The 56,864-nt window shown below is 68.2% G+C and carries 48 protein-coding genes and 12 pseudogenes (1 of these 60 running past the window's edge); 30 read left to right on the top strand and 30 right to left on the bottom strand.

Features of this window, described 5'->3' with window-relative positions; all coding sequences use genetic code 11:
* The 8 genes from FNV62_RS00285 to FNV62_RS55030 form a co-directional block, all read right to left on the bottom strand.
* Positions 1-527 carry the 5' portion of an IS110 family transposase gene (locus FNV62_RS00285; RefSeq protein ID WP_225900057.1) on the bottom strand. The gene continues 274 nt to the left of window position 1, outside the view, so only the first 527 of its 801 coding nucleotides appear in the window; the start codon lies at positions 525-527; the stop codon falls past the left edge of the window.
* 18 nt (positions 528-545) lie between these two features.
* Positions 546-743: a hypothetical protein gene (locus FNV62_RS55035; protein ID WP_225900056.1), complete on the bottom strand. Its 198-nt coding sequence runs from the start codon at positions 741-743 to the stop codon at positions 546-548.
* Between the two features lie 187 nt (positions 744-930).
* Entirely contained in the window at positions 931-1,371 is a 441-nt protein-coding gene (locus FNV62_RS54410; RefSeq protein ID WP_179858609.1) for a hypothetical protein, read from the bottom strand.
* 70 nt (positions 1,372-1,441) lie between these two features.
* Positions 1,442-1,714, bottom strand: a complete 273-nt coding sequence (locus FNV62_RS00275) for a VOC family protein (protein ID WP_143599487.1) — start codon at positions 1,712-1,714, stop codon at positions 1,442-1,444.
* A gap of 85 nt (positions 1,715-1,799) precedes the next feature.
* Entirely contained in the window at positions 1,800-2,270 is a 471-nt protein-coding gene (locus FNV62_RS00270; protein WP_143611810.1) for a hypothetical protein, read from the bottom strand.
* 601 nt (positions 2,271-2,871) lie between these two features.
* The gene (locus FNV62_RS57815; protein ID WP_164657579.1) at positions 2,872-3,051 is read right to left on the bottom strand and encodes a DUF2399 domain-containing protein; all 180 of its coding nucleotides are present in this window, start codon (positions 3,049-3,051) and stop codon (positions 2,872-2,874) included.
* 402 nt (positions 3,052-3,453) lie between these two features.
* Positions 3,454-4,140 (bottom strand): alpha/beta hydrolase, encoded by a 687-nt coding sequence (locus FNV62_RS00260; protein ID WP_054237343.1) that lies wholly within the window; start codon positions 4,138-4,140, stop codon positions 3,454-3,456.
* A 262-nt stretch (positions 4,141-4,402) separates the two neighbouring features.
* Positions 4,403-4,540, bottom strand: coding sequence for a helix-turn-helix domain-containing protein (locus tag FNV62_RS55030; protein WP_240361091.1), 138 nt, complete (start codon positions 4,538-4,540; stop codon positions 4,403-4,405).
* 289 nt (positions 4,541-4,829) lie between these two features.
* On the opposite strand from FNV62_RS55030, the gene FNV62_RS00250 reads away from it, so the two are divergent.
* The 4 genes from FNV62_RS00250 to FNV62_RS00235 all read left to right on the top strand — a co-directional run bounded on the left by FNV62_RS00250 (position 4,830) and on the right by FNV62_RS00235 (position 7,928).
* Positions 4,830-5,219 carry a luciferase family protein gene (locus FNV62_RS00250; protein WP_097289611.1) on the top strand — a complete coding sequence of 130 codons (390 nt, stop codon included), beginning with the start codon at positions 4,830-4,832 and terminating at the stop codon, positions 5,217-5,219.
* Between the two features lie 402 nt (positions 5,220-5,621).
* Positions 5,622-6,152 carry a carbonic anhydrase gene (locus tag FNV62_RS00245; RefSeq protein ID WP_143611808.1) on the top strand — a complete coding sequence of 177 codons (531 nt, stop codon included), beginning with the start codon at positions 5,622-5,624 and terminating at the stop codon, positions 6,150-6,152.
* 111 nt (positions 6,153-6,263) lie between these two features.
* On the top strand, positions 6,264-7,334 hold the full coding sequence (locus FNV62_RS00240) for an MBL fold metallo-hydrolase (protein WP_143611807.1): 1,071 nt from the start codon (positions 6,264-6,266) through the stop codon (positions 7,332-7,334).
* A gap of 57 nt (positions 7,335-7,391) precedes the next feature.
* Positions 7,392-7,928 (top strand): DUF4240 domain-containing protein, encoded by a 537-nt coding sequence (locus tag FNV62_RS00235; protein ID WP_143611806.1) that lies wholly within the window; start codon positions 7,392-7,394, stop codon positions 7,926-7,928.
* A gap of 78 nt (positions 7,929-8,006) precedes the next feature.
* On the opposite strand, the gene FNV62_RS00230 is transcribed toward FNV62_RS00235, so the two are convergent.
* Both FNV62_RS00230 and FNV62_RS00225 read right to left on the bottom strand, forming a co-directional pair.
* Positions 8,007-8,540, bottom strand: a complete 534-nt coding sequence (locus FNV62_RS00230; protein ID WP_143611805.1) for a CbrC family protein — start codon at positions 8,538-8,540, stop codon at positions 8,007-8,009.
* A gap of 112 nt (positions 8,541-8,652) precedes the next feature.
* Positions 8,653-9,224: pseudogene (locus FNV62_RS00225) on the bottom strand (ISKra4 family transposase); the annotation flags it as partial.
* 53 nt (positions 9,225-9,277) lie between these two features.
* Here FNV62_RS00225 and FNV62_RS00220 point away from each other — a divergent pair.
* Positions 9,278-10,015: pseudogene (locus FNV62_RS00220) on the top strand (IS5 family transposase); the annotation flags it as partial.
* Positions 10,016-10,019: 4 nt separating this feature from the next.
* Here FNV62_RS00220 and FNV62_RS00215 read toward each other — a convergent pair.
* Positions 10,020-10,732, bottom strand: a pseudogene (locus FNV62_RS00215) (SDR family oxidoreductase).
* Between the two features lie 71 nt (positions 10,733-10,803).
* Between FNV62_RS00215 and FNV62_RS00210 the strand changes: the two are divergent.
* The 3 genes and pseudogenes from FNV62_RS00210 (at position 10,804) to FNV62_RS00200 (ending at position 15,033) form a co-directional block, all read left to right on the top strand.
* A pseudogene (locus tag FNV62_RS00210) lies at positions 10,804-11,618 on the top strand (helix-turn-helix transcriptional regulator).
* A 571-nt stretch (positions 11,619-12,189) separates the two neighbouring features.
* Positions 12,190-13,515 carry an epoxide hydrolase family protein gene (locus tag FNV62_RS00205; RefSeq protein ID WP_143611804.1) on the top strand — a complete coding sequence of 442 codons (1,326 nt, stop codon included), beginning with the start codon at positions 12,190-12,192 and terminating at the stop codon, positions 13,513-13,515.
* Positions 13,516-13,751: 236 nt separating this feature from the next.
* Positions 13,752-15,033: pseudogene (locus FNV62_RS00200) on the top strand (ATP-binding protein).
* A gap of 54 nt (positions 15,034-15,087) precedes the next feature.
* Here the strand turns inward: FNV62_RS00200 and FNV62_RS57430 are convergent.
* Positions 15,088-15,474 (bottom strand): hypothetical protein, encoded by a 387-nt coding sequence (locus tag FNV62_RS57430; protein ID WP_275902501.1) that lies wholly within the window; start codon positions 15,472-15,474, stop codon positions 15,088-15,090.
* 37 nt (positions 15,475-15,511) lie between these two features.
* Between FNV62_RS57430 and FNV62_RS00190 the strand changes: the two genes are divergently transcribed.
* Complete coding sequence (locus FNV62_RS00190; RefSeq protein WP_143611803.1) at positions 15,512-15,988, top strand: hypothetical protein; 477 nt, start codon at positions 15,512-15,514, stop codon at positions 15,986-15,988.
* Positions 15,989-16,000: 12 nt separating this feature from the next.
* On the opposite strand, the pseudogene FNV62_RS00185 reads toward FNV62_RS00190, so the two are convergent.
* Positions 16,001-17,482: pseudogene (locus FNV62_RS00185) on the bottom strand (IS21/IS408/IS1162 family transposase).
* Between the two features lie 227 nt (positions 17,483-17,709).
* Here FNV62_RS00185 and FNV62_RS00180 point away from each other — a divergent pair.
* Positions 17,710-17,913 carry a hypothetical protein gene (locus tag FNV62_RS00180; RefSeq protein ID WP_143611802.1) on the top strand — a complete coding sequence of 68 codons (204 nt, stop codon included), beginning with the start codon at positions 17,710-17,712 and terminating at the stop codon, positions 17,911-17,913.
* Between the two features lie 255 nt (positions 17,914-18,168).
* On the opposite strand, the gene FNV62_RS00175 is transcribed toward FNV62_RS00180, so the two are convergent.
* From FNV62_RS00175 to FNV62_RS00155, 5 genes are all read right to left on the bottom strand, one after another.
* Positions 18,169-18,354, bottom strand: a complete 186-nt coding sequence (locus FNV62_RS00175) for a hypothetical protein (protein ID WP_143611801.1) — start codon at positions 18,352-18,354, stop codon at positions 18,169-18,171.
* A 395-nt stretch (positions 18,355-18,749) separates the two neighbouring features.
* Positions 18,750-19,442, bottom strand: a complete 693-nt coding sequence (locus tag FNV62_RS00170; protein WP_054229554.1) for a response regulator — start codon at positions 19,440-19,442, stop codon at positions 18,750-18,752.
* Between the two features lie 4 nt (positions 19,443-19,446).
* A complete protein-coding gene (locus FNV62_RS00165; RefSeq protein ID WP_143651892.1) occupies positions 19,447-20,715 on the bottom strand; it encodes a sensor histidine kinase in 1,269 nt (422 codons plus the stop codon).
* 48 nt (positions 20,716-20,763) lie between these two features.
* Positions 20,764-21,642 carry a CPBP family intramembrane glutamic endopeptidase gene (locus FNV62_RS00160; RefSeq protein ID WP_143611800.1) on the bottom strand — a complete coding sequence of 293 codons (879 nt, stop codon included), beginning with the start codon at positions 21,640-21,642 and terminating at the stop codon, positions 20,764-20,766.
* Positions 21,643-21,996: 354 nt separating this feature from the next.
* Positions 21,997-22,659, bottom strand: a complete 663-nt coding sequence (locus tag FNV62_RS00155) for a class I SAM-dependent methyltransferase (RefSeq protein WP_225900780.1) — start codon at positions 22,657-22,659, stop codon at positions 21,997-21,999.
* Positions 22,660-23,264: 605 nt separating this feature from the next.
* Here FNV62_RS00155 and FNV62_RS00150 point away from each other — a divergent pair.
* The 3 genes and pseudogenes from FNV62_RS00150 to FNV62_RS00140 form a co-directional block, all read left to right on the top strand.
* Positions 23,265-23,994 (top strand): annotated as a pseudogene (locus FNV62_RS00150) (Ku protein); the annotation flags it as partial.
* Between the two features lie 1,048 nt (positions 23,995-25,042).
* A complete protein-coding gene (locus FNV62_RS00145; protein WP_097289598.1) occupies positions 25,043-25,399 on the top strand; it encodes a hypothetical protein in 357 nt (118 codons plus the stop codon).
* Positions 25,400-26,186: 787 nt separating this feature from the next.
* Complete coding sequence (locus tag FNV62_RS00140) at positions 26,187-27,014, top strand: SAM-dependent methyltransferase (protein ID WP_143611797.1); 828 nt, start codon at positions 26,187-26,189, stop codon at positions 27,012-27,014.
* Between the two features lie 350 nt (positions 27,015-27,364).
* On the opposite strand, the gene FNV62_RS57810 is transcribed toward FNV62_RS00140, so the two are convergent.
* The 3 genes and pseudogenes from FNV62_RS57810 to FNV62_RS00130 all read right to left on the bottom strand — a co-directional run bounded on the left by FNV62_RS57810 (position 27,365) and on the right by FNV62_RS00130 (position 29,398).
* Positions 27,365-27,493, bottom strand: a complete 129-nt coding sequence (locus FNV62_RS57810) for a hypothetical protein (protein ID WP_381999142.1) — start codon at positions 27,491-27,493, stop codon at positions 27,365-27,367.
* A 71-nt stretch (positions 27,494-27,564) separates the two neighbouring features.
* Positions 27,565-27,795, bottom strand: a pseudogene (locus tag FNV62_RS57805) (helix-turn-helix domain-containing protein); the annotation flags it as partial.
* A gap of 103 nt (positions 27,796-27,898) precedes the next feature.
* Positions 27,899-29,398, bottom strand: a complete 1,500-nt coding sequence (locus FNV62_RS00130; RefSeq protein ID WP_225900054.1) for a helix-turn-helix domain-containing protein — start codon at positions 29,396-29,398, stop codon at positions 27,899-27,901.
* A 174-nt stretch (positions 29,399-29,572) separates the two neighbouring features.
* On the opposite strand from FNV62_RS00130, the gene FNV62_RS00125 reads away from it, so the two are divergent.
* Entirely contained in the window at positions 29,573-29,725 is a 153-nt protein-coding gene (locus FNV62_RS00125; protein ID WP_164657578.1) for a hypothetical protein, read from the top strand.
* A gap of 424 nt (positions 29,726-30,149) precedes the next feature.
* Positions 30,150-30,608, top strand: coding sequence for a hypothetical protein (locus FNV62_RS00120; RefSeq protein WP_054237351.1), 459 nt, complete (start codon positions 30,150-30,152; stop codon positions 30,606-30,608).
* Positions 30,609-30,691: 83 nt separating this feature from the next.
* Here FNV62_RS00120 and FNV62_RS56855 read toward each other — a convergent pair.
* The 4 genes and pseudogenes from FNV62_RS56855 to FNV62_RS00100 form a co-directional block, all read right to left on the bottom strand.
* Positions 30,692-30,781 (bottom strand): annotated as a pseudogene (locus FNV62_RS56855) (hypothetical protein); the annotation flags it as partial.
* Between the two features lie 259 nt (positions 30,782-31,040).
* Complete coding sequence (locus tag FNV62_RS00110) at positions 31,041-31,379, bottom strand: hypothetical protein (protein WP_054237353.1); 339 nt, start codon at positions 31,377-31,379, stop codon at positions 31,041-31,043.
* A gap of 424 nt (positions 31,380-31,803) precedes the next feature.
* Positions 31,804-32,130 (bottom strand): GNAT family N-acetyltransferase, encoded by a 327-nt coding sequence (locus tag FNV62_RS00105; protein WP_164331428.1) that lies wholly within the window; start codon positions 32,128-32,130, stop codon positions 31,804-31,806.
* Positions 32,127-32,762 (bottom strand): HAD family hydrolase, encoded by a 636-nt coding sequence (locus FNV62_RS00100; protein WP_143611794.1) that lies wholly within the window; start codon positions 32,760-32,762, stop codon positions 32,127-32,129. The genes FNV62_RS00105 and FNV62_RS00100 overlap by 4 nt, the downstream gene beginning before the upstream one ends.
* A 515-nt stretch (positions 32,763-33,277) precedes the next feature.
* Here FNV62_RS00100 and FNV62_RS00095 point away from each other — a divergent pair.
* From FNV62_RS00095 to FNV62_RS00080, 4 genes are all read left to right on the top strand, one after another.
* Complete coding sequence (locus tag FNV62_RS00095; RefSeq protein ID WP_143599456.1) at positions 33,278-33,637, top strand: hypothetical protein; 360 nt, start codon at positions 33,278-33,280, stop codon at positions 33,635-33,637.
* 1,704 nt (positions 33,638-35,341) lie between these two features.
* Positions 35,342-35,545, top strand: a complete 204-nt coding sequence (locus FNV62_RS00090) for a cold-shock protein (RefSeq protein WP_143599455.1) — start codon at positions 35,342-35,344, stop codon at positions 35,543-35,545.
* A 609-nt stretch (positions 35,546-36,154) separates the two neighbouring features.
* Complete coding sequence (locus FNV62_RS55015) at positions 36,155-37,309, top strand: tyrosine-type recombinase/integrase (protein WP_143611793.1); 1,155 nt, start codon at positions 36,155-36,157, stop codon at positions 37,307-37,309.
* A gap of 13 nt (positions 37,310-37,322) precedes the next feature.
* The gene (locus FNV62_RS00080) at positions 37,323-37,634 is read left to right on the top strand and encodes a hypothetical protein (protein WP_225900053.1); all 312 of its coding nucleotides are present in this window, start codon (positions 37,323-37,325) and stop codon (positions 37,632-37,634) included.
* Between the two features lie 774 nt (positions 37,635-38,408).
* On the opposite strand, the pseudogene FNV62_RS00075 reads toward FNV62_RS00080, so the two are convergent.
* Both FNV62_RS00075 and FNV62_RS00070 read right to left on the bottom strand, forming a co-directional pair.
* Positions 38,409-38,618 (bottom strand): annotated as a pseudogene (locus FNV62_RS00075) (transposase); the annotation flags it as partial.
* 174 nt (positions 38,619-38,792) lie between these two features.
* Positions 38,793-39,845, bottom strand: coding sequence for a sigma-70 family RNA polymerase sigma factor (locus tag FNV62_RS00070; RefSeq protein WP_143611792.1), 1,053 nt, complete (start codon positions 39,843-39,845; stop codon positions 38,793-38,795).
* A 185-nt stretch (positions 39,846-40,030) separates the two neighbouring features.
* Here FNV62_RS00070 and FNV62_RS00065 point away from each other — a divergent pair, with 185 nt between their 5' ends.
* The 3 genes from FNV62_RS00065 to FNV62_RS00055 all read left to right on the top strand — a co-directional run bounded on the left by FNV62_RS00065 (position 40,031) and on the right by FNV62_RS00055 (position 44,950).
* On the top strand, positions 40,031-40,330 hold the full coding sequence (locus tag FNV62_RS00065; RefSeq protein ID WP_143611791.1) for a hypothetical protein: 300 nt from the start codon (positions 40,031-40,033) through the stop codon (positions 40,328-40,330).
* Complete coding sequence (locus FNV62_RS00060; RefSeq protein WP_143611790.1) at positions 40,327-41,820, top strand: MFS transporter; 1,494 nt, start codon at positions 40,327-40,329, stop codon at positions 41,818-41,820. Before FNV62_RS00065 ends, FNV62_RS00060 begins: the two co-directional genes overlap by 4 nt.
* A 1,327-nt stretch (positions 41,821-43,147) precedes the next feature.
* Positions 43,148-44,950 (top strand): DUF11 domain-containing protein, encoded by a 1,803-nt coding sequence (locus FNV62_RS00055; protein WP_144079287.1) that lies wholly within the window; start codon positions 43,148-43,150, stop codon positions 44,948-44,950.
* 974 nt (positions 44,951-45,924) lie between these two features.
* Here FNV62_RS00055 and FNV62_RS00050 read toward each other — a convergent pair.
* Positions 45,925-46,827, bottom strand: a complete 903-nt coding sequence (locus FNV62_RS00050) for a pentapeptide repeat-containing protein (RefSeq protein WP_225900051.1) — start codon at positions 46,825-46,827, stop codon at positions 45,925-45,927.
* 538 nt (positions 46,828-47,365) lie between these two features.
* On the opposite strand from FNV62_RS00050, the gene FNV62_RS00045 reads away from it, so the two are divergent.
* Positions 47,366-47,833, top strand: a complete 468-nt coding sequence (locus FNV62_RS00045; protein WP_164657577.1) for a transposase — start codon at positions 47,366-47,368, stop codon at positions 47,831-47,833.
* Between the two features lie 296 nt (positions 47,834-48,129).
* On the opposite strand, the gene FNV62_RS55010 is transcribed toward FNV62_RS00045, so the two are convergent.
* A complete protein-coding gene (locus tag FNV62_RS55010) occupies positions 48,130-48,312 on the bottom strand; it encodes a hypothetical protein (protein WP_225900953.1) in 183 nt (60 codons plus the stop codon).
* Positions 48,313-48,371: 59 nt separating this feature from the next.
* On the opposite strand from FNV62_RS55010, the gene FNV62_RS57800 reads away from it, so the two are divergent.
* Together FNV62_RS57800 and FNV62_RS55000 are read left to right on the top strand one after the other, a co-directional pair.
* Complete coding sequence (locus tag FNV62_RS57800) at positions 48,372-48,926, top strand: transposase (RefSeq protein WP_225900779.1); 555 nt, start codon at positions 48,372-48,374, stop codon at positions 48,924-48,926.
* A gap of 160 nt (positions 48,927-49,086) precedes the next feature.
* A complete protein-coding gene (locus tag FNV62_RS55000; RefSeq protein ID WP_225900050.1) occupies positions 49,087-49,635 on the top strand; it encodes a hypothetical protein in 549 nt (182 codons plus the stop codon).
* 28 nt (positions 49,636-49,663) lie between these two features.
* Here FNV62_RS55000 and FNV62_RS00030 read toward each other — a convergent pair.
* A pseudogene (locus tag FNV62_RS00030) lies at positions 49,664-49,867 on the bottom strand (IS5/IS1182 family transposase); the annotation flags it as partial.
* Positions 49,868-50,004: 137 nt separating this feature from the next.
* Here FNV62_RS00030 and FNV62_RS00025 point away from each other — a divergent pair.
* From FNV62_RS00025 to FNV62_RS00005, 5 genes and pseudogenes are all read left to right on the top strand, one after another.
* Positions 50,005-50,727 carry a hypothetical protein gene (locus FNV62_RS00025; RefSeq protein ID WP_143604879.1) on the top strand — a complete coding sequence of 241 codons (723 nt, stop codon included), beginning with the start codon at positions 50,005-50,007 and terminating at the stop codon, positions 50,725-50,727.
* Between the two features lie 1,035 nt (positions 50,728-51,762).
* Complete coding sequence (locus FNV62_RS54390) at positions 51,763-51,939, top strand: hypothetical protein (protein WP_205523098.1); 177 nt, start codon at positions 51,763-51,765, stop codon at positions 51,937-51,939.
* A 460-nt stretch (positions 51,940-52,399) separates the two neighbouring features.
* Positions 52,400-53,664, top strand: a pseudogene (locus tag FNV62_RS57795) (IS701 family transposase).
* Positions 53,665-54,303: 639 nt separating this feature from the next.
* Positions 54,304-54,939: a ScbR family autoregulator-binding transcription factor gene (locus FNV62_RS00010; RefSeq protein WP_097281962.1), complete on the top strand. Its 636-nt coding sequence runs from the start codon at positions 54,304-54,306 to the stop codon at positions 54,937-54,939.
* A 593-nt stretch (positions 54,940-55,532) separates the two neighbouring features.
* Positions 55,533-56,405: an AfsR/SARP family transcriptional regulator gene (locus FNV62_RS00005; RefSeq protein ID WP_054231724.1), complete on the top strand. Its 873-nt coding sequence runs from the start codon at positions 55,533-55,535 to the stop codon at positions 56,403-56,405.
* The last annotated feature ends 459 nt before the right edge of the window (positions 56,406-56,864 follow it).

The following is a 56,864-nucleotide window of genomic DNA, read 5'->3' as shown; positions in this document are numbered from 1 at the left end:
AGCAGGCTGGGTGCGCTTGCCTGGACCGCTGCGGTCATTCGCCGCCCAAGCTCGGTGACCTCCTGCCGAAGCCGCGAGACGCGCTGTGCGAGCAGCCGGAGCGTGAAGACTGCCGTGTCGGCTGCTGGGTTGCCGTCGCAGGGATCGGGCAGCTCCGCGCAACGGCGGACCAGTACCGCATTCGAGAGCGGCTCCAGCTCCTCGCGCAGGGCGGATGGAGCGTTGACCAGCACGGCCTTGAGCTGGTTGAGCGCCTGGGTGCGGGCCTTGACCGCGGAGTTCTTCGTCAACCGGAGCATACGCAGCACCTCTACCTGCCCGTCGCCGCTCTTCGGCAGCGCCCGTGCGGTGCCCGACAGTGCGGCTCGGGCGGCGGACTCGGCGTCGACGGCGTCGGTCTTGCCGCGGCGACGCCGGGCGGATCGGTCGGGCTGGTTAACCTCTACCACCGGCACCCGCTGGGTCGCGAGGTAGCGGGCGAGTCCAGCACCGTAGGACCCGGTGCACTCCACACCGGCCCGCAGCACGGTTCCGAACTGGCGCGTTCAGTCAAGAAGTTGGCCGTAGCCCGCTGCGGTGGCCGGGAACTCCCCGGTGTCCAGCAGCCCGCCCAGATGGTCAAGGACGGCGCCGACGTGCACATCCTTGTGGGTGTCGACTCCGAGCACCACCGAACCCGGCGCGGCAGCGGCCGTGGCGGCTTGGAGGGTGTGGAAGGCAGCGGGCATGCTGAGGGTGGTCATGGTGCTCCTGTTCGACGACGCAGTGCCGATGGCCAGCGCCGGTCGGTGGAGCGGTCAGGACTGTGACGGTGCCTTCTAGGCCAAGGCCCCTATCGGGACACGCTCCGCCGGCCCGGTGCCGGTATGCGCCGCTCCGACCGGGTCGACAGATCAAACACAAGGCACAAGCAGCCAGCCAGAGTACGGGTCAGGCCACGGCCGGAACGACACGATCATCATGCTCACAGCCGGAGTAGTTCCGCCGGTTGGCCTTGCCGGTGCGACGTTGGGTGGGGATGAGGGTGCCGTCGATCAGGACCACCTCCCCGCCTGTCTTAGCGACCCTCTTCAAGGCGCGGTCCAGGCACGGTGCCTGGGCTGCGAGCAGGGCGATCAGCTCGTCGCGCCGGCGGCGGACGGTGGACTCGGACACGTTGTTGCCGCCGGCCATGTCGGCCAGGCGCTGATCGTGCCGCAGCGCCAGGACGATCACCGCGATCCGGCCGGGCGGCGGGATCCGCCACCTGGACCGTATCGCCTTCAGATGGCGGCGCAGCAGACCGGCGAGGTGGTTGACGGTGTGCGTGGACAGCGGCAGACAGCAGGTTCCGTCGGCCTCGACGTCGGAGCGACGGTGAAGGCGCCCCACACCGGATCGTCCACCCGGCGCCCTTGAAGGGCGAGTGCCGTACGCCGGGCCGCATCCACGCTGGACAACGTCATGCTTCGTGATCGGGGTCGAGCACCACCATAAACCTGTTGCCTTCCGGATCCGTCATCAGGGCGTGCATACAATCGTGAGGTTCCACCAGAGAGGCGCCTCTGGCGATCAGCGTCTGAACCTGTTCGGCGATCGTTCCGACAAGGACGGTGACGACCGGTAGCACAGCCGGAGATTCCGCTTCGCCGACGCTGTACCCACCCCAACCCGGGATGCCGCCCCAGAACCTGATCATTTTCTCTGGGTCTACTGCTTCAAAATGAACGTGCATGCTGCTGTCTCACTTTCATCTGTGCGACCGAAGCCGAAAACGGCCTACCGAATCAATCCGGCAGGCCGTCACGGGTGAACGGACTTCAGCAGTCGATCACGGTGTTGCCCGTGTCTGAGATTCCAGGTTCGCTGAAGCGTCCGTGGTACTCGACCTGAAGGGTCACCTGAGTGTTGTACGTCTCCTTCTCTCCATCATGCACGCACGTGAGCGGCGGAGTGGTGTAGCGCCCGCTGCAGTTCGTCCACCCGCTGTCCTTGTGCTTCACCGCGCGCCAGTACCCGCCGTACTCGTATTGCTGAAGATCGACCTGGACCCGGCATTTGTCGGGTGCCGGAGTTGAGCAACCCGTGTAATGGCCCTGGGCGTACAGCGGGCCGTTATGGGTGACCTGGAACGGTTTCTTACCCTGGAACGTGCACCACACGGCTTCGGTAGGGCTCTTCGCGACGGCCCTTCCCGTGCCGCCGCTAGGAGCTGCCGCAGCCGACGCCGTGGCAGCCGGCACCAGCAGGGCCCCCGCCGCGAGAAGAGGGACAACAAAACGTGCTTTCACTTTTCCCCCTGAGAAAAATCGAACGCGTGTTGCGCCACCGACCACCCTCATGGGTTCACAGGCGCCACACAAGATTCATGGCGCGAACTTTCCGTTGTCTGTCCGGTTCTCAGTCGTGGAATTGGCCGTTCCCTCCCGTCCACTGGCAGCGGGCCGGTAGAAAACGACGAAGCCCCCGCCGGCAGAGAAGCTGACAGGGGCTGCCTGTGCGGTTTCGTGATCACAGATGCACGTGCGGACCACCTCGTTCAGCTCCTACGCCTGCTCGGGCGTCGACTTATTCGGGCCGTTGGTGAACGCCTCGACCGTCCGTTCCACGGCGTCCGGACGGTTCAGTACCGGGCACTGCCTGCGCCCCCACTCGACCAATGATCAGCGGGGCGAAGCAGACCCTGAATTGGCAACGGCGTCTGAGGAAAGCAGCTGGGGCCCAGTTGCCGCCCGACGATACATGCTCGGCTGCGCGCCAGTGGCGCGCCTCTGGCGGAGAACGGCGGACCTCGAAGTCAACTGCTGACAGACGACCTACTCCAGAGACTCCCGCCCACGACCAGCGTGAGCACCCTGAGTACCGGTCACACCAGCCCTTTGACCTGCGACTTCAAGTTGGCGGAGGCTCGATGAGTGCCTCCTCGTAGGCGGGTCGGCCGGATGCGCGCATGGCGGCGGCGAGCGCCGGGACCCACGGGGTCTCGCCGAGACAGGCGGCGTTCAGGACGCCTGGTTCGAAGGGTGCTGGGTGCAGGCTGGCGGCGTAGTCGGCGGCTGTCCTGCGCCACACCACGGCTTGGGGGGACGATGGCGAGGACGGCGCTTACGAGAGCGAGGCCCGCGCAGTCGAAGTCGGCCCGCACGGGCAGCAGGTGCGCGCCAACTGGCTTGCCCGTATCGACATGCACTCGCCCGACCGGCGCCGCTGCTGCTCCTGCAGGGCGCTCGCGGTCGTTACCCCTGTCGTCGACCTCGCCGAACTCGACCTGCGCTACGTTCGGGAGCCGGGAAGGAGCCCGCGTCATCCTGGACGACGAAGCGGCGGGCACCCGGTTGGCGAGCTGGCCAGAGGAGCCGTAGCTGTGACGTCCAGGGTTACTGAGCTTGAAAGCGTGATGTCGTTGCAAGGAGGCGGCCCGGTCGGTAGGGGCTGCCTCCTTGCGTGCGGTGCTGCGGTCGTTGTCGGCGTGGCCTAGGCGTCGAGGGACTTCGCGGCCTCACGGATCACATTGAGGACGAAGTCAGGATGCGAGAGCATGGGAACGTGGCTGCTGTCCACGGGATGGATGTTGGCGCCCATGCGCTCGGCGGCGGACCGCTCCAGGTCGGGGTGCACGGTGTGGTCGTTGTTGGCGACGATGTACCAGCTTGGCTTCGTCCGCCAGGCGGTGCCGGGAACCTGCTGGTTGAACAGGTCCGCCACTGGCACAGCGCCCGTCGCCAGGACGAGCTTCTGCTCCGCTTCGGGGAGGTCGCCGCAGAAGTGCGGGACGCCCGAGGGCTTGAGCCACACGCGGCCGTCAGCGACGTCCACGTGCTCGAAGATGGGTGTGCGGGGGAATTTGTCCTGCTGTTCCTGCGACGTCTCGTCCTCGTCCGGGGCGAGCGCGGCGATGTACACCAGAGCGCCGACACGGTCGTGGGTGCCCGCTTTGGTGATCAGGGTCCCACCGTAGGAGTGACCGACTAGCACGATCGGGCCGGGGACGTGGTTGAGCGTGAAGTTGACGCACGCGACGTCGCTTTCGAGCGAGTCGAGGCCGTGCTGTGAGGCGAACACCTCATGCCCTTCAGCCTGGAGCGTGGGGATGAGCTTGTTGAAGCACGACCCATCCGCCCAGAGCCCGTGGGCGAAGACAATGCTGGGCTTGCCCGCCATGATGTTTCCTCCTGCAGGGAGATCAAATATGCGACATTGCACCACATTGCACGTTCAGTACCTATTCGTGCGTGATGGCCAGGCGTGGCGCCCCATCCCACTCGTTGGGCCTACGAGGTTGAACGTATTGTTGTGGTGGTCGCCCTGAATCGTGCAGGCCAGGTGGAAACGCCGCCCGATCACCGTCTTCGCGCGACTTAGGGTCCAGCGTTGGTCCCCCCAGCCGTGCGCGGCCGGTCCCTTGGACAGCTCCGCCTCCAGTTCAGCGAACCTGCTTGTCGCTCAGCCTCGGCAGGGACGCCGGCCCCTGTGACCGCAGAGGCGACGGACCACCCTCCTCCCACGCCTGCCGCCACCGCTGCAGAGACCTGACGCTGACGCGTAGGTCCTTGGCGATCACTGCACTCGCCTCACCCCGGGCGAACCGTTTGGCCGTCTGAAGCCGCAACTCCTCACGAAACTGCTGCCGTTCGGCGGCAAGCCCGCCTCCCTGGTGATACCGCGCGGACGGCAAGCCGTCAGCACCTACGACTCCACGAGTTCAACCTCAGTAGTTGGCCATCGGCAATCACATTTGGCCGGCGGCGCGCTCAGGACAGGCATCTGCATCTGGACGTTCACTCGATGCGAATCGGTTACGGACCCCTCACATTCTGGTGGCTGAGGGGTGAGCGGGTCATGATGGGCGCATGACGTTGGCCGCGCACGCCCTCACGCAGCTGGCGACCTGGCCCGACCTGGCCGAGGCGGAACCGAGCTGCGGCGTTGGCCGGGCCCTCCGTTCGGCCGACGGCGAGATCGCCCACTTCCACTCCGACAACGACGTTGACCTGTACCTCACAGCCCGGACCGTCAGGCGGTTCGAAGAACACCTCACGGCGACGTCTGCCGTCCAGTTGGTGCCCGGCTCACAGTGGGTGACGCTGCGCCTCGACGTCGCCACGGACGTCCATCTGCTCATGACCCTGGTCAGTCTCGCCCTCCAGGCTCATCAGGCAAGGCCGGTTCCGGGTGATGTGCTGGGAGCCGAATGTAATGATCACCGCAGCGCGGTACTCCCGCGCGGGAATCCCAGGTGACAAGGCACGAGAGGACGAGGCCGTCCGCGGGTCGCGGAACGCCTGACGAATGCTTTCAGTTCAGAACCTGCCGCTGGGCATGACACGGCACCTCGGCGACTGAGTCGTTGGGGGGCGACGTCGCCGCTGGCGGGTGCTTTGGCTAGGTGCTTACTCACCGTTCGGCCCAGCGCCCATGCTCGGCTCTTCCTGGTCTGGCAGTCTGAGGCGAATCGAGCCCGAAGGACTCAACCGACGTGACTGACACTCGTTGTGTCGTGGTGCGCATGTTCGACGCCGTGCTCCCGATGTAGGCGTTGAGTGGCATGGGAGGCAGCGACGGGCCACGATGGGCGGCAACTGGAGGTCGCCGTCGGCGTCGCCGGGAGTCCAGGCCCAGAGTAAGAAGGGGTTACCGTCACAGTGATCGACACGGACGAGCTGGCCAAACGGAACGCCGGATTCGCCGACGGCGGATCATTCGCCAACCTCAAGCTCATGCCCAGCGGCAGTCTGACGGTCATCGGATGCGTCGACCCTCGTGTCGACCCGTCCGACGTGCTCGGGCTCAGGCTCGGCGAGGCAGCGGTGATTCGCAACGTCGGAGGGCGGGTCACGCCCGCGACACTCCGGACGCTGGAGATGCTCTCGAAGGTCGTCCAGGCCCGCGCGGGCGGACCGCGCCCGGGCGACTTCCACTATGCGGTCCTGCACCACACCGACTGCGGGATCACGGACCTGGCCGCGTTCCCCGAGCTGCTTGCCGATTACTTCGAAGTTCCGGCCGGAGACCTGGATGCCAAGGCGGTCACCGACCCGGTCACCGCCGTCCGCGTCGACGTCGAAATCCTCAAGCAGAAGCTTCCGGCCGGAGTCTTCGTCTCAGGGCTCGTGTACGACGTGGCCACCGGGCTCATCGACGTCGTCGTACCGCCCGCGCGAGTGGAAGCATGACACCGCGCGGCGCCCGCGGCCGGTCCGGCCGGCGTGACCGCCGTGGGCCTGCGGCCTGTACCGGGATCTGCTTCCCTGGCCGGTCGTATCGGCGGAGAGGCGCTTTCTAGCATGTGCGACGATCACGGGCACTCGGCGGCCGAGGCGGCGTGGTCAGCGCCTCGGATCGCGGAGGGACCGGCTGTTGACCCGGTGGCGCTGCCCGAGGTCGACGAGGTCAGGGTCACGACGATGGTCGACAACACCTTCGACGCCCTGCTGGTCTCAGCCGAAGGCATCACCCGGGCCTCGATCGGTGCCGGGCGGACCGCCGCGCGGCAGTTCGCCGGCGGCGAGGCCCTCGCGGGGCTGCGTGCCGAACACGGCTTCTCCGCCCTGGTCACCGTCCAAAGCGGGAACGCGAGCAGCATGCTGCTGTTCGATACCGGCGCGTCGCCGGACGGGCTGGCGGTGAACGCCGAGCGTCTCGGCGTCGATGTCGGCGACCTGCAGGGCGTCGTACTCAGCCACGGACACTTCGACCACGCGGGCGGCTTCGACGGCCTGGCCCGGCTGCGCAGACGTTCCGGCCTGCCGTTGACCGTCCACCCCGCGGTCTGGACCCGCCGCCGCCTGGCACTACCCGCCGGCCAGGGTCTGGAGATGCCCACGCTGTCGCGGGCTGCCCTGGCACGCGAAGGGTTCGAGGTACTCGAACGGCGGCAGCCGTCGCTGCTGGCCGGCGGCATCCTGATCACCGGCGAGGTGGACCGCGTCACCGAGTTCGAGCACGGCATGCCGCCGGCACACCAAGCCTGGGACGGGAACGGCTGGCGACACGACCCTGCCGTCATCGACGACCAGGCACTCGTCATCAACGTGCGCGGCCGGGGACTTGTCATCATCACCGGGTGCGGCCACGCCGGAGTGGTCAACATTATCCGCCACGCCATGAGACTGACCGGCGTCAGCAAACTGCTGGCCCTCATCGGCGGCTTCCACCTGAGCGGCCCCGCCTTCGAGCCGGTCATCGGCCCGACGGTGGCCGCGCTCACTGAACTCGCACCCCACCTGATCGTCCCCGGTCACTGCACCGGCTGGCGCGCCCAGCACACCCTCTCCGCAGCTCTCCCGGACGCATGGGTGCAGACCAGCGTCGGAACCACCTACACACTCAGCGCCCCGCAGGGGGGTGATGCCTGATCCCGGCTCAGCAGTAGACAGACGCAGTGTCAGTACCAGGTGCCATGCTCTGCCGCCATGAACAAACAACAGTTCTGGGAGCTCATCGAGGCAGCCCGCAACCAGGCGTCCAACCCGAACGACGGAGAAACGGTCGTCCGCCGGGCAACCTCGCTACTGGCCACACACTCTGCCGAGGAGATCATTGCCGCTCAGCAGGCGTTGTGGGACCTGATGGCCGACTCCTACACGAATCCTCTGTGGGCCGCTGCCTACGTGATCAACGGAGGCCGCTCCGACGACGGCTTCGACTACTTTCGCGGCTGGTTGATCGCGCAGGGGCGCGAGGTCTTCGAGCGCATAGTGGCCGATCCCGATGCCCTCGCAGAAGTGCCCATCGTGCGAGCCTCAGCTGCCGACGGAATCGATCTCGATTGTGAGGAGGCACTCAGCATCGTTTGGAACGCACATGTCATGGCGACCGGCAAGCAACTCCCTGACGACGCGTTCAGCATCCTATATCCGGAGCTGGACCCCACTTGGAAATTCGACTTCGACGATCGAGGTGAAATGACTCGCCGACTGCCGCGCTTGGCAGCTCTCTACCTGGAGTAAGCGGAAACTTGGGTCACGATGCAAAGTCAGATGGGTGCAGTTCCTTTGAAGGGAAAGGCGCGTCTGGGCTGGGTGTGGCTATGAAGCGTCTGCGTAGGCGAGGTGGGTGCCGCAGACGGTGCAGCGGAAGAGCATGGCGCTTGCGCCCTTCCCGAGTTGGGTCAGGAAGTACTCGAGCTGGGATGGGTCGTGCCAACCGCCGAACCGTAGGTCGGTTCGAAGCTGGTCGAGTGCGTCGGGGTGGGCGGCGAGTTCGGTGTATCCGACCTCGCCAATGAAGGCGGCCGCGTCGTTGCAGTGGACGAGCCAATGCGGATCCTGCCAGGCGTGGAAGCCGGGGGTGCGGCGGGTGACGTGCTCCAGGGTCTCCCCGCTGACGCCGTCAAGCCCGTATGAGTCGGTGAATTCACCTTCGAATCGTTCAGCGGCGCTGCCGTCGGCGATGCACCAGGGGCAGAACTGCCCGTTGACGTCCTGGGCTGTGTAGAACGTCGCGGTGTAGATCCACCCGGTGCTGCGCTCGCAGCAGGCGCAGGTCTCGGCGCTCTCGCGGATGGATCCGCTTGCGACGGGTTCGGGGTGGTAGCGGAAGGAGGGCAGGTTGGCGCTCACTGGTGAGCCTGCCTGTGCAAGGAGGGCGCAGCGTCGACGCGGGCGGTCTGCGCGTCGGTGGGCACGCCTGTGAACCTCATAGGTCGCAGTCTGTCCGCAAGTAGTCCCGTGATCAAGCGGCGACGTCCAACCGCTGCTGGTCCGGGGCGGGGTAGAGGCGTTCGTGCTCGCGTGCGGCGTGGAAGCGCCAGTAGGGATCGAGATCGCCGTTGGAAACAATGGCGAGCAATCGCAGGACGGCTTCGGCTCCGGGCAGGCCCCAGCGGGCGCCGGTGATATCGAGGCGGTCGGCGATCAGGTGGCGACGGGCGCCCTCGACCGCGCCGGTGGCGATCGGCCACCCGTTGTTGAGCGCGGTGTCGTAGTGGAACTCATCGAGGTGGCCGGTCAGGTAGCGGTGGCAGGCGTCGACGGCCTCGCGCCGGGCGGCTGACAGGTGTTCCCGCTTGCCCCTGGGCGGTCATCTCGGCGGCGGCGCGCACGGCGTGGCCCGAGAGGATCGCGGTCAGACGGTCGGCCGCCCAGGCCTCGGCCTCGGTGATGCCAGGTTTGTGGAAGGCGGGCGGCGGCCCAGACGTACTCGGCGACGTGCACGAAGTCCAGCAGGACGTGGACCGTGGCGCCGCGTCGGCTGGTCTCGGCGCTGATCAGGTCGAGCTGGTGGCGGGCGCCCTCGACCAGGACATCCACGGCCTTAGAGGTCGCGCGGATAGGCGCGGTTGGAGACCCCGGCAACACGACGGCGCATCAGAGACCGGATCATCTTCGACAAGTTGCTGCAACTGCTGCGTTTCCGCTGCTCCTACGAGGCGATCGCCGACACGACCTGCTCGGCCACCACGATCCGCCGCCGACGCGATGAGTGGATACAACTCGGCGTGTTCGCCCAGCTCAAGCAGATCGCGCTGGACTCCTACGACCGGATCGTCGGCCTCGTCCTCGACCAGATCGCCGTGGACGGCGCGATCACCAATGCGCCCGGAGGCGGCGAGGTCGCCGGTTGCTCACCGGTCGACCGCGGCAAACAGGGTCTCAAACGCTCAGGCATGACGGACGGATACGGCATACCCCTGGGCCGTGTCCTGGCCGGCGCCAACTGCTACGACTCCCCGTTGCTCGCCCCGACCCTGGACCGCCTGGACGACCTGGGGCCGTTACCCGTCGACGTCACCGTGCACCTGGACGCCGGCTACGACTCGGACAAGACCCACGCGCTGCTGAGCGAACGTGGCCTGCACGGGCGCATCGCGCACAAGGGGGAGAAGGCGCCCATCCAGGCCAGTCAGCGTTGGCATGTCGAACGCACTCACGCCTGGCAGAACGCCTTCTACCGGCTCGCCCGCTGCTACGAGCGGCGCACCACCGTCATCGACGCCTTCTTCGACCTCGCCGACACGGTCATCACCGTGCGCAGTCTGATCCGGGAGGCATGGACCGCACACCGCTGGGACACCCGTCATCGACGCCGTCCATGACTGATCACCAGGGCACGGGTGTTCCGTCCCAGGAGAAGAAGCCACCGGTGGGGCCGTCGTCCGGCAGCAGGGCCAGGCGGAGGGCACCCTGCGCGGCCTCGGCCGGGTCGCCGGCGGCAGCGGCGGCCCGGGGGTTGAGATCGGTGGCCCGCAGGCCGGGGGCGAGCGCGTTGACCTTGAAGCCGTCCTCAGCCAGCGTCTGGGCGTAGAGGACGGTGAGGGCATTGAGGGCGGCCTTGGACGACCGGTAGGCGCCGCCGCCGCTTCCCGGAGTGAACTGGGGGTTGGGGGTGGTGTTCCAGGTCAGCGACGCAGTGCCACTGGAGATGTTGCCTATGCGCGGGCGCGGGGAGCGGGGCAGGGAGGGCAGGAAGGCATTGGTCACCGCCACTACCCCGAACACATTGGTCTCGTATGTGCGCCGGTACTCCTCGACGCCGGTGTCGGTCGGCGGGGCGAGTGATGGCGAGATGCCGGCGTTGTTGACCAGCACGTCCAAGCGGTCCATCTGAGCCGCGGCCTGTGCGACGCCGTCGGGATCTGTCACGTCGAGGACCAGTAGACGGGCCCCGGCTCCGATCTCCTCGACGGCCCGCTGCCCGCGCCCGGGTCACGGGAGCCCACGTACACGGTGAGGCCCTCGGCGGTGAGCAGCCGGGCGATATGCTTGCCGATGCCCTTGTTGGCACCGGTGACCAGAGCTGTGCGTTCGTTCATGGCAACCACACTTCCCTGGTCGTGGGTGCCCTGCCAGGGTCAGCCTGTACCAGGCGGTGGGAGGAGGCGACATGGCGCGGCAGGAGCTGGCCCACTACCTGCGGGACCGCCGGGCGGCCCTGCGTCCGCACGAGATCGGCCTTGCGGCGACGGGCACCGACCGCCGCACACCGGGTCTGCGTCGCGAAGAGGTGGCGGAGCTCGCCCACATGTCGGTCGACTACTACACGCGGCTGGAGCAGGCCCCGGGGGCCGCGGCCATCGGCCCGGATCCTGGACGCGCTGGCCCGCGCGCTGCGGCTCACGCCGGCCGAGCGCAGCCATCTGTTCCGCCTGGCGGGTTCAAGCGCGCCGCCTGGCATCAGCGCCGTGCGGCGGGTGCGCCCGCACGGCGCTGATGCTGGAGCGGCTGCCGGAGACCGGTGCCATCGTCACTGACGCGGCGTACGACGTTGTCGCCTGGAACCCCCTGGCCCGGGCACTGCTCGGCGCCGACCTTGGAGGCGGGACAACGAACCTGGCCCGACGCCGCTTCCTGGGCCAGGGGCGGACGTACGAGAGCTCCAGCGCCGAGGAATTCGGGCACATCGTGGTGGCGCGGCTGCGCCGGGCCGCGGACCGCTACCCGCGTGACCCGCAGCTGGCCGCGCTGCTGGCCGAACTGCACGCCGGCAGTGAGGAGTTCCGGCAGATCTGGGAGGCGCGTCCGGTCCACACTCCCGGGCATCGCACCAAGACCCTGGACCATCCGGAGGCCGGTGCGCTGCGGTTGAACTGCGACGTCCTGCTCGTGCCCGAGGATGACCAGGAGGTTGTGCTGGTGACGGCCGACCCCGGATCACCTGCCGTGCGGTCCCTGCGCAGGCTGGCCACGCAGGCGACCTGAAACGAAGGATGCGCACAGGACTCGCCAACGGTCACAGAGCGTCGCAACTCAATTTTCACTCGGGCCTGTGCCCACCTTGATGCCGAGGCTTTCCACGCCGCCTATCTGCGCGGGCTCTTAGACGATCTGATGACCGGCAAGGATGTGAGTGTCTACGTCACATCCGCTGCAGAAGTCAGGGCACCTTGGGCCGTCGCCCCGAACAACGGCCGGTGATGGAGCGCGAGCTGCTCGGCCTCCCCGGCGCCGAACCTGCTGTGACCGACAGAGCCATGCCCCTGTACGGCATCCAGGATCCCAGGTACGCGGGTGCATCGTTGGCGTCCGACATCGTCACTCGTTCGAGTTGCATGCTCACAGAGCGAAAGATAGCGTTACGGACAGTAATAGGCCTGTCGCGTGGCATGGGCACCTAGGTGCCATGCCACTCCACGCTCGATTCGGTTCACCGGCGGTGCAGCCTCGGTGCGCGCACGATTCATGTCCGCGCCGGCGAGTGGAAGTCCCATCGAGGCAGCGCTCCGCCTGGACTCTCCGCGACTCCGGACCCAGGAATTCAGGGAGATCCGCCATGCCCGATTTTCTCCGTTCGTATTCCCGCCGGAAGTTCATCTCTACTTCGGCGACCGTCGCGACCGTGGCGGCGACAGGGGCTTTCGGTCTGCGATCCTGGGGGGAATACGGAAAGCCAGTGTCGGCAAGTGAGAGGCAAAGCATCCGCCCGTTCCGCGTGCATATTCCGGAGCATGATCTGACTGATCTGCGTCGACGCATCAAGGCGACACGATGGCCCGACCGGGAAACCGTCCGCGATCAGTCCCAGGGTGTCCAGCTGGCCACGATGAAGGAACTCACCCACTACTGGGGAACGACGTACAACTGGCGGAACATCGAGAAGACACTCAACTCTCTGCCGATGTACATAACAGAGATCGACGGACTCGACATACAGTTCATCCATGTCCGCTCACGCCACGCGGATGCCTTGCCGATCATCTTGACCCATGGCTGGCCCGGCTCCATTCTGGAATTCTTGAAGGTCATCGGGCCGCTCAGCAACCCCACGGCCCACAGGGGCCGCGCCGAGGACGCCTTTCACCTCGTCATACCGTCGATGCCGGGCTATGGCTTCTCGGAACGGCCGACGACCACCGGGTGGAACCCCGACCGTATCGCGCGCGCCTGGGCCGTGCTGATGGAGCGTCTGGGATACGAGCACTACGTTTCCCAGGGCGGGGACTGGGGTGCTGTGATTTCGGACAAGATGGCCGTACAGAAACCCCGCGGGCTGCTCGGAATCCACGTCAACTTCCCGGCCACCGTGCCGCCGGACATCGCGAAGAAGCTCGCCTGCGGTGACCCCGTACCCGCCGGTCTCGGCCCCGACGAGAAGGCCGCCTACAACCAGCTGGCCGCCTTCTACAAGACTGGATCCGGTTACTCGGCCATGATGGTCACCCGTCCGCAGACCGAGGGATACGGAGTGACGGACTCACCCGCCGGATTGGCCGCCTGGATGTACGACAAGTTCGCGGCCTGGACCTACAGCGGCGGCCACCCCGAGCGCGTACTCACCAAGGATGAGATGCTCAACGACATCACACTGTACTGGGTGACGAACACCGCGGTCTCCTCGTCACGTCTTTACTGGGAGAACAACGCCAACAACTTCAACGCCGTGTCCGTGTCCATCCCGGCCGCCATCACGGTGTTCCCCGGTGAGATCTACCAGGCCCCGCGCAGCTGGGCTTCACGCGCGTACCACGATCTCTTCTACTACCACAAGGCTCGTAGCGGCGGCCACTTTGCGGCCTGGGAGGTCCCGGGCATCTTCACGGACGAACTCCGCGCCGCATTCTCGTCACTGCGCAACTCCCAGAGGAAAGCAGGAAAGTAGGCTGCCGACAGAAGTCGCCTTTCGATACAGGGAGCTGTCGATTAATTACTGAGGTCTTCCAGCGCCGCCGCTCCAGAGTGAGGACCGCTGCTGCCATCGGCGCTTCCCCCATGCCGGACCGTTCGACGCGCACATGGGTGGCACGCACGCGGAGAATGAAGCAGGGATCCGTTGCCAGGAGCGCCACGCCCTCTGCCCTGCGGAGCGGCGGTGGCCCCTTCGCGAAGGTGGTGGCGATGCCGACGTGGCGATTGCGGGACTTCCACGACGACGACCTGGACCGCGCCATCCAGATCTGGGACCAGAACCAGCAGGCGGACGAGGCACCTGCCGTTTTCCCCGTATCGGAGGTCGTGACCGCAGCCAGGGCCGGAGGACCGGCCGTGGTGGCGGTGGTCGGCGACGAAGTGGTGGGCGTCGCCGTGGCGCAGGCCTACGGCGAGCGGGGCTGGATCACCGTGGTGGCTCTGGCCGGGACGTGGCGCCACCGCGGTATTGGGAGCTCCTTGATCGCCGAGCTTGAGCGGCGCCTGCGGGCACAGGGAGTCCGCCGGATCGGCGCGCTCCTCACACCGGGGGCGACGGGAACCACAGCCTTGGAGAACTCCGGCTACCGCTCCCGGGTCGGGCTCGTCTTCTACGAGAAGGTCGAGCACCTCGGCGCGAGCGACGCCGGCCTCCTCGCGGAACTCGGGGGAAGGAATGCTTCCGGGGGGTCTGTGGAACAGCCTCGCCGGAATGGAACGGGAGAAAGAGGCCATCGAGCGGCGGATCGTGCTGCCGCTGGCCCAGCCCGTGCTGGCCGAGCAGTACGGAGTGAGGCCGCCGAAGGCGGTCATCCTCTTCGGGCCGCCGGGCACCGGCAAGACCAGCTTCGCCCAAGCAGTCGCCTCGCGGCTGCAGTGGCCCTTCGTGGAGGTCTTCCCCTCCCGGCTTGCATCGTCCCATGAGGGAGGACTGGCGACCTCTCTGCGGGAGGCGTTCACCGAGCTGGCCGAGCTGGAGACGGTGGTGCTCTTCATCGACGAGGTCGAGGAGATCGCCTCGGTCCGGTCCGGTACGGCTGTCGACCCCAGTCACGGAGTCACCAACGAACTGCTCAAGCTGATCCCCGGCTTCCGCGGCCACGACGACCGCCTCCTGATCTGCGCCACGAACTCCGTCCGCTCCCTCGACCCGGCGTTCCTTCGGCCCGGCCGCTTCGACTACGTCATCCCCGTCGGCCCGCCGGATCCTCAGGCCCGTTCGGCGATCTGGCGGCGCTACCTCGGGCCCGCCGCCACCCATGTCGACCTGCACCGTTTGGTGGAGGCAAGCGCAATGTTCACGCCGGCCGATATCGAGTTCGCCGCTCGCAAGGGTGCCGCAACCGCCTTCGAACGCGAAGTCGCCCAGGGGAAAGGCATCCCGATCGGCACGGAGGACTACCTGCAGGCCATCGCCCAGACCCGTCCCACACTCACTGACCAGGCACTGAAGGACTTCGCCGAGGACACCGAGGAGTACGTGCGCATGTGACATCGAGAGGCCCTCCACCCGCGGGTGGAGGGCTGATTCGGCCCCTGGGCCGTATCAGCGCGATACCACACCCGTGCTGGAGTAACTCCTGTGACTGCCACCTTGCCGCGTGTCCTGCCCAGCCCGGACGGCAAACCGGTTCCACAGCCCGGCACCGCCGAGGCTTTCTGTAGGGAAGGCCGCCCGGGTGCGGCGGGTTCGGAGGTTGGCGGCGTCCCGGCCTGCGGCCTCGGCCAGGAGCGCTCGGACGACCTCGGCCCGCTCCCAACGCTGGGCCTTCGCGGTCGGGATGACCTCGGCCATCGCCCGGCGGATGTGAGGCAGCTTCAGGCGCCGCGTCAAGGCGATCGCCTCGTCGAACACGGCGCCGGTCGTGGCCGCGACGGCGGATGCCGGGGCAGCCAGCCGGGGCCGGGCGGTTGCGGTTGCGGTGTCAGTCATCAAGGGTTCCTTCTGTTCGGTTGGCTAGATTGAGCGGATGTTCGAACGAGTGGGTGCTGAAGAGTCCGCGGCCTTGGAGTCGCTGGCCTGGAAGGTCCGCAACGAGCTGGCAGCCGCGGGCCTGCCCGTGCTCGCCTCGGGGATGAACCCGGTCCTGACCTGTGGCGCCGAGGTGGACATCGACGACGGTGCCGACGCGGCCGGCGGAGTGTTCGTGGCCTGGCAGGCAAACCCTCGCCTGCGGGCCTGCGCGAGTCGCGCATTCAGGCTCAAGCAACTGGATGAGCCGGTCCTGCGGCATTCCAGTGCGGTCGGGGCCGCGATGACGGAGGCGATGGCCCAGGTCTTGGCTTCGGCGGGCTTCAGCGTGGAGGACGCCCGCGACGAATACCGTCCGCAGCAGTTGCGGGTCCTTGCCGGACCGCCGTCCGGGCAACAGCCGGTGTGGCAGCTTCGCGACGACGAGCTGGCCCTGCCCGGGTGGCAGAACCCTCCCGCCGACGGTGCCGAATGAGACCATCGTGGCTCACGGCGTCGTGAACCCGGACCAGGCGGAGGTGCCAGGTTGCAGGCTGTGGGCTTCACCGCGGCGGATCGGATCGGTCCGGTCGTGCTCACCCTGGTGGTCCAGGATCGATAGCAAGTCGCCCTCGGTGAACCGGCCGACCGTCGCCGCGGTGCCCAGCGCCCGGTCGACGTCGGCGGTCCCGTGCAGCTTCGCCAGGGTGACGGCGTCGCGCATCTTCGCCCGGATCCGGCGGACGTCGGTCGCCGTGGCCTCGACCAGCCAGGCTGTCGCCCCCGGGCCCATCGCCAGGAACTGTGCCTCGGCCGGGTTCGTCGCCCTGGGTGTGCGCTCGCCGCGCGGAGCGTCGGGGTGGTGCTCGTCGACGATCCGCGGACTGCCCGGGGCCGAGCGCGAAGGGCGGGCGCCCTCGGCCGCGCTGCCGGCGACCATCGCGGTCACGATCAGCTCGTCGCCGTGGAAACAGACGCAGACGCGCTCGTCGACGAGCTCGTGCGGGAGCGAGTAGCGGACCGACTCGACCGAGATCGTGGAGTCATTGCCGAAGCTTTTGGTCTCGCCGATCACGGCGGTGAACGGCTGCTCGGGCACCGGGTGCAGCCGTAGCCGTTCCTCGGGCAGCAGCTGGGCCGGGATCCGGCGGGTCTCGCGGTGAACCCGGCTGTTGACCTCGGTCATGAAGTCCTTGCAGGCCTGCTGGAGTTCGGCGAAGTCGGCGTACTCGGTGTGCAGATTCACCGCGGTGGGGACCAGATCCCGCTTCGCGATCCGGGCCGTCGCCTCCGTCCCGCCCTTCGAGGCCGGGTCGGCCGGCACGCACGACCGCACCACCGTGCCGTAGTAACGTGCGATCGCCGCCAGTTCGGGGTTGCGGACCGCGATCCGGGCCACGTGCTCGACCGTGACGGTCTTCTCGTTGTCGGTCAGGCAGTAGGTCGGGACCCCGCCCAGTGTCCGGAGCGTCGCGTCCAAGCAGGCGGCGACGGTCGGCAGGGTCTTGTCGAGCACCGGGATGACCAACCAGAGGCGGGACCAGGCCAGCCAGGCGTATCACAGGCTGATGCGTCTGCCGTCGATGGGAGGGCCCTCTCCCCAGTCCCACTGCAGCCACATCGCCGGCTCGGGTATCCACAGCCGGACGACCTTGCGGTTCCCGGCCCGATAGGGCTCCTTCACCGTCGCGACGGCCCGGCGGGTCGTGCAGTCGGTGTCGGTGAAGCCCATCGCGGCGACCTTCTTGTGAACAGCGTCGGCACCGACCCTGCCGCGGGACCGCTCGACCAGTTCCTCGACCTTCGGCAGGAAGTCATCAATGAGCTTCGACCGTACGGCCCGCTCGGTCGGGTCGACTCCCTGTCCGCGCAGCTGGACGTATCGGCCCACGGTGTGGTGGTCGCAGCCAGCCAGCTCGGCGGTCTTCCGGTAACTCCCGGTGAGGTCGTAAGCCTCAAGAATCTCCATGATCTCCTCATCGCTCTTCACCGTGCCCGCTCTGTGTCATGAGCTTGGTGGGTCTGCGGGGAGATCAGCTGTCCGTCACCGGGGAGATTTCATGTCCGCCGACGGGGAGGCCAACTGACCGCCAGCGGGGAGTCTGCCGTGCCCACTGACATTTCTGCAGGTCGGCAGTGTCGGCAACTCGTGCCGAGAATCGCCGTCGGCAAAACGGTGCGCTCGAGAAGGGCTACCCGACGGTCGATTGACCCCTGGTGTCCGAGGTAGGCGTCTGGGGCCTCTACGGCAGATGTCGGTGGGCACCGTCGACGACGGCCGAGGCGGCGGCGATAGCCGCGGTGCTGCCCACCGGCGCCATGCCGGACCGAGAGCTCCGCCAGGTAGGCGGTGCCGTCGTCGACAGCGTCGTCGGCCGGGTGCGGCAACGTCGGCGTCGTGGGGACCGTACGCGCGCGTGATGGGCGCGCATGCGCTGCTCGGTGTCCTGGTCAGGGGAGGCGAAGCACAGACCCAACCGCTCACCGGTCGACCGGTAACCGCCCGCTCTCCTGCCGCTGTTGCCGCAGTGCCGACGGGGGCCTGCTGGAGGACCTGCTCACCGCGGCGGCCACCGAACCCGACGCCGAACCCGTCGCGGTGCGCCTGTGCGGCTGGCGCGAGCACACACGGCTGCTGCGCACCGGCGAGGCCGACGCCGCGCTCATGTTCGCACCCTACGACCCGGACGGCATCGACGCTGACATCGTCGCCCTTGAGCCCGCGTCGCCGCGCTGCCCGCGGACCACGCCCTCACGCCTGCCTCCCGGGTACTGCTCGCCGACCTCGGCATCGCCCCCGAAGAAGTCGACGGACGGGCAGAGCACGACATCAACAAGCACGGCGTCCACGATCTCGCGCAACTGGTCGCTCTCATCAGCCTCGGCACGACGACGAACGTGCTCCCGAAATCCGTCGCTGCCAGATACCTTCGGCAGGGGGTGACCTACGTCCCCGTCGAGGGCTGTCCTCCCGCAACGCTGGTCATCGCCTGGCCGGAGCGCTCCCGCAGCCGCGGCGTGGCCGCGCTGGTACGCGCGGCGGCAGCCGTGGCCCAGTCACGGGGCATGAGCACAGCCGTCGAAGCAACGCGGTGACCACCCAGACCCACGGATCAGCGGAGCACAACGGTCGAATGCGACCACCAGACCGGGGAGCGGCTTGGCCAACCTGGTCTGCAAGCGTGTGTCGGCCGACCAGCAGTCGGGCTCACCGCCGCACGTCAACCGATGGATCCGTGCCGGTCCGGCCCGCCGGTTCACGGTGTGCCGGACGCCAGTCCGACCCGGTAGGCGAGGACGACCGCCTGGACCCGGTCGCGCAGGGCGAGCTTGGCCAGGATCCGCGAGACATAGGTCTTGACCGTCTCGGGGGTGATGTACAGCTGCGCCGCTATCTCCGCGTTGGACAACCCCTGGGCCATCTGCCGGAGCACCTCGAGTTCGCGGGGTGTCAGCGCGCGTACGACGTCCTGCCGGGCCGGCCGGGAGGACTCGGCGGGGCGCAGGTGCTCGGCGTAGTGGCCGATGAGGTGGCGGGTGACGGCGGGCGCGAGCAGGGCCTCGCCCCGGGCGACGGTCCGGATGCCATTCACCAGCTCCGCGGGCGGCGCGTCCTTGAGCAGGAAGCCGCTGGCTCCGGCGCGCAGTGCGTCGTAGACATGGGCGTCGACGTTGAACGTGGTGACGACCAGTACCTTCGGTGGTTCCCCGGCGCCGGGGCCGGCCAGTTGGCGGGTCGCCTGGATGCCGTCGAGCAGGGGCATCCGGATGTCCATCACGACCACGTCGGGGCGCAGCCGCCGCGCGGCTTCCACCGCCACGTGCCCGTTCTCGGCCTCGCCGACGACCTCCATGTCGGGCTGGGCCGAGAAGATGGTGACGTAGCCGGTCCGCACCAGTTCCTGGTCGTCGCAGACGAGCACACGGATCGGTGGTGGCGCATCGCTCACGGGGTCACTCCTGAACGGGCTCGGGCTCGGACGGAATCGTGGCACGGACCTCGAACCCGCCACGGGGCCGGGGTCCGGCCTCCAGTTCACCATCGAGCATCCGCACCCGGGCCCGAAGCCCGGCCAGCCCTCGTCCGCCCCCGGGGCCCGGCTCGCGGGGGGCCGGTACGGCCGCCGGTGAGGTGACGGGGAGGGGTCCGTCGGTGGTCACCCCGATCTCGACGCGCTCCTCGCCGTGCCGGATCAGGACCTGTGTCGGCTGCCCGGTCGCGTACTTCATCGCGTTGGTGAGCGCTTCCTGTACCACCCGGTACGCGGCCAGCTCCACGTCCACGCTCCGGGGCCGCCGCTCACCTTGCTCGCTGAACTCTACCGGCTGACCCGACCTGCGGGCCTGCTCGACGAGGTCTCCCACGCGTCCCAGGGCGGGCCCCCGGCCCTCACGCGCGAGGCCCTCACGCAGCAAGCCACGCGGGGGGCCGGCGGTCGTGGACTCGCCGGTCGCCTCCAGCACGCCGAGCAGATACCGCAGTTCCGTCAGGGCCCGGCGGCCGGTGTCGCTGACGGAGGCCATCCCCGTAGCGGCCCGTTCCGGCGCGGACGTGATCAGGAACTGCGCCGCGTCCGCCTGCACCACCATGGCCGTCACATGGTGGGTGACCACGTCGTGCAGCTCCCGGGCGATCCGCGCCCGCTCGGCCGACGTGGCCACCTCGGCGGCCAGCCGCCGCCGTTCCGCCTCTTCCCCGCGCCGCCTGCGCACACCGCTCCCCGCCAGCCGGACCGCGGCCAGCACCAGATAGAACGCGAGATAGTCCGTCATGTCCTGCGGGGAGCCGAGCCGGTGGAGGACGACGGCGAGCACGACGTACCCCACGCTGGACACGCCCGCCAGGCTCCGGCGGAAACGGACCTGGTGGGCCCCGGCCGAGTACAGCGCCAGATACAGCCCCATGCTGCCGAACGTCGTCGCGAAACCCAGCGCCTGGTGCACGCCGAACGCGACGGCGACGACAGCCAGACAGCCCGCGGGCCAGCGACGGCGAGCCGCCAACGGCAGGGTCTGCGCCAGGACCAGCCCCACGCCCAGCGCGTTCGCCGGCCGCTCGGGCAGATCGCCGATCTGCGCCCCGATCGTCGACAGGGTCGGTACGAAGGCCAGCAGGGTGAGCGCCAGGGCGAGGAAGCCGTCCTTGAGGAAGGCGTCCTGCTCCTTCCACCGGTCGAGCCGTACCCGCAACGACGGCCGGATCATCGGCCCCTGACGAAACATCACGTCCCTCTTCCTCCAATCAGCCGGTGCCCCGTGAGCCGACCCGCCTCAGTGCCGGACGAGACGCCGGGGCCGCAGACCGCCGCTCCGGCCGGCGAGAACGAACATCCGGACGGTGAGCAGCACACCGATGAGGACGGGCACGATCGACGCCTCCAGACCGAACGTGCCCCCGCTGAGCAGGGCAGAGCCGTGGGTGTCGACCGTGAACAGGCCCTTGGGAGTGTGTCCGGAGACCGGGATGCCCAGCAGCTGCTCGGCGGTGTTCCAGGTGAAGTGCAGACCCGCGACGAACCAGATGTTACGCCGCCACAGGAACGCGACGCCCAGCATCACGCCGGCCTCCAGGGCGATGGCGAGGGCGCTCCACACGCCGGCTCCCGGAGCACCCAGGTGGGCGACGCCGAAGAACAGCCCGGTAATCACGATGGCAGCTCGGCTGCCCCACCGCTGTTCCAGGGCCTGGAGGGCGAAACCGCGGAACATCAGCTCCTCGGTGACCGCGGCGCCGGCCTGCACCATCGCCGCGGACCAGACGACGGAGAAGAAGCCGTTGCCCGCCCAGGAGAACGAGTAGCCCCCGAACGCCGTGATCAGGAGGGCGGATACCAGGACAAAGCCCAGGCCGACCGCACCGCCGCGCAGCGCCTCCCGGCCGGCCCCCTGCCGGGCGATCTCCGACGTGGAGCGTCCCGCGACCCGGCACATCACCACCCAGTACACGGCGACCGCGGCGACCGCGCCCAGAACCGGCACCGGCCCGGGACCCGTCGCGGTCAGCCCCGAGACCAGGCCGACACCCACCATGCCCGTCAGCATCCAGCCGAGCGGAGCGCGGACGATCCGGCCGAGACGACCACCCCGGCCGCCACCGTCCTCGTCCGGGCGGGACCCTTCGTCGTGCTGCGCGGCGGACGGCGTGCTCATCGTGACCTCCCTGCGGCGACGGCCACCCCGGCGGCGACCGATCTGACGACCACGCTAGAAATCCGCCGGCATCCGCGAATCACCCGCGCAGGGACGGTCCGGGTAGCTCTCACGGGGGATGCGCCGTGCCTGCCGGCCGGTTCGGTCGGCTTCGCCCTTCACGGAACGCGAAGTCGTGCGTCGTCACACCTCACTGACGGTGTGACAGTCACCGTCCCCTGTCGCGCGGGTCGCCCTATGAGGGCGGCTGTTGGTGACCGGGAGGTCGTGAGTACGGTGTCGGGCTCGTCGCTTCCGCGGAGGCGGACGGTCAAGTCCGCGGTGGCGAGTTCGAGACGGTTTAATGCAGGGTGCCTATCCGAGACATGCCGTTGTCGCGGTGAGGAACTGTGCCTGGATCTGGACCGGCTGGTCGGTCATGGGCAGTCCGAAGTGGTTGACGGCAGTCACCTCGTTGGCGTTGTTGACCTGCCAGCCGTGCTGCTTGAACTGGTTCAGCCAGGCGTCGCGGGCCTTGATGGTGTGCAGGGGGCCGGCGCCGCCGAACATCACGTCGTCCACCGTCGAGATGACGAGCGCCGAGTCGAGGCCGGCGGGGTGCACCTCGGCGGTGAGGGCCAGAATGCTGCCCTTCGCAGCGTGGCTGGAGACACCCGCGAGCAGTCGTTCCACGTCGCCCGGCTGAAGGAACAGGACGAGGTGCTCGCCGATGAAGAGGGTGGGCTGCTGGGCGTCGTGCCCAGCGCGGGCCAGGACGTCGGCGACGTCGTCGGTCGCGAAGTTCACCGCAGCCAGGGTGACGAGGGTGATGTCAGTGTCCAGGGCTTCGAGGCGCCGCGCCTTGTCGGCGATGATCTCTGGCAGGTCCAGGTCGAAGAACTGCACGCCGGAGTGCCTGAACCGCAGTGCGCGGTCGTCGTAGCCGGCGCCGAGGTTGACGACCTGGCGGGTTCCGGCCGCGATGGCGTTCAGCTCAAGCTGGGCGAAGTACGGGGCGCGGGGAGCCAGCAGACCCAGGGAGAGGGAGATGTCGCTGGGTTCGCCGTCCGGGTCGATGGCCTGTAGTCCCTGGATGAGTGCCCGCCCGCTGGCGGGTGACCCACAGATGACCGTCGGTGCCGCGGAAGAACACCTGAAGGCGGCCGCGGGCGTCTGTCGCCACTGCCGGGTCTCCGGCCGGGGAGCCGCCCAGGCTGCCCGGGTCGGTCCAGTCGCCGTAGCCGGACTTGGCGGTTTCCCACACGTGCCACAGGGCGCCGTCGGTGCCCCGGAAGAACGCCTCCGGGCGCCCGTCGGCGTTCAGCCCGGGGACTGGGTCGCCCCCGATATGGGTCACCAGCGTCTTCCCCGGGCCGTAGGTGCCATTGATGACCGTCTGCCAGGGATGCTCAAGGTGGCCTTGGCCGTTGCGGAAGAACACCCCGATGCGCCGTGCAGCCGTCCGCAGAGCGGAGGGATCGCCGGACAAGGTGGCGCTGCCCAGCTTCTCCCAGTCGGACCAGCCACCCCATCGTCCAGCCTGCGGCGGCGACGGCGGTGGTGCGCGGCGGTGTCGCCGGGGAGCGGGCCGCTCTGGGGGATCCTAGGCTGGTGGGGGCTCGGGGTTGTCGTGGAGGTCTGTGATGCCCCGACCGCTGTGGAGCGGCGCGATCAGCTTCGGGCTGGTGACCATTCCGGTGAAGCTGTTGAGTGCCACCGAGGACCGTTCGGTCCGTTTCCATCAGGTCCATGCGGAGGATCTGGGCCGGGTGCGGGTGCGCAAGTTCTGCGAGGCGGAGGACCGCGAGGTGGCCGCGGGTGAGATCGGCAAGGGGTTCGAGGTCGCCAAGGACACGCTGGTCGCGGTCACGGACGAAGAGCTGGAACAGATGCCGCTGCCGACCGCGAAAGCGATAGAGATCGTCGCGTTCGCGGTCGGGCGCGTCGATCGACCCGGTGCGGTTGAGCGGCGACAGCTACTTCCTGAAGTACGACGGCCAAGTCGCGGCGAAGCCGTACGCTCTGATCGCCCGGGCGCTGGCCCGCAACACGAAGGTGGCCGTCGCGAAGCTGGCGTGGCACGGGCGTGAGCGCCTGGTGCTGTTGCGCGTGCGGGACGGGGCACTGGTCGCACTCGTCCTCAAGTGGGACGACGAGGTGCGCGACCCCTCCGAGCTCGCACCGAAGGAAACCAAGGTCACGGACTCCGAGATCGACGAAGCGCTGCAGCTGGTCGACTCGATGACGACGGACGACATCTCCGGCTACCAGGACGAGTACCGGAACGCCCTGGAAGCAGTGATCGAGGCGAAGGCCGAGGGCCGACAGCCACCCGAACCGCGAACCGAGGACAAGGAGCCAGGCCGAGCCGTACAAGAACTACAAGACCCGCCTGTCGATCGCACTGCGCCTGCTGTGACCCAAGCGCCACTCGCAGCGCTCCGTTCTGGCGGCCGGACTGGCGCATGGTCGTGGCGCCCGCCCGCGTGGGGAGGTATGCGGGTGCCGATCGCAGGAGCGGGCGGGTTTCCCCCTGCCAGCCCGCTCCTGCACGCATACGGCAGCCCGGGCGCCTCAGTGGCATGGGCGCCTGGGCTGCCGTAGCCGACGACGGCGTGGCCGAGAGGGTCGCCCGCCCGGCGCGCTGTCCGTGACCCCTCGTCATCGTGGACGCCACTCCAGCCGGTAGCCGGGATGTCGCGCATACGGCTGAGGGAGCAAGGCCTGGGTGTGACTCGGGGCGACGGCCTGATCTTTCAGTCGGACGGCATCGACGGGCTCGGCCGTCTGCGCTGCGACACCATCCGCCGGTATTCCCGTGACCCGTCGGATGGCACCTGCGGCCAGGATGGTGGTCCTCCCGCAGGCGTCCGCGACGGCCTGACTGGCTTCGGAGCGTAGGGACCGCACCCGGGGCGCACCAGCGCGCCATTGAGATACCGGCGACACGAGGAGCAGTGGTCCATTTGCGGTCTTCCGGGGCGACATGCCGTCCGGCCCGGTCACGTTCGCACGCGGAATCGAGCGGCCAGTAGCACTAATGGCGCTTTCGAAAGGTTATGTGCAGCCCATGTGATGCTCCTGCGGGGATTCTCGGTAATTGTATGTGAGCGTCGTGCGTGTCTGGGTGTCCGCAGTCGCGCCCCGTGATCACGCCAGGCGGTCCTCGAGGTCATTACTGGTCGGCCTTGGCGGTCGGCAAAAGGAATCCCTCGTCCGCACAATGGGGAAAGTTGCAGAATGTGTGCCCAAATGTGGGATATCCCGGGCGGTGTGTAACGCGGCGGCGGCTGCGTGACGCAGACCTATACGGGCCCGCGATGATTTCCAGGCGGGACCGTCAAGAGACTCTCGTGAGAGGCGACCCAGGAGGCGGTTGCCTCACCCCGGCTTGCAAGATGATGCGTCAGATTGGATTCCAGTGAGCAATCCCGACCCGATGCCCGGATACCCCTCCTACGGCCAAGCCCCGGGCGAACCACGCCGCCACCAGCGGAACCAGGGCGCTGCCCGACGGACGGCCCTGGCCATCCAGACGGTCGCCGACATTGCTGCCGGCTTCCTGTGCCTGTGGATCCTGCTCCACTTGCTCGGAGCCAATGAGGGAAACGTCTTCGTCGAGTTCGTGCACGGAACGGCCGACTTGTTGGCCTGGTGGTCACAGGACATTTTCACCATGGACACAGAGGCCCTTCGGGTTCTCCTCAACTACGGTCTGCCCGCCCTGCTTTATGTGCTCGTCGGCCATGGGATCGCTGTGCGGCTCAGTCGCGTCTGACCGCATTCCTGCCCTTGAAGTCACCAAGGATTTCAGGGCCCGTTCAGGCGGCACAGAAGTACGACACCCAGGAGGACGATCCCTGTGACATCCAACTCGGCCGAAAATGATCACCTGCCGGTTTACGAAAGCCTGGTGCGTGAACGCGGTGATGCCGTGGCAGAAGCTCGCGTGGTGGCGGAAGAGACGCAGCGCCGGATAGCGCAAGTCTTGAACTGGCATGACGCACGTCATCTCGGGCGCGCTTCGAGCTAACTCGCCCTGGAAGTCGGACTGCGGAGCCTTGTATGAGCAGTCTGGACATCGTGGAGCCGGAACACCTGGAAGTGTCCAGTCTCTTTTACCGAGACCCCGCTCTGTACGACAGCGTGCAGCCCGACCTGAACGCAAGGAGCCCCGGCGGCCGTCCCCGCCGGGCAGCCGGAACCGTTGACCGCCTGGAAGCGGTGTCGGTGATCTCCTGGCGCTGTGGCCCCGGCATGGTGGACGAGCCTGCGCACCGACCTCGACACCATTGCCGACTCACCCCGCCTGCGCGGGGAGGACGGCCCCGTTTACGGCCACCAGCACCCCCGCATCGGCTCATCCTCGCCTGCGCGGGGAGGATAAGTGCCTGGCGTTCACGCCCGAGGGCACCGGTGTCCCGGGGCTGCCACTCATGCCCGATCGAGCCTGCTTGAAGGGTACGGGCGTTTGACAGCGAGCCCAGGCATCCATGCCCTCGCGCCGCCCCCAACCGGCCGGAGAATCCCAAAATGAGGGTCCGCAGGCGGCGTTGAGGGAAAGAATGGTTGCCATGACGTACGAAGGCTCCTCCATCGACCCGGCCAGGCCCAGCATCGCCCGCGTCTACGACTACCTGCTCGGCGGCAAGGACAACTACGCCGTGGACCGTGAGATCGGCGACGTGTTCAAGCGCGACCTGCCCGGTTCGGTGGCCATCGCCTTCGCCAACCGCGCGGCCCTGACCCGGGCGGTCAGGGAGATCGCGAAGACCACCGGCATCCGGCAGTTCATCGACCTGGGCAGTGGCCTGCCGACCGCGGACAACGTCCACCAGGTCGCGCAACGGCACGCCCCCGAGTCCCGGGTCGTCTACGTCGACATCGACCCCCAAGTGCTGGTCCACGGCCGCGCACTGCTGGAGAACAACGACCGGACCCGCGTCGTCGCGGTCGATGTGCGCAACCCCGAAGGCATCCACACTCACCCCGACACCCTGGAGATCATCGATTTCACTCGTCCCGTCGCCGTCATCCTCAGCGCCATCCTCCACCACGTCAACGATGACGAGGACCCCGCCGGCATCGTCCGCTACTGGCGAGACCACGTCCCCTCCGGAAGTTACTTCTTCATCAGCCACTTCCGCTCCGGCAACAACGCGGAGACCGCGGAGGCCGAGACGGTCCTCCAGCAGACGTTCGGCCGCGGCCGGTGGCGCACCGACGCGGAGATCGCCTCCCTGCTGGACGGCCTGGAGATCCTCGACCCCGGGATCGTCCCCGCGTCCCTGTGGCGTACCGACGAGAGCGACAACTCGTGGAACAGCGGCGAAAGACGAGAGCTCACGGTGTGGGAACACCTCATCGCCGCCGGACTGGCCCGGAAAGCCTAGACGTGATCCCCGGATGACGATCGCCGGGCAGCTGCGCCTCCGGCCGGCAGGTCGCCGGGGTGGCGAAGCTCCTCGGCATCGACGCCGGCAAGTGAGCGGATTGACGTCCTGCCCGACCGTACCGCCCAGACCCTGGCCGCGTGGCTGCACGAGTTTCCCGGGGCCGAGTACGTCTGCCACAACGGTGGGATTGATGTTGCGACGGGCTGGTCCATCGTGCCTGGCGAAGCCGAGGACTCCTCGCCTCCCTGTGGCGGGTGGCGACAAGGCAGACGCCTTGACAGTGAAGTCAGTCGCCCCAGATCAGAGCGACGACGTCGACGGCTCCCAGAACCTGCGGAACGGCGCTGTCAGCGCAGGCCAGGCTGTCGCATCGCCGAAGCTGCCCATGAGGTGTCCGTGTTGAATCCGACCTCGTCGCCCTGACGAAGGCGTTCGATGTCGTCGCCTGCGGCGAGGCCCATCTCCCAGACTGCCACCGTGCCCTCCCGCACGCACAAACGCGTCGCAGCCACCTCGCGGTCGGAGAAATGATCTTCCCGACCACCTCGACATGGGTCGCGTTCGGGCAGGTCTTCGGCGCCTTGGACCGAGTGCGCAGGCCCTCGACGCCTTCGGCCTGGTAGCGGCGGTACCAGGTGTAGTACGCCTGCCGCGAGATGCCGAAATAGCGGCAGGACATCGCGACGTTCCCGGTGACCTCTTCGACGTGACGTATGACGGCCAGGCGCCGCTTGGCCTCACGGTCGAGCGGCGGGTTGGTAGGGCTGGACTTCGACATGTGGTTCTCCGTAGTGATCGGAGACCCAGGTGTCAACGATGATCGTCAGTTTTAGAGGCGGGACTCAGGGCCGGCCGGGGCGTCGTTGGCCGTGTGGCGTGCGTCAAGAGTCGGTGGGCACCCACTGACGCACACCGTGTCCGTTCGTGCCGTACCAGTAGTGGGACAGGCCCTTGATGCTGCTGGTGCGGAACGGGCGGCCGTGGTCGTCGATGCGGACCGTGCCGGTGCGGTCCTGGGAGGACCAGTCGAGTTCCAGGTACCACTCGCAGTCGTAGGTCTCGGTCGTCGCGGTGACCAGCAGCACCTCCGGGTCCTCGGCGGAGACGCGGTAGGGGAACTGCACGGCGCGCGCGTGGGGGATCGGGCGGTTGATGTCCAGGTTCACGGAGAAGTCACGGGGCGCCAGTCCGCCGCCGCATCCCTGGCCCATGGCGTACGCGTTGCCGGTGACCGGGGCGCCGCGGCTGACGATACGGACCCGGAGGGCCTCCAGGACCACGGCCGTGGACGACTTCCCCTGCACCGAGATCTGCACCATCGTCTGCCGCCCCGGCACCGCCCCCTGCGTCGCCGCCCACACTCCGGCGTCCTGCTCCACCGGCGGCGGGGGCACCTGGGTCGGCTCCTTGTCGATGACGTAGTCGTACCCGCAACCTCCGTCCCAGATCTGAGAGTCGACGGTCCAGGCGAGGGGCACACCGGTCGGCGCGGGGGCGTCGCTCTTCGTGCCCGCCGAGGGTCCGCCCTTTGCCTCGGGACTTCCCGTAGCCCGTGTTCCTGCGGACGGCGAGGCCGGCGCAGGGCTGGGGGAGGGGCTGGTCGCAGTGGCCGAGGGGTGGTGTGACGTACCGGTTTCTGTCGTACGGGACCGACCGGTGGGCTTTGGCGAGTTGTCGTGAGACCGGTCGGCCGACAGCGCCGACAGACTGCCCAGCGTCACCAGCAGCACGGTCGCCGTGGCGGCGCCGATGGCGGTGCGGCGACGGCGGTACCAGGTCCGTCCGGTCGAGCGGGTGGCATCCCACTGGATCGTCGGCTCGGGACTGCCTGGTCCGGGAGCGTCGGAAGCGGGCAGCCCGGCGTCGGATGCGCCCGTGTCGGATGCGCTCGCGTCGAGTCGCCGTGGTGCACCGCTCGTGCCGTCCCCGCCACCACCGATGCCGCCCGCGCGCAGCGCCATCCGGCTGTCCGGACCCGAAGCCCGCCGGCCACCTGCCGGCTCCGGCACCCCCTTGGCGTTCGTCGGCTCCGTTGCCTCCTCGCCCGTTGCCGGCTCTGCCGCCCTCTCACCCGTCCTCGACCGCTGTCGTGCCGTCACCGCGAGCAGCCACAGGCGGTGCAGTTCGAGGCGTTCCTCTGGTGTCGCTCCGCAGAAGGCGGCCAGGCGCTCCACCGGGGCATAGTCCTGCGGGACCGCCTCGCCCGCGCAGTAGCGGTGCAGCGTGGAGGTGTTCATGTTGAGGCGCCGGGCCAGGGAGCCGTAGCTCCGGTCCGTGCGGTCCTTCAGCCGGCGCAGCAGCGCCGCGAACTGCTCGACGTCGTCCCCGGTCGACACCGTTCCCCCGTCTTCCCACGTATCCCCGTATCCCAGGCGGTCCATATACCTGCACGTCAGATGGGCTGGGATGGTTCCACCGTCGCTGGACGGGCGTCCGGCGTTGCGCTGGGCCGCCGTGACGGCCGATGCTCTTGGTGTCGCACCGACCAGGGCCGGACCGACCACCCGGCGGCGGGCGACAGACGACACCCACCCACTCATCCACCGGGGACACCCATGCCCAAGCGCACCCGAGCAGGCGCGCTCCTCACGCTCACCGCCACGGGCCTCGCCCTCGGCGCGACGCTCGCCACACCGGCGAACGACCCGGCTAAGGCGCCCGGCTTCCTCGCGGCGACCGATCTCCCGCCGCACCCGAGCTCCTCCTGAACGACCGGCAAGGTTGCCGCGGGCGTACCGGGGCGGTGGAACAGGACCGCTGCCTGAGCATGAAGCCGGGCGACGACGGCTCGGCTCGCGGCTGACCAAGAACATCAAGTCCTGTGCGGCATCCATCGAGAAGGCCGACCCGGAGACCGAGGCCCCGGCGAAGGACTACAGCACGCTGCCTGTCGAGGAGAGCACCCAAGTCCACAGCCTGCACACGGTGAACTCCTGGGGCGCCTCCGACATCCGACTGTTTTCCGTCTGCTCTCCGTCGGCTGGGACGGCAGGACCGCCACGGCCGTGAACAAGCTCCACTGACCGCATGACCGGGGCCGCCCTCCGCCACGGGGGTGGGGAGGGCTGCCCATCGCCCACCGACAGCGCCATTCGGCGCGATTCGTCACGACTCGAAAAGCAGGGAACACACATGAGCAGCAAGACCCGCACCGTCCTGACCGCCGGCGTCCTCGCCGTCGCTCTCGGCCTCGGCGCCACCGCCCAGGCATCCGCCGGCGCCCCGCGCAGCGTCAGCGGCAAGCCGTCCGACAACATCACCCGCATCGCCGACTTCTACGGCGCCTACAGCGACGCGGTGCTCCGTGAGGACCGCGGCCACCTCGGACAGGCCCTGCGCAGCCACTACCTCACCCCCGCCTTCCAGAAGGAACTGGCGGCCTGGGAGAAGAGGGAGCACGCCGACGGCGTCCTGCGCGCCCAGAACGTCCCGCTCGCCTGGAAGGTCACCGACAACGGCACCACCCGCACTTACACGGAGGCCGTCGTCACCCTTACCTGGGGCAACACCACCACGAAGCTTGTCGTCGACATGGCCCGCGACAGCCACAGGATCTTCCACATCGGCGACAAGGGCGTGGGACGCAAGTAGTCACTCCGGGCGCAGACTCCGCTGAGGATCTGGAACGGTCGTAGCCCGAAGGCCAAGTCGCCCTCGTGCAGCCGCCGTTCCAGCAGGTCTGTCACCTCGGCCCGGCACACTGGGAACCCCGGACCGAGGTGGCCCGCGCCCGCCCGCCCCGGGGACTCGTACAGCCGCACCATCAGATCCCCTCCGCCGACTTCACCGACTCGACGGTCACGGCCGACTGGTCAAACGCCACCTACGGAGATCCGTAGGTGGCCTTCTCCTTGGTGCCCCCGGCAGGATTCGAACCTGCGACACCCGCTTTACGAGCGAGGTTGGTCGACTCGGTGGCTGATCTGCGAAATGAGCCCTCCACAGGGCGTGGGCTTCACGGCCTGTGGACGCCTGCTGTTCCCCGTGACTCCCCGCTCGTTCTGGCACGGTTGTGGCACGCGTTCAGTCGCCCTGGAACCACAGGTAGCTGCCGGGGGTGTTGGCGCACTGCTGTAGTTGCGTTGCGAGGTCGTTTAGTGCAGCAACCTGGTGCTGATCGCTGCACTGTTGACGCAGACTGCTGATCTCGGTGAGTGCGGCGGCGGCCTCTTGCTCGTTCATCAACGTGTCTCCGTACGGATCAACAGCGGTGAGCCGCCCAGGCACCCCTAGCAGTTGCAGGGAGCCGAGCGCATCGGCCAACGCGTCCCCATGCCCGTACGAGCTACGCAGAAGTGTTGCTCGGGATTTGCGCCAGTTTCGCGTTGGCCGTGCGGAGTGCAGCTCCAGGTCGATTCCCATGGGCCCAAGTCTCTTGCGGGCTCCATGGGAGCCGTCAGCATTTGATCCGTAGCTCTATGTGGATGGGGCAGGGACGGTCACAGCGGTCAGTACGAAGCCTGTGAGGGATGTTGCGGGTCGGGAACGATTGGTGGGGTTGCGGTATCTGGTTGCTGTACTGCTTGCGCGCTACCACATCGGCGAGGAGTAATTGTCAATTCCTGTGGATCAGTCCTCCTGCTGCTGAGGGGATGCGGCTCGTGTTGTTTGCCGTAGCAGCAGATCCGGCGCAACGGGCGTGTACTCAGAGGGTTTTCTCGAACCAGTGTCGGATGTAGGGGTTGGTGGTGTATGGGGCAATCTCGATGTAGCCGGAGGCGGCGTAGAGGCCCCGAGCCTCGATGAGTTCCTCCATGGTGTCCAGCCGTAGCCGGGTATGGCCAAGCTAGTGGGCCTCGGTTTCGACGGCAGTCAGCAGGCTCCGGCCGATCCCTTGGCCGCGGAACGCAGAGCGCACGAACATGCGCTTGGTCTCGCCGACGTCTGGGGTCAGCGCCCGGATGCCAATGCAGCCGGCCGGGATACCGTTGACCCTCGCCAGAAGAAACAGCCCGCCGGGTGGGACCAGTCCTGTGTTGTCCGCCGGCGCCTCGGTTTGATCGTGCAGCAGTGGACCACTCCAGCGTTGGAAGAGCTCCTGCTGATATTCCTCCAGCAGCTCCCGGCCGTCGGCCGAGTCGACCGGCTCGGCGTTGATAACGGTGTTGCTCACCGGTTCCCTCTTTCCTGTGAGTCGTTCTTCGTACTGTGGGCCCGTGTTCGGCACTGCATCCAGGAGGCTCCAATTCCTTTGCCTGGCATGGTCGGTGCCGTCCGGATGCACATTTGTGAAGGCCGTGAGAGCTGGTCAGGCGTTCGTGGGTGATAGGTGGTTGGGGAGGTCGGTGAGCTGTTCGATGCGGGGGATCGTCTCGTCTGCTGTCGGCGATGGTCCACCGGTGACGAAGTCGATGCCTCGGTCCAGCCAGATGCCGGTGAGAGTGCAGCTGCGTTCACGTCGCTTTCCAGCATGTCGCCCACGTTGACCGCCTGTGCGGGGTCCGTCCGCATCCGCCGACAGGCGGTGGCGTAGGCGGAGGGCTTGGCCGCACCGAGGTCGGTCGGGGTCAGGACGGCTTCGAAGTATTCGAGGAGGCCGAAGCGGGCGAGTTTGGCGCGCTGCTGTTCAGGGTCGCCGTTGGTGAGAACGGCGAGACGCGGTCCGTGGGGAAGCTGTTTCAGGGTCTCCAGGCATGGCTGGACATCGGGATAACACCGCCAGGACTCCTCGAACACGGTGAGGTAGCGCTCGGTGATCCAGGTGTCCAGAAGGCCGGGACTTTCCGGAACCGGTTCGCCGAGCATCGGCAGGAAGGTTCTCTGCTGTACCGCAACTCCCGGCCACCGTCCCGTTGTCAGTCCCTCCTGCTAGCTTGCCTGGCGGACTAAGACCGGTCAGAGAACCTTCGAGGTCCGCGGTCAAGGGGGGTGGGCATAAAGGTCCCCGGGAGCCACTTCGGGACTATGTTGCAGGCCCCAGACCCCCCCTCATCACCTGGCCAACACGCTTTCCAACTGTGTTGGTGGGATGCCAGGGTGCGTGCACAGGCGTTCATCTGTGTTCATGGCCGCCTGTCCTTCGGCGCTGGGACGGCTTCGGGTCCCGCCTGAACGACTGTGAACGGGGCTGAATGAGACGGGAACTGAGACGGCCCGGTGTCTGGCCGAGCCGCCTCGTGGGCGGTGTGACCTTCTGATCCGTAGCTCTAGCGGGATCAGCCAGTGGGGGTCATACCGGTCGCTGGGTGGGCCCGGAGGGACGCTACCGTGCGGGAGCGGCTATCAGGGTTGCGGTACCTGGCTGCTGTACCGCACTGACCATGGAACGGCATGTGCTGGAATCGCTGTTGATCGGTGATGACGAGGCGTCCGTGATAGCTCTGGCCGCCCTCCGCAGCGGCGCCCCCTACTCGGTGGAGGAGCGGGTACAACCCACTGGCGCGCATGCCGGAGTCTTCAGTCGCCGACTTCAGCGCATGCGGATGCGCGGATTCGAACCCCTTGGCCTGGAGCGAGCAGTGCAGCTCATCAGGGAATACGACCGGCCTGTGCGCACAGCGCTGATCGATCCTGGCAATCGGACACGGTTCACCCTGCTCTTTCTCACCGAGGACGGCAGCGCACTCGTGGCCTGCGCTAGCTGGCCGCTGCCGCTGGTTGCCAGGAAGCCACCGCTTTAGGAGCGAGGCTGGTCGGCTACCGGGGTGACCTGCGGATTCCCTGCCTTGGGCGCTGGCCGGCGGCGTCGCCCTGGTGAACTCTGGTTCCCCGTGAGTCCCCGTACGTTCTGGCACGAGAGTGGCACGGCCCAGACCGCGCCGTGCCCCCTCGATGCGAAATATGGGCGAGGCAGTCGCTGAGGTCTCCACGCCTGCTCAGACAGCCGTTCACGCGCTACTACGGCCAGTAGTGGTCGGCGCGGTTGCTGTACTTCCCTGCTGTACCGCCAAGATCTGGTCTCGATTGTCAGTGCGGACGCGTAGTCTCAGCGGCGCGTGGTCGGCACCCGGGGTAGCCAGCTCTGTAGTGCAGCTGCATCCCTGGTCTGCCTGGGGGGTCCGGTATCCAGCCCGTGGCCTAACCGGCGACGCAGGCTCTGTTGATGGCCAAGAGTGAGACCTGACAGCGCCGACCACGCACCTCGGATGCATGGGCACGCGGGCGGTGGAGTCTCAATGACCGCGCCAAGGCGACGGGCGCCGGCCGATGGTGCAGCTGGCGCCCGTACAGTCCACGGCTTTGAGGTCTGGCCTCATCCTTATCAGGTCGATCATGGGACGTCGGCGGTGTTGGTCAACCGGCCGTGCTTCTGCCCATGCCATACGCAGAGGTCCGGCGCCAACCGTTGCTGTGCGGGGTTGTTGGTGTCAGGCGCTGGTGTTAGCCGTCCTAGGCCGACTTGACAGATTCGCCGCTCGCCCTGAGTTCCAGCAGTCGTGAGGCGCACAGCCTTGTTCGCTCGGGCCCCGGCGTGCGCTTACGAATACCTGTGGTGTGCAGCCTGAGCTGAGACTCCCAAAGCTTCACCGATCTCCCTCCAGGTCAGGGAATGCACCTCTCGGGCCGCGATGACCTCTTCGCGGAGGACGGACTCGGCAGCATCGCGAAGGATGGTCGCGATGAGGAGCCGGAAGCTGGCACTGGTGTCTCCCGACTGTTTGGATGCTCGCCGGATCTGATCTCGCATGATCTCGTCGGCCACTGGGGTCCGACCGTGCTCGATGCGCATTGGGCGTGTAGCCATCAACATAGTTTGACAAAACTGACTGACCGTCACCGACCAAATGAACATAAATGCAGTTCAGGGCAGGGTTGTTCGCGATGCCCCAGTGTCAGTGCGCTGCCTCAGAATAGAGAATGCGGCCACGGCCCCGGTAACGGCGGCTCCCTGGTCCTAACGCAGGCCCAAGCTTCCTCCGGTAACGGCGGCGGCCCCCTGGTCCTACGCAGGAGGCCGCCAACACCGTCAGAAATGCCAACCGAAGGAGGTCGACATTCCCAGCACTCGAAAGTGTAGGCGCTGCCACCGTCAGCAACCTATGCGCAAACTCGCACGCACGGCCCGGGGAACCCGCCGGATCAGCACCCACCTGGTCGAACGGGGTGCACGCCGCCACTCCCGTAAGCTCCTGAACTACGCCTCGGATGAGCTCATGCGTACGGCTGTGAAAGCCAGCTTGAGCGGGGCCGCGACCGTCGCGCTCTACTGGTGGCACCACCACCGCTGAGGCCTAGGAAGTGTCCGATAGCTCAGGCGGCTGCCTCGTCGGTGAAGGCCCGCATGGCGTGCACGCACAGTGAGCATACGTATGCATACTGCTTCGGCCTGTGCCATGATTCGGTCGTGGTCGATGACGGCCACGCACACAGGACGCGGAGCGAGCGTGGCAACCGGAATTGTGAAGTGGTTCAACGACGCGCAGGGGTTCGGCTTCATCACCCCGGACGAAGGAGGCGAGGACCTCTATGCCCATTTCAGCGCCATCACCATGAATGGCTTCAAGACCCTCAAAGAGGGTCAACAGGTGTCGTTCGATGTTGTGCAGGGTCCGAAGGGCAAGCAGGCATCGAACATCCAAGCTGCGTGACCGTCCATGCGCCCGTGCGACGGGCCGCTCACTCCGTGACCCGTCGGACAGGCTCTAGTGGTGGGCTGCTACTGAACATGGGGCGGCTATGTGTCCTTTCAGTAACCCACCACTTTCCCCAGCTCCCATCCCGTCCGCCGTCGACCCACACACCGCGGAGCGGGCGTGGTTCATGGCGTCCAGGTGGAGCGCGCCACTGTACGAACGACCTGGACGCCATGGGCCGCGTCTGCTCGGCTCTGCCTGGGTCGACGGTGGTCGGGATGGGAGCTCCCCGCGCACGCCACTACGAACCGGTAGCCGGGAACGGCGCTCCCTCCATCCCGGTGTCGGCCGATCCCCCGCCGGAGGCATCGCCCTGACTGCGACATGTGTACGGTGATCACCCATCGCTCCGGGCCCCCACGTGGGCGCGCGTTGGCGCAGCCCGCCGGAGCGAGCCGAAGGCAGGAGCGGCGGCGGAGCGGAGCCAGGAGCGCGCCCGGCGGAGCGGAGCGCAGCCGGGGCTTGAACCAGTAGAGAAAGTTGTAACTCAGAACCTGGCGTGAGGCTTTCTAAAACTGCCGATCATCGTTGACACCTGGGTCTCCGATCACTACGGAGATCCCCATGTCGAAGTCCAGCCCTACCACCCCGCCGCTTGACCGTGAGGCCAAGCGGCGCCTGGCCGTCATACGTCACGTCGAAGAGGTCAGCGGAAACGTCGCGATGTCCTGCCGCTATTTCGGCATCTCGCGGCAGGCGTACTACACCTGGTACCGCCGCTACCAGGCCGAAGGCGTCGAGGTCCTGCGCACTCGGTCCAAGGCACCGAAGACCTGCCCGAACGCGACCCATGTCGAGGTGGTCGGGAAGATCATCTATCTGCGGCAGAACTACCACTTCGGGCCCGAGAAGATCGCCATGTACCTCAAGCGGTACCACGACGTCACCATCAGCAAGGCCGGCGTCTGGCGCATCCTCAACCGCCTCGACATGGGCCGCCTGCCGGCCTCGCAGCGCTACAAGAGGCACGACCGCAGATGGAAGCGGTACGAGAAGCAGCTGCCCGGCCACCGCGTCCAGATCGACGTGGACGACGAGATGATTCGGCGCAACCCGTGCCGGATCAAAGGCGCAGACAGCTATGACGTGCCTGAGCGGCCCGTGTTGTCGGTGACGGAAGTCTTCGGGGTGGCTGATGCCATCGCGCCTCGCTACCGGCTGCTCGTCCTCCTGGCGGCGTTCACGACGCTCCGCTTCGGCGAGTTGGCCGCGCTGCGTCGTAAGGACATCGACCTGGCCGGCCGCCTGGTCGTGGTCCGCCGGGCGCAAGCCGAGTTGCAGGACGGGCGGCTCTTCGACAAGGCGCCCAAGTCGGCCGCGGGGGTGCGCACGGTCTCCTTCCCCGGTGAGCTGGTCGACGCGATTACGCTCCACCTGGAGTGCTACGCCGCTGCTGGACAGGACGGTCACGTGTTCGTCGGGCCGCAGGGTGGGCAGCTTCGGCGGAGCAACTTCCGGGACGACTGGGTCAAGGCGCGGAAGGATGCAGGCGTCACGGCCGAGCTGCACTTCCACGACCTGAGGCATACGGGCAACACTCTGGCTTCCACGGCCGGGGCCAGCACGCGGGAGCTGATGACGCGGATGGGTCACAGCAGCTCCCGTGCCGCGCTGATCTACCAGCACATGACCAGCGACCGGGTCCGGGCCATCGCGGACCGGCTTGGGACCATGATCAGGGAGGGTGGGGGAGGGGCTTCCGGTCACGGGGATAGGTAATGGCCTTGCTGTGATGGTCGAAACTGGCGATGCTGAGCCGATGCCTGGGCAGCGCAGAAGAAGACGTCAGCAGCAGGACGAGGTGCAGCGCGCTGCTGCTCGTTTCGCGTCTAACGCGGGCCGCTGGGAGGTGCTTTTCGAAACCCAGGACGAATCGGAATGGCACGCTCATGTACGCCGCCTCAGAGCGTCGGACACGCAGATCGACTGGACGGCGGTGCGGGTGGACAGGCTCTGTGGGCGCCTGACGCAACCGACCACCTTCCGGTTGAGCCTCTTCGTGTCGAAGACCATGGCCGGTCCGGACCAGGCCTCCTCCACGTAGTGGCACGCCTGTGGCACGACCCCCGAAACGCCGAAGGGCCAGTCTGGGAGGGAATCCCTCCTGAACTGGCCCTTCTCTCTGTGCCCCCGGCAGGATTCGAACCTGCGACACCCGCTTTAGGAGTTCGATCCGAGCCTGCTCCGGCTCCGGTCGGCGACTGGGATGGCGGTCGAAGAGAGCTGCTGGTGTACGCCTCCGTCCGACATCGTTGATGTCAACCGTGGATGTCAGATCAACGGTGCTCAAGCCACCACGTTGCAATCGAGACCAAGGCGCTACCGAGACCGGCAGTTATGCCTCGCACGAGGTTGTGAGCGACAGTGCGATTCAACGCACGCATGCGGCGCCACTTCACTGTGATAGTCGGCTGGACAGGCAGCCTCAGCCTCCAGTGACGGGCATGGCGTCATCGCGGGCGACCACCCAATAGTTCGGTCCGTGCTCGATGGCACCAGGCCCACCTGATCCGCTCGCGCCGCGCGAAGGCGCCGAGGTTCGAGGTCTACGGCCGCATCGTGCTCTCTGCGTTCGTGCGGCACCCCACCCAACAACTTCCTCGCTCGTGCTGCGCCTGAGACTTTGTTACGGGTCACTGAGACGTGCTGTCCCCATCCAGGACTGCCCTGGCAGCGGCGAGGAACTCCTCTTGGGCTTGCAGAAGCTGTGCATCGGTCCCCTGCCCCTCTTCGCGCACCAGGTCCGGGTGCCTCAGGCTGGCGTAGTGGTAGGTCCTTCCCTGCTGGCGAAGAGACTCGGGTATCCGCATCAGCTTTGAGAACGCGACGTTTTGTCGTGGGGCAGGAACTCCCACTGACAACCCGTGCGGTTCTGGTAGAGGATCGCGTTCACGATCTCCCGCATCGCGTACTTCCCCTGATGTCCGCTGACCGACGGATGCCGGGCCTTCCATGCCGTGATCACGGGTTCGACGAGCTCCCACTGCTCGTCGGTGAGATCGCTCGGGTACAGCTTGCGCATGCTCATGCCACAACCCAAGCGAACCCCGAACGCCTGACCGGCGACGATGCCCAACGTCACACCATCGAGCGATGACAAGACCGACGGAACACCACATCCCGCACTCTCATACCGCCCTCTGAGACAACCATCCGAGCTCTGCCTTCAGGCGCGGGACAACGGGGTGGCGCCAGAAGTCTCTCAATCTGTTTCGGGGAGGGTTCGGGGTAGTCCGAAGCGCGTCATGACGTTGGTGTTGAAGCCGGTGATGGCGGTGATCTGGGCGCCGGCGATGGTGATGACCAGGAGGGCGTAGGCGCGGTGGACACGGGCGTGGGGGTCTGCCAGGTACAAGCCGACGGCTGGCTGGCCGTTGGCGCGGGTAGGTACCACGCGGTAGGTGCGGCCGGGGCGGAAGGTGGAGGCGGCGAAGAAGCGCTGGGCTGTTTCGATGCCGCGGTATTCCAGCATGGCCGGGGGCATGGAGAGTCTCACGTCGCTGACGAGCAGTCCGATCAGGGCGTCCAGGTCGGCGCGTTCCAGGGCGTCGGTGAGCCGGGCGACGAGCCGGTGTTCGGCGGCGGTGTCGAGTTGGCGTGCAGGCCTGCGGCTGCCGGTGCCGCTGCTGCCGGTATTGCTGGAGTCGGTGAGGTGGTTGTCGACGGTGGCCCGCGCTCGTTTGAGGGCGCTTTGAACCGATTCCTGGGTGGCATCGAGCATTTGGGCGACTTCGGCGGCGTGGTAGCCCAGGACATCGCGGAGGACGAGCGCGGCGCGTTGGCGTGGTGGCAGCAGTTGCAGGGCGGTGATGAAGGCCAGGGAGATGGCCTCGGTGGTCTCGTAGCGGGCCTCCGGTCCGGGGCGCTGGTCGACGAGGTGGTCGAGCAGGACGTCGGGGTAGGGCTCCAGCCAGGGCGGGGCATCGCCGGCGCCGGAGGGCTCGGGCAGGGTGGCCTCGGGCAGCGGCGGGGCGATGCGGGGGCGCCGGCTGTCGGCGCGCAACATGCTCAGGCACCGATTGGTCGCGATCTTGTAGAGCCAGGTCCGGAGCGAGGACTGCTGGCCGAAGCCGCCGAGGTTACGCCAGGCGGACACGAGGGTCTCCTGGAGTGCGTCCTCGGCGTCCTGCAGGGATCCCAGGATGCGGTAGCAGTGCACCTGCAACTCGTGGGAGTGGCCCTGGACCAGGTCGCGGAACGCGTTGTGGTCGCCGGTCCGAGCCCGAGCGATCAGGTCCGTCGTGTCCATCTCCATCGGCAAGCATCCTCGCTTCTCTTCTTTCCGCAGGGCGCGTTCGGCTTGTCTATCGATACCGACGCCGCCGGGCCCGCGAATTGGGCGGTGTCCGCGCGCCCAATTCATGGACGTGCCGCCGTCTACCCGATTGGAGGCGGTCCCGGTCCGGGGCGCGCCCCGGACACAGAACAGGACCACAGATCATGGCCAAGTACGTTTTCACTTTCCGTGTGCCCTCCGACTACGCGCCCCACGCCGGGACGCCGACCGAGTGGCAGGCCTGGTTCGGCGCGTTGGGCTCGGCCCTGGTGGACGTCGGCAACGCGGTGACCGATTACGCCTCGCTCGGCGAGGTCGGCGGCAGCGGCTCCCGGATGGTCGCCTACTCGGTGGTGTCCGCCGAGGACATGGACTCCGCGCTGGCGCTGGCCAGGGACTGCCCGGTGCTGCGGGTCGGCGGCGGGGTCGAGGTCGGCCCCGTGATGGAAGCCGCCGGGTCGTGAGCGACGCCATGACCGGGTCGACGGCGCCGCCGGTAGGGTCGTTCCTGGCGACCGGGCGTGGCAGGGTCACGCTGGCGCTGCTGTGCGCGGTGACGTTCCTGGACGTCGTGGACGGCTCGATCGTGAACGTCGCGCTGCCGACCATCCGTACGCATCTGGGGTTCTCGGTGCAGAACCTGCAGTGGGTGGTCAGCGGCTATCTGATCACCTATGGCGGGTTCCTGCTGCTGGGCGGTCGGGCCGGGGACCTGCTGGGGCGGCGCCGGCTGCTGATCGCCGGGACCGCGCTGTTCGCGGCGTCCTCGCTGGCCTGCGGGTTGGCCGACAGCCAGGGGCTGCTGGTCGGCGCCCGGCTCGCCCAGGGTTTCGGGGCGGCGATGATGTCCCCGGCCGCGCTGTCCATTCTGACCACCACCTTCCAGGACTCCGACCGGCACAAGGCGCTGGGCGTGTGGGCCGGGATCAGCGGGCTGGCCGCCGCAGTCGGAGTGTTCTTCGGCGGGCTGCTCACCCAGGACTTCGGCTGGCGGTGGGTGTTCTTCGTGAACCTCCCGCTGTGCGCCCTGGTGCTGCTCGGGGCCTTCCGGATCCTGAAGGCCGACCACGGCCGGTCCGTGCCGGGCGGTTTCGACGCGGTCGGCGCGGTGCTGGTAACCGCGAGCATGCTGCTGCTGATCTTCACGGTGGTGAAGGCGCCGGACGAGGGCTGGGGTGCGGGACGCACCATCGGCGGGCTGGCCGCCTCGGCGGTGCTGATGGCCGCGTTCGGGGTCAATGAGCAGCGGCGCGCCCATCCGCTGGTCCCGATGTCGATCTTCCGGATCAAGGGCCTGGCCGCGGCCGATGCCACCCAGGTGATCGCCTGGGCCGGGTTCTACTCGATGTTCTTCTTCGTCACCCTGTATATGCAGAACGTCCTGGGCTACTCCCAACTGCGGACCGGGCTCTCGTATCTGCCGGTGACCGTCGGCATCGGGTTCGGCTCGACCGTGGCGACGAAGATGTTCGTGCGGACCGGTACCCGTCCGATCATCGTCTCCGGTGCGCTGCTCGCTGCCGGTGGCATCTTCTGGCTCTCCCGCATTCCGGTGGATGGCACCTATCTCGGCAACCTGCTCGCCCCGCTGGTGGTCATGGCGGCCGGGCTGGGGCTGCTGTATGCCGGTGTGCAAACGGCGGCGAACGCGGGCGTGCCGGAGGATCAGTCCGGATTGGCCGCAGCCCTGATCACCACCTCTTTCCAGCTCGGGTCAGCGCTCGGCCTGGCGGTGTTCAGCGGGATCGCGACCAGTCGCACCAGCCACCTGCTGGCCGCCCGTACCCCGCCCCCGGAGGCACTCACCGCCGGATTCCAGCGGGCCCTGCTCGTCAGCGCCCTCTGCCTCGTGGCAGCCGGAGCCATCGCGCTGCGCGCCTCCAACACCCGCGGCGAACTCGCCGCCACGCCAGAAACCCAACAAAACCTGGAACCCTCCTACGACCCCGCATAACACAACACAACGAAATCCCGGGATGGCGTTCAACGCCATCCCGGGATTCTCTTTACCGTTGGGTGCGCAACTATGCCCAACCTGCTCGCGCTTCCGAGCTCCACCAAGTTCTCCACTGCGCTTCCTCGTTCCGAGGCTGAGAGAGGCGTCGGCCTTTGCGGGTTGCGGTCGAACCCGAACCCGGCTTGTTCGCCCGCCCCGACGCCTGAGGACCATCCCCCACCCGCGACTAGGGATCCTTCCCCAACCTCAACCACGAAACGGACAAGAGCTCACGTTCCGCACTCTGAGAGTTGTTGTCGCCAAAGCCCTACCAGATTGTCAGACAGATGTAGATCGCAGCGTTTCGCCGCGTTTTGTGTTCTTTTATCAGGTTCCATTACCTGCGCGACGGCGGTGATTGCGTGTCGTCGCTCTATCGCCCCCGGGCCGTTTTCTGACGTAGCGGGGAATTGCTTCAAGAGAGGATCGACGTGTTGTGACCAATGACGTTCACAGATCTCAAAGTTGGGGCGAGCGGGGCCTCTGGCGTGTCACTGGTCGTCGGGCGGCGCAAGTGTTGGCTTCAGCGGCGTCGCCGGCCGGGCCCGGGCGGGGTTGGTGGCGTATGGGCGTCACCGTAGCGGTGTGTGCCGTGCTCACCGGTGCGGGGGTGCCGGCGGCCGTCGCCGACTCTCCGACGGCAGGTCATCGCAGCGGCAGTCGGGCAGCCGCGCCAGTCAGTCAGACCTTCACCTTCACCGGCGCTCCGCAGACCCTGACGGTTCCTGCGGGAATGTTCGTGACGATCACCGCGGACGGGGCCGGCGGTGCCGACAACACCGGCACCCCCTGTTCTGTCACGGGGACCGGGGGGACGGGGGCGCGGGTCGTCACCACGCTCCCGCAAACCGCCGCACCGACGGCCTTCACCATCAACGTCGGCGGCACCGGCGGCAAAGGCTGCAACGGCACCGGGACGCCGGGTGCCGGCGGGTTCAACGGCGGCGCCCCAGGTGGGGGTTATCCGCTCAGTGGTTTTCATTTTGAAGGGCCGGGTGGGGGCGGGGCCTCCAGCATCAGCACGGGTGGCTCCTTGCTGGTGGTCGCCGGGGGCGGCGGCGCCGCCGGCGGCACCGGACAGGGTTCTACGGGAGGGAACGGAGGCAACGGCGGGACAACGCCGGATGCCACCGGCGGTACCGCGGGAAGTGCCACCGGCCCTGGGGCTTCGCCGGGGCAGGGTGGGGGCGGCGGCAGCACCAGCACCAGCACCGGCGGTGCCCCCGGGGCCGCCGGAACCGCCCCGCCTTGTAGCGTCACGAGCGGTGCGATGGGAGGCGGGTTCTTGGGTGCCACGGTCGGTACCGGTGGCACCGGGGGCAGCTTCGGCGGTGGCTGCGCCGCTACCAGAATCGGGACCGGTGGGGGCGGTGGAGGTGGGTACTTCGCCGGCGGGGGCGGCGGCAGCGGCGCCGTCAACAGCATGGGCACCTCGGCGGGTGGGGGCGGTGGTGGTGGAGGCAGCAGCTTCGCCACCCCCACGGGTACCGGCACGTCCTATGGGCCTTCGACGATGGGGACGGCGAACCACAACGGCCAGGTGACCATCTCCTACAGCCCCCCTGGCCCGAGCTTGACCATCGGCAAGAGCCACAGTGGCAGTTTGGTGCGGGGTCAGTCCGGTTCCTACACGCTCACGGTTGGCAATGACGGGATCGACGCGACCGACGGCACCGTCGTCACCGTGACCGACACTCTCCCGGCTGGGCTTAGCGCGACGTCGTTGAGCGGTACCGGGTGGACGTGCACGCTGGCCACGCTGACCTGTACCCGCAGTGACGTCCTCGCGTCCGGTGGTAGCTATCCGGCGCTCACCCTCGCGGTCAACGTCGCCTGTACGGCCTCCGGTCAGGTCACCAACACCGCCTCGGCCACTGGCGGCGGGGACACCGCCACTCACACCGCGACCGATCCCACGGCCATCACCGGCGCCTGCCCGCCCACGCTAGCGATCAGCAAGACCCACAGCGGCAGCTTTGCGCGGGGTCAGTCCGGCTCCTACACGCTCACGGTCGGCAATGACGGGACCGGCGCGACCGACGGCACCGTCGTCACCGTGACCGACACTCTCCCGGCTGGGCTTAGCGCGACGTCGTTGAGCGGTACCGGGTGGACGTGCACGCTGGCCACGCTGACCTGTACCCGCAGTGACGTCCTCGCGTCCGGTGGTAGCTATCCGGCGCTCACCCTCGCGGTCAACGTCGCCTGTACGGCCTCCGGTCAGGTCACCAACACCGCCTCGGCCACTGGCGGCGGGGACACCGCCACTCACACCGCGACCGATCCCACGGCCATCACCGGCGCCTGCCCGCCCACGCTAGCGATCAGCAAGACCCACAGCGGCAGCTTTGCGCGGGGTCAGTCCGGCTCCTACACGCTCACGGTCGGCAATGACGGGACCGGCGCGACCGACGGCACCGTCGTCACCGTGACCGACACTCTCCCGGCTGGGCTTAGCGCGACGTCGTTGAGCGGTACCGGGTGGACGTGCACGCTGGCCACGCTGACCTGTACCCGCAGTGACGTCCTCGCGTCCGGTGGTAGCTATCCGGCGCTCACCCTCGCGGTCAACGTCGCCTGTACGGCCTCCGGTCAGGTCACCAACACCGCCTCGGCCACTGGCGGCGGGGACACCGCCACTCACACCGCGACCGATCCCACGGCCATCACCGGCGCCTGCCCGCCCACGCTAGCGATCAGCAAGACCCACAGCGGCGCGTTCGGGCAGGGCAAGAGGGGCACCTACAGCATCACGGTCACCAACAGGGGCACCGGCCCGACCGACGGCACCACCGTCACTCTGACCGAAACCTTGCCCAAGGGACTCACCCCCGTCTCGCTCAGCGGCACTGGATGGGCCTGCAGCCGATCCACCTTCACCTGTACCCGCAGCGACGTCCTCCCCTCAGGGAGCAGCTACCCACCCATCACCCTCAAGGTGGACGTCTCCTGCAAGGCCCCCAGCACCGTCACCAACACCGCCACCGTCACCGGAGGCGGCGACACCACCACCCACACCGCCACCGACCCCACCAAGATCAAGCGTCACCAGCACGACAAGCACTGCGATCACCACGACCACTGGTAGGGCGACTCCCCTTGATGAGATCCGGCTAGAGCTACGGATCAGAAGCTGCCCGTGCCCCATCCGCGCAACAACACGGCCCCCTGACCGTCTCGTCCGGTCAGGGGCCATTCACCGGCGCGGCGGGAGTGGGATTTGAACCCAGGGTGGCTCGCGCACGACCGTTTTCAAGACCTGTCTGTTGTTGGCGGGCCGGATCTGGCGTCCGGCTGATCCGGCAGGTTACGACTTCACGGGCGAAGCCGCAGGTCCGGGGCCTATTGCGTGACATCAATAACTGACATCAACAGAGGCGTACAACCACGCGATGCGGCGGGCCCGTAAGCGGCGGACGGACCAACAGATCCCAGCAGGCGAACGGTCCGTGATGGTGCTGCACGCGCCTACGGATCACGCACATCGGTTACACGAAGACCGGTCGCGTTGTTGAGGTCACCGAGCACCGTCCTGGCCCCGGTTGGTCTCTGCGTTACAGCCCGCCCATCAGCTAATCCTCGCGCATATCGACGGCCTGCACCGAACGGCGCGGGCCGTCGCCGTTCCTGCGGTGCCTCTGGTTCCGCTGACATCAACGCCTGACGTGAACAGCCATGTACACGAGCGCACATCCACGGACCCGTGCCGCTACGTGAGGCCGGATCGCGGCAACAGATGGGTTGGTTGGCCGGACCGCTTCCCTGGGTGTACGCGCCTGCCTGGGGCGGAAGGGGTAGCGATCTGAGCCTGGGGCGGCCATGCTGATCTACGAGCGCGGACGGCTCTGGAGCCTGTCAGGGTCGCCTGCTGCGCTCCAACGGAAGCGCCGTCCCACAACCAGCAGCAACCAGTTACGCATGTCGTCAGGGATGCATCTCGCCGGCGTGGTCTGTGCTCCGCCTACGGCACCTTCGGCGTGGCCGCCGCCGCTTCGATAACTCGCATTCGTAGCTCTGCCGCGTCCCCCGCAGCGTCCTTGCCGGTCACCGTGCTGGAACGGCTCACGCCCCGGCAGGCCGCGGGAACGGCCCCCAGTCAATGGTGCTTCCGCTGAACGTTGAGCCGTCGAAGTTGACCGTCCCGCCGCTGAACGTTGAGCCGTCGAAGTCGACCGTCCCGCCGCTGAACGTCGAGTTGCCGAAGGTAACCATGCTGCCGCTGAACGTCGCGCGATCGAAGTCGACGGTGGCGCCGCTGAACGCGGCTTCGCGGAAGTCGACGTGGCCGCCGCTGAACGTCGCGTCGCGGAAGGCGACGTAGCCCCATTTGAATTTCGCTCGGCGGAAGCTAACCATGCCGTTGCTGAAGGTGGCCTCGCCGAAGTAGACGAAGTTGCAGAAGTGACTGCCGAAGAAGTCGCCGCCGTCGAAGGTGGCGCCGTTGAAGTTGAAACGGTTCTCACACCAGGAGGTAGGCGTTTCGGGATTCAGGAGGTGGAGGTGGATAACGTCGATGATGGTGAGCCGGACCTCGCGTTCCCCTTCTTTGTATCCGGGAGCGCTGAGTTCGGGTTCGTAGGGCATGCGCAGGTAGGCGCAAAGGACATCGATGCAAACCTGTCGCTGTTCCTGCCAGTCGTCGGCGAGCCGCGCGAGGGCGTAGACGCCGGCGAGGCGGACGGCGGCCTGGTTGTGGCCAAGTTGTTCGGCGGCAGTGGTGTAGCGGTCGGCGAGCTGGTTTGCGTCGGTCCGATGGGCGTCGCCCTCGGCGAGGAGCTGTTTGCGGTAGGCGTAGATGCCGGCGAGGACGGCACCGACCAGGGTCAGGGCGGTGACGGTGGTCTTGATGACGTCGCTGACGTTGACCGGCTTGCGCGGATTCTCGTTGTGGGTGGCATCCGCGAGTAGGCCGTAGACGCCGTGATAGAGCCCGACGCTCAGGGTGCCGACGACGACGAGGGCCAAGGGGGCGACGATCCAGACGGGCCAGAGGTTCGGCGTATGCCGGCCCAGAGGAGTCCGGCGCCTGCGTAGAAGTGATGCCACCTCAGGATCATGGGGGCAGACGTGCGCCGCCTGCATGGAGTTGGCGAAATCGGTAGCGGCCGCCGCCGAGGAAGTCGAAGCCCAAAACTTCGCCACCCGCCTGGGCGGGACTCCTGTACCCGGACCATCAAGATCCAAGTGTCTCTGGTGTCCAAACTCCGGGATCAGGGCCCAGCCGGGCCACGAGCAATCAAACAACCAGACCACAACAGCGAAATGGTCCGACGGAGAAACCGACGGACCGCCATGCAAGATCGGGGCTAGGCCCAATGCCGTGACTCTGTTGGTGATCTTCGGCGAGTGCTGACAGTCGCTTCGGTCGGTGCTTCAGTGGAGGCAGCGGGGTGGTGCCGAGGTCGGGGCGGGCCTGATGTCGTTGCAGCCGAGGGACTACCAGCGGATTCCGGCGCGGACGGTGCGCACGGCGTGGGCGGCGTGCCCGAAGGGAACCCCCGCGATGCTGGTGCGGGATCGCCTCGATGTGCTGTTCGAGGACGAGGAGTTCGTGGATCTCTATCCCGCTGATGGGCGGCCGGGGTTCTCGCCGGGGCAGCTCGCGCTGGTGTCGGTGCTCCAGTTCGCCGAGGACCTGTCGGACCGGGCGGCTGCTCAGGCGGTGCGCACTCGGATCGACTGGAAGTACGCCCTGGGGCTGGAGTTGGAGGACACCGGGTTCGACTACTCGCTGCTGAGCGATTTCCGAGCCCGCCTGGTGCAAGGCGACGCGGCGGACCGGATGTTGCGTGTGATGCTCAAGCGGTTGACCGAGGCGGGATTGCTGAGGGCTGGCGGGCGGCAGCGTACCGATGCGACGTATGTCCTGGCCGCCGTGCGACGGCTCAGCCGCCTGGAGCTGGCCGGGGAGAGTCTGCGGGCCGCCCTTGAGGGACTGGCTGAGATCGCGCCGGGTGGCTGCAGCCACTGATCGAACCAGTGGGACAAGCGGTACGGGCGGAAGATCGAGATCAGGAAGGTGCCCGGTGGACCGGAGGCCGTGATCGCGCGGGCGGAGACTTTCCGGACGGGACGGGCAGAAGGTGCTGGCCGCCCTGTGGTCCCCGACGCACCGGGCGGCTGCGAACTCTGCCCAGGTGGAGGTTCTGCGGCAGGTGTGGGTTCACCACTACTACTGGGACGAACAAGGACAGCTCCGCTGGCGCGACGGGCACGCGCTGCCACCGGCGAGCCTGCGCTTCGATTCCCCTACGACACCGACGCGCACTACTGCACCAAGAACGGCACCGAGTGGGCGGCTACCGCGTGCACTACACCGAGACCTGCGAGGAACAGCGGCCCGAGATCGTGGTGCACGTGGCCACCACGATCGCCCCGGTCCAGGACGGCCAGCTCACCGAGCAGATCCACGACGACCTGGCCCAGGCCGCCCTGGTCCCGGCCGAGCACGTGGTCGATGCCGCCTACATCACCCGGCCCGCGTCCAACGCGCCCAGCAGACCCATGGGATCACGCTGCTCGGCCCGATCGTCGCCGACCACAGCCAGCAGGCCAAGAGCGGCGAGGGCTTCGGAAAGTCCGCCTTCACGATCGACTGGGATCTACGGCAGGCAACGTGCCCCCGCGGAAAGACCAGCACCCCGGCGAGGACGCTCCGCATCAAGGGCCACGAATACCTCCAGTTCCGCTTCGCCAAGGCCGACTGCCTGGCCTGCCCGGACCGCCACCCGTGCACCGCCTCGGCCACCAGGCCCCGCTCGATCGCCCTGCTCCCACGGCCGCTGCACGAGATCCAGGTCCAAAACCGCCTCGACCAGCAGACCGAGCAATGGCAACGACGCTATGCCATCCGCGCCGGCATCGAGGCGACGCTCTCCCAGACCGTCCGGAGCAACGGCCTACGCCGCACCCGCTATCGAGGGCTCGCCAAGACGCACGTCCAGCACGTACTCACCGCCATAGCCTGCAACCTCACCCGCACCGCCGACTGGATCGCCGAAACACCCCGTGGACGCACACGATCAAGCCGATTCCACACCCTCTGCACCGCAGCCGCCGGATGACTCCTGAAGATCACCAACAGAGTCACGGCATTGTGCCTAGGGAGCCGTTGCCTTTGGTAGACCAGGGCTTCAAGGCCCCGACGGGGCGCAGTTGTACAGTCGTCGCTGACCAGCGTGCCGCGAGACGCGGCTCCGTGATGGCCTGGAGGAATGCCCGCAGATGTGGTCCATCGTCGACGACGCCGAGCGAGCGCAGTGGAACTTTGTGCCGTTCGAGACCGTCGGCCCTCTTCGGTTCGGCATGAGCATCGAGGAAGTGGCCACAGTGATGGGCACACAGGGATTCGCCAGCACTCATTCTTCAATGACCCGGCCACACGGCGCTTTGGTGCAGCAGGCTGGCTTTCGCTCCAAGGGCGCACCGCTGTGCGAGGTGGCCGTCACGGCCTACTGCAGGAAGTCTGGTGCTCTGGCCGCCGTCGCGGTTGACGCCTTGTGCGGTCCGCAGGTCTCCCTCGATGGGCTCCGCGTGGTCGGCAGAGTTCCGTCTGAACTTGCGGAACAGCTCCATGGGTACGCGGAGGACCGTGGCATAGCGCCCACGTTCTCTGTCGAGGGTGATGCAATATCGGAAGAGCTCGGGCTGTTGGTGCGGGCCCAGCGAGCCGGCGACATCCTCCTGTCGAGGGCCTTCTTCGTCGCCAACTTCCAGGACTGGGCGTACACAGTGCATGACTGCGTCCCGGCCGATGAGTGGGACATTCGTTGACGCCGACACAGGGGCATTGGCTGCTGCTTCATCGGGCGAGTCTGCGGTAGTCGATCAAGCTTGCGGCGATGGCAGCGAATGCGAGGAAGTGTTCTGCCCTGCGCTCGTAGCGTCGGTGCATGGGGCGGCATCCGGCGAGCCAGGAGACGGTTCTCTCGACAACCCAGCGATGTCGGCCCGGCCGCTCAGAGGACTCGATGCCCTTACTAGCGATGCGATGGCGGAGGCCGCGCCCCCTGTCGGAGGGCGACGTAGTAGCGGGCGGGCTGGTCTGGCACGGGCGAGTCTCCTTCAGCCAGGTCGACACGGCTACTCTGCTGCGTGCGCCGCTGGTTTTGGGCCGGGCTCCTGCAACACGAGGGGTGAGCCATGGCCTCAGTCTGTGTGGATCCGACCTACTTCGACGTCGGAGCCGACGGCCGGCTGACGATGGTCGCGGGCAGCGCCGACCTCCGCGGCATCCTGTACTTCGCGACGCCCGGCACCGAGACGTTCGAGAAAGCCGACTATCCATGGCTTTCAAGAATCTTCGTCCAGGTGCAGGCGGGCGGCGGTGGGGCGGCGGGCGCGCGGGCGAACGCCGGTCAGCTGGTCGCGCAACCGGGAGGCACGGGCGGCGGCTACGCAGAGCGCCTGATCGACGTATCGGCTCTCGGCGCCTCCGAGACGATCGTCGTCGGCGGCGCCGGAACCGCAGGCACGCCCACCGTCGACGGTGGTAACGGCGGCAACAGCTCCTTCGGTGGTCTGTGCACCGCGAACGGCGGCTTCGGCGGTCAAACTGTCATGCCGTCAGGAGCCACGCCGGTCTGCTACTCGGGTACGTCCGGGCCGACCGCCGGCATCGGTGACTTGGCCCAGGGCGGCGGTCCCGGCGGCGGCCCGCTCCGCCTCAACGGCGACCAGGGGCAGAGCGGCGAGGGCGGCGAGTCCAGACTCGGCCACGGCGGCTGGCAGCGCGCGTCCAGCGGCGGCGGCGGCGCGGGCCGTGGCTACGGCGGTGGCGCCGCCGGTGCCCTCGCCCGGGACGGCGACAGCGTCAACGGCACCCCCGGAGGCGCTGGCATCGTCATCGTCTGGCTCTTCGCCTGACCCCTCGTCCGGACGGCGTCCGGACACCGCGTCCGGACGGTATCCAGGCAGGTCGGACGGCCCGTCCGGCATCTGATGGCGTCCGGACGGCATCCGTGGACACGTCCGGACGGTGTCCGCGAGGGCCGTCGATAGACTCGACTGTGCGCGCCGCTGGTTGTGGGCCGGGCCGAGACAACCCCGCGAGGACGGTGGACCCATGGCGCGATGCGGCTGTGGCGGAGGACTCTGCAACTGCTCGGTACAGGCCGGTGAGAACGTCACCCTGAGCGGCTCCGGCTCCGCTGCCAACCCCTACGTCATCTCGGCCGACGTCCCATGCTCGACGGTGCGCGCCTGCCTGTCCGGCGGCAGCGGCATTACGTACAGCACGGCAACCGGCGTCATCGCCGCCCACCTGTCCGGGCAGGCCGTGTGGGTGGTGGGGTTGAATCGGGTCGTCCGGTTGGGTGGGGTGGTGGTGGGTGGGTGGGGTGTTTGGGCTGGTGGGGGTGGGTGGGTGGTGGGGGTGGTTTTTGGACGTTGGGTGGGGGTGGGATGCCTTGGGCCTTGTGAATATACGGACTAGATGGTTTGGTTTGGGTTGGTTGCAGGAACATGTTGTGGTGGGTTGTGGGTTGGTCTTTGGAGGTTTTGTGGTGCGGCAGGAGGCGTGCGGTGCGCACCGGCGGTTGATTTTGGATGCGGCGGCGTCGGTTTTGATGAGCGTGGGTATGAGGCGGCGACGATTGGTGAGGTGTTGGCGCGGGCGGGGGTGACGAGGGGCTTTGTATTTTCATTTTCCGTCGAAGCGGGCGTTGGCGGAGGGTGTTGGGGAGCAGTTTGCGGGGTTTGTGCTGGCGCCGCGGTGAGTAGTTGCAGGAGTTGGTGGATATGGGGTTGGCGTTGGCGTATCGGATGCGGCGTCGTCCGGTGGTGTCGGCGTCGGCGCGGTTGTCGTTGGGTCAGGAGATGGGGGCGGTTTCGGGACGTGGACGATCCGGACGTGGCTGGATGCGACGGAGCGGGTGTTGCAGGAGGCGCAGGAGCAGGGAGTTGTTGCCGCAGGTGGATGTGGCGGAGAGTGCGTGGGTGTTCTCGGCGGCGTGGACGGGGGTGCAGGTGTATTCGCACACGTTGTCGGGTCGGGAGGATCTGGAGGAGCGGGTGTGTGCGCTGTTTGAGCATCTGCTGCCGAGTGTGGCGGTGCCGGCGGGGCTGGGGGGCTGGTGATTGATCCGGCGCGGGCTGCGGAGGTGGCTGCGGAGGGTGAGCGGCTGGCTGCGGAGGCGGGGGAGCCGGCTGGTCTGGACGGGGTCGGCGCCCCGGCCTGACCCCGGCCCGCTTCCCCCCGGCCCGGCCCATCCGGCCCGGCCCATCCGGCCCGTTTCCGCCTGGCCCGCCCGGCCCGTTTTCCCTGGCCCTGCCCTGCCCGGCCCGGTCCGTTCGGTCCGTCCGGCCGGCCTGCCTGGCCCGCCCGGTCCGTCCGGCTGCCTGGTCTGCCCGGGCTGCCTGGTCCGTCTGGCCTGCCTGGTCTGCCTGTCGGGGCTGGCGGGTTCTGTCCTGGTGTGCGTGTGCCGTCCTTGTGTGTCTGTCCCCGGCTTTGGTTTTTCTCGTCCTGGTACTAGTAGGGCTTGGTCAGGTCGGTTGTGGTGGTGCGTGTCCTGTCGGCCCGGTGTGGCGTTGAGAGTGTGTGACTCCGGACGAGATTGCTGTGGTGCGTGGTGAGTTGGAGGCGTTCGCGGCGGAGGTGTTCGAGCCGTTCGCGCGCAAGGATCAGCGCCGGTGGGGGCAGGTTTATCTGCGGGGGCTGCTGACCGACGGGCAGCGTAAGTCGGTCGAGCCGATGGCCGCCCGGCTCGGGGAGGACGGCAATCGTCAGGCGCTTGCCAACTTCATCACCACCAGCCCCTGGGACCCGGCACATATCCGGGCCCAGCTCGCCTGGCGGATGGAGAAGGTGATCGGGCCGGAAGCCCTGGTCTTCGACGACACCGGGTTCCTCAAGGACGGGACTGCCTCGGCATGCGTGTCGCGGCAGTACACCGGCACCGCGGGCAAGGTCACCAACTGCCAGGTCGGCGTCTCGCTCCACCTCGCGTCCGAGACCGCCTCGGCGGCGGTCAACTGGCGGCTGTTCCTGCCCCGGACCTGGGATCCCGCCTCACCGAAGGCCGATGCGGACAAGATCGCCCGCCGCACCGCCTGCGGCATCCCGGACGATGTCGGGCATGTGGAGAAGTGGCAGCTGGCCCTGGACATGCTCGACGAGACCCGCTCGTGGGGATCGAGGTGCCGCTGGCCGTCGCGGACGCCGGATACGGCGACGCTGCCGCGTTCCGCCACGGACTGCAGGCCCGCGGCCTGAATTACGTGGTGGGGATCTCCACCACGCTGTCGGCTCAGCCCGCCCGGCGCGGTGCCGGTGGCCGAGCCGTACTCCGGGACCGGACGCCCGCCGGTGGCCAAGTATCCCGACAAGCCACGGTCGGTGAAGAGTTGGTCATCGCGGCGGGGCGGAAGGCAGCTCGGCCGGTGCAGTGGCGTGAAGGCTCCCGGCCTGGCACCGGCCGCTCCGGCCGCAAGCGGATGTACTCCCGCTTTGTGGCCTTGCGGGTCCGGCCTGCCGGACGCGAGGTTCGGCAGGCCACTGACGGCCCGGAGCTGCCGGAGTGCTGGCTGTTGGCCGAATGGCCTGCCGGTGAGCCCGAGCCGGTGCAGTTCTGGCTGTCCGACCTGCCCTCCGGCATGCCCCTGACCACGCTGGTCCGGCTCGCCAAGCTCCGCTGGCGCATCGAGCACGACTACCGGGAGATGAAGCAGGCCCTGGGCCTGGCCCATTTCGAGGGCCGGACCTGGGGCGGCTGGCACCACCACGTCACCCTTGTCTCTGTCGCACATGCCTTCTGCACTCTGCAACGACTGGCCCGGGCCCCAAAAGACACGGCGTCGGCCTGAGCCTCTACCAGGTCGTCCGCGAGCTACAGACACTGCTCGCGGTCTGGACCGGCGCCTGCCCGACCTGCCACCGCGACATACCAGCACCAATACAGACCTGACCAAGCCCTACTAGCCCTGGTACTAGCCCTGGTCCTGGTCCTTGGTCCTGGGTCCTGGTCTGGTGTGGGGTGGGGGCTCCGGTCGGGTGCGAGCGGGTGTTGAGTGTGGCCGCTGATGGTGGGGGCGGGCGTGTGGTGGCGTCCCCTGTGGTGGTGGCGCGGGTTTTTTCCCGCCCGGCCGGCCCGCACACCCCGGTAGCAAGACCCCCGCACAGCCGACGGCACAGACCAGGCACAACAACGGCACGGACCAGGCCGGGCCAGGCCTGCTGGATGCAGTGGGGTGCGGTCTGGTGGCAGGGCCGGTGGCGGGTGTGGCGGTGAGGGTCTTGCGGCTCCGGCGGCGTGGGGCCGGGGGGGGGGGGGCCGGGGGCCGGGGGGGGGGGGGCGGGGGGGGGGGGCGGGGGGGGGGGCCGGGGGGGGGGGGGGGGGGGGGGGGGGGTGCGGACCGGTAAACATACCGCGCATGCGGTTTGGTAGGGTGGGGTGGTGGGCCCGGTGTGTCCGGGGGTGGTGGGGGGCTGGGGAGGAGGGTGGGGTGGTCAGGCAGGTGCGGGCGGTGCGGACGCGTCGGGCTCTGGTGCGTGCGGCGGCTGAGGTGTTTGCGGAGGACGGGTATGCCCTTGCCTCGCTGCCGGTGATCAGCAGGCGGGCGGGTGTGAGTACCGGGGCGCTGCATTTTCATTTCCCGAGCAAGGATCTTCTGGCGCGTGAGGTGGAGGCGGCGGCGACGGTGTCGGTGCAGCGGCTGGTGGTGCGGGAGGGGGCGGGGGGCGGGGGGCTGCAGTTGCTGGTGGATGTCAGCCGTGATCTGGTGGCGGCTCTGGCGGTGGATCCGGTGCTGCGGGCCGGGTTCGAGCTGGGTGGTGATCCTTCGCGCAAGAGTGCGGAGGGGCCGGGGCGGTGGTGGTGTGAGTGGGTGCATGCGCTGCTGCGTGAGGCGCAGGGTGCGGGGGAGCTGGCGCGGGGGGTGTCCCCGGAGGCGGCGGCGGTGGCGGTGGTGGCCTCGGTCGCCGGGTTCGGCCGGCTTGCCTCCCGTCACCGTGTGCGTTCCTCGTCCCGTCTGCTGGAGCAGTTCTGGGCGCTGCTGCTGCCCGGTCTCGCGGCGCCCTCGCGCCGGCGGCCGGTCCTGCCCGGTCCCCGGGCCGCCGGGACCGACCGCACCCCCAGGTAAACAGACCGCATGGTCCGGCAACGGGGAAGTCAAACCGCTGGCGGGACGGCCGCGGCAGCCGGAATCCCACCCGGTTGGTCGGCTTATGTGCCGGAAGCCGGATTCCCTCGAGGGGGTCTCGAGCACCGGCGGAGAGAAAACAAGACGCCCGGTTTGAGATTGACATACCGTCCATGCTGTTTTTTACTCGGTGTGTCGGGTGGATCCCGGACGGCGGGCGCGGCTCACCCGCCGCCGGCCCTCCGGCGGACCAGGACCCGGCAGCATCGGAGCCCTGCGCGGTCCGAGGCCCGGCGGTATCGGGGCCTGGCGGTATCCGGGGCCTGGCGGTCCGGGGTCCGGTGGTATCCGGGGCCTGGCAGTCCGGGGCCTGGAGGTGTCGGGGTCTGGAGGCGTCGGGGTCCGGCGGTATCGGGGTCTGGCGGTCGGGGTCTGGTGGTGGTGCTGGTGGTCCGGGAGTTCGGGGCCGGGGCCGGTGTCGTGTGGGCTGGGCGGGTTCCGGGTGTGGGGTTGGGCCGGGGGTTTTGGGGGCCTGGGTGGTGATGGGATCCGAGGGGTTCGGCAGACCGCAGTGGACGGACAGGGGAGACGGCGTGGACACCGACATACTCGGCACTCTTGCGGTGCGGGAGAAGGGCATTTCGATTGCTCCGACCGCTCCCAAGCCGCGGCAGGTGCTGGCCCTGCTGGTGGTGCAGGCCGATCAGATGGTGCCGGTGGGCATGCTGAGTGAGGAGTTGTGGGGCAGCCGGCCGCCCCGTAGTGCGCGGCCCACGCTGCAGACGTACATTCTGCAGCTGCGGGAGCTGATCACCGCGGCGCTTGAGCCGGATGCGGCCGATGCCCGTACGGCCAAGGACGTGCTGCTGACCGTGCCGGGCGGCTATCTCCTCAAGAGCGGCGGGGGCGGCAGTGACGTGCGGGAGTTCGAGCGGCTGGCCGGGCTGGGCTACCGGGCGATGGACGCCGCCGACTTCCCGGAGGCCGCCCGGCAGCTGCGGGCCGCGCTCGCGCTGTGGTCCGGGCCGCCGCTGGCCGATGTGCACGCCGGGATGCACCTGGCGACCCAGGTCAAACGGCTGGAGGAGAGCCGGCTGTGCGCGCTGGACCAGCGCATCGAGGCCGATCTGCGGCTGGGCCGCCACCGTGAGCTGCTGGCCGAGCTGACCGTGCTGGTCAGCCGTTATCCCACCCACGAAAGCCTGTGCGGGCAGTACATGCTGGCCCTGTACCGTTCCGGGCGCCGGGGCGAGGCCCTGGACGCCTACCAGCGGCTGCGCGCCACTCTGGTGCGCAGTCTGGGCCTGGAACCGTCGGCGGCGCTGAGCAAGCTGCAGCGTTCCATCCTGATGGCCCGGCCGGACGGCTCACCCGCCACCGCGACCGCGACCGTCCCCGGTTCCGCCGGGCCGGGCTCCACGGGCAGTGGCCCCGCCGGGACCGGACGCCTCGCCCCGGTCGGCTGACCCCCTTCGCCTCGGCCGGCTGGTCTGCTCGCCCCGCTCCGCCCAGGTCCCGGTCCCGTCCGCCGGGACCTGGCGCATGCCCCGGTCCCGCCCCCCCCGCAGGCCCCCGTACGCCCGGGTTTGCGGCTGTGCGGGCCGCCGCCCGGCCCCTCACCCCGCCCCGTCCGGCCTGTGCCGTCCGTCCGGCTCTCTGCTCTGTCCGGCCTGTGTCACCCGGGCTGTACGGGCTGCCCGTCCCGCCCGCCTTGCCCGTCCCGCCTGTCTTGCCCGGGCTGCTCATCCCGCCCGTGCCGCCCGTGCCGTCCGGGCTGTCCCGCCCGTGCCGTCCGGACTGTGTGTCCCGCCAGGGCTGCGCGTGTTGTGCGGGCTGTGCGTGCCGTCCGGGCTGTGCGTGTTGTGGGGGCTGCTGGGGGCGGTTGTGTGGTTCGTGGCGGCTGCGGTGGATGGCGTTCGGTGGGG

This window comes from Streptomyces sp. RLB3-17, from assembly GCF_007113425.2.
Classification (GTDB): Bacteria; Actinomycetota; Actinomycetes; order Streptomycetales; family Streptomycetaceae; genus Streptomyces; species Streptomyces mirabilis_D.
The sequence above is the reverse complement of the archived record's forward strand: the minus strand, read 5'-3'. Positions and strand labels throughout refer to the sequence as shown.

What these genes read in the sequence shown, in the direction of transcription:
- FNV62_RS55035 (WP_225900056.1), bottom strand. Translation starts at nt 743, where the DNA reads ATGACCACCCTCAGCATGCCCGCTGCCTTCCACACCCTCCAAGCCGCC.
- FNV62_RS00275 (WP_143599487.1), bottom strand. Translation starts at nt 1,714, where the DNA reads ATGCACGTTCATTTTGAAGCAGTAGACCCAGAGAAAATGATCAGGTTC.
- FNV62_RS00260 (WP_054237343.1), bottom strand. Translation starts at nt 4,140, where the DNA reads ATGGCGGGCAAGCCCAGCATTGTCTTCGCCCACGGGCTCTGGGCGGAT.
- FNV62_RS00250 (WP_097289611.1), top strand. Translation starts at nt 4,830, where the DNA reads ATGACGTTGGCCGCGCACGCCCTCACGCAGCTGGCGACCTGGCCCGAC.
- FNV62_RS00240 (WP_143611807.1), top strand. Translation starts at nt 6,264, where the DNA reads ATGTGCGACGATCACGGGCACTCGGCGGCCGAGGCGGCGTGGTCAGCG.
- FNV62_RS00235 (WP_143611806.1), top strand. Translation starts at nt 7,392, where the DNA reads ATGAACAAACAACAGTTCTGGGAGCTCATCGAGGCAGCCCGCAACCAG.
- FNV62_RS00205 (WP_143611804.1), top strand. Translation starts at nt 12,190, where the DNA reads ATGCCCGATTTTCTCCGTTCGTATTCCCGCCGGAAGTTCATCTCTACT.
- FNV62_RS57430 (WP_275902501.1), bottom strand. Translation starts at nt 15,474, where the DNA reads ATGACTGACACCGCAACCGCAACCGCCCGGCCCCGGCTGGCTGCCCCG.
- FNV62_RS00190 (WP_143611803.1), top strand. Translation starts at nt 15,512, where the DNA reads ATGTTCGAACGAGTGGGTGCTGAAGAGTCCGCGGCCTTGGAGTCGCTG.
- FNV62_RS00165 (WP_143651892.1), bottom strand. Translation starts at nt 20,715, where the DNA reads ATGTTTCGTCAGGGGCCGATGATCCGGCCGTCGTTGCGGGTACGGCTC.
- FNV62_RS00160 (WP_143611800.1), bottom strand. Translation starts at nt 21,642, where the DNA reads ATGAGCACGCCGTCCGCCGCGCAGCACGACGAAGGGTCCCGCCCGGAC.
- FNV62_RS00140 (WP_143611797.1), top strand. Translation starts at nt 26,187, where the DNA reads ATGGTTGCCATGACGTACGAAGGCTCCTCCATCGACCCGGCCAGGCCC.
- FNV62_RS00130 (WP_225900054.1), bottom strand. Translation starts at nt 29,398, where the DNA reads ATGGACCGCCTGGGATACGGGGATACGTGGGAAGACGGGGGAACGGTG.
- FNV62_RS00125 (WP_164657578.1), top strand. Translation starts at nt 29,573, where the DNA reads ATGCCCAAGCGCACCCGAGCAGGCGCGCTCCTCACGCTCACCGCCACG.
- FNV62_RS00120 (WP_054237351.1), top strand. Translation starts at nt 30,150, where the DNA reads ATGAGCAGCAAGACCCGCACCGTCCTGACCGCCGGCGTCCTCGCCGTC.
- FNV62_RS00110 (WP_054237353.1), bottom strand. Translation starts at nt 31,379, where the DNA reads ATGGGAATCGACCTGGAGCTGCACTCCGCACGGCCAACGCGAAACTGG.
- FNV62_RS00100 (WP_143611794.1), bottom strand. Translation starts at nt 32,762, where the DNA reads ATGCTCGGCGAACCGGTTCCGGAAAGTCCCGGCCTTCTGGACACCTGG.
- FNV62_RS00095 (WP_143599456.1), top strand. Translation starts at nt 33,278, where the DNA reads ATGGAACGGCATGTGCTGGAATCGCTGTTGATCGGTGATGACGAGGCG.
- FNV62_RS55015 (WP_143611793.1), top strand. Translation starts at nt 36,155, where the DNA reads ATGTCGAAGTCCAGCCCTACCACCCCGCCGCTTGACCGTGAGGCCAAG.
- FNV62_RS00080 (WP_225900053.1), top strand. Translation starts at nt 37,323, where the DNA reads ATGGTCGAAACTGGCGATGCTGAGCCGATGCCTGGGCAGCGCAGAAGA.
- FNV62_RS00070 (WP_143611792.1), bottom strand. Translation starts at nt 39,845, where the DNA reads ATGGAGATGGACACGACGGACCTGATCGCTCGGGCTCGGACCGGCGAC.
- FNV62_RS00065 (WP_143611791.1), top strand. Translation starts at nt 40,031, where the DNA reads ATGGCCAAGTACGTTTTCACTTTCCGTGTGCCCTCCGACTACGCGCCC.
- FNV62_RS00045 (WP_164657577.1), top strand. Translation starts at nt 47,366, where the DNA reads ATGCTGGTGCGGGATCGCCTCGATGTGCTGTTCGAGGACGAGGAGTTC.
- FNV62_RS55000 (WP_225900050.1), top strand. Translation starts at nt 49,087, where the DNA reads ATGTGGTCCATCGTCGACGACGCCGAGCGAGCGCAGTGGAACTTTGTG.
- FNV62_RS00025 (WP_143604879.1), top strand. Translation starts at nt 50,005, where the DNA reads ATGGCCTCAGTCTGTGTGGATCCGACCTACTTCGACGTCGGAGCCGAC.